The organism is Streptomyces sp. NBC_01237, assembly GCF_035917275.1.
Classification (GTDB): domain Bacteria; phylum Actinomycetota; class Actinomycetes; order Streptomycetales; family Streptomycetaceae; genus Streptomyces.
This window is the reverse complement of record NZ_CP108508.1, coordinates 4,422,103-4,479,030: the sequence shown is the minus strand read 5'-3', so window position 1 is coordinate 4,479,030 and position 56,928 is coordinate 4,422,103. Positions and strand designations below refer to the sequence as shown.

Genomic DNA, 56,928 nt, shown 5'->3' with positions numbered 1-56,928 from the left:
ACGGCCCTCTGCGAGGCCTCGATCGGACCGGGAAAGGGCCGGAAGCGCGCCCGGAAGCCCCTGCCCGAACCCGCCGCGGCGTCACGGCTGTTCGAATACGGGCCGCCGAGTGCCCCTTCTCCACAGATCTGGGAGGAATCTGCCGTCCACAGCCTGGGGACTGGGAAGTTGTCCATATTGCGTCCACAGGGGCATCTGCCGATACTCCATCAGACCAGGTCAGGTGCCTGGGGATTTGTGGTCAACAATGATCCACAGCCTGTGGACAAAGTTTTCGTCCACAGGGGGGCTTCGGGGTTGTCCACCGTCGGCCCACAGGCCGGGCCGTGTTGTCCCCAGCTTCTCCACAGCCCTGTCCACTGTTCGGCAACCCAGCGCCCGCTTTCACCGCCGAGAGTGAAAGGCGTCACACCATGAGGGTCGGTTGGGCTGTGGGGAACGTGGGTAAAGCTGGGGACAGGCCTGGGGAGAAGTAGCCCCCTCCTGTGCATCGGGTGTGCAGAACTTTCCTGTGTCCACAGAAACGCCTGGTTGTCCACCGGTACCGCCCACAGGGTCGGTGGATAAAAAACCGTGGCTGACCTGCGCAAACGACGTTATCCACGGTTTCCACAGGGCCTACTACTACTACCACTCAGAGTTAGCAAGGAATCCGCTTCGAAGTGGGGCCTGTGTACAACTCGACCGGCGAGTGCCGACGACCTCTTGGCGCGACTTGACCCCGAGCAGCAACGACTGTCGGTGCCGTACGTCAGACTGGACCCCGGGTCCTCCCCAGCCCCTCGGCAGGGAGACCCCATCCAGACGACGAAGGCCAGCAGGGCGAGCGAGCAACAGCAGGAGGCGGTTCCGGTGAAGATCCGGGTGGAGCGCGATGTACTCGCGGAGGCGGTGGCCTGGGTGGCCCGCAGCCTCCCGGCCCGGCCGCCGGCGCCCGTTCTCGCGGGCCTTCTGCTGAAGGCTGAGGACGGAGCCCTCAGCTTCTCGAGCTTCGACTACGAGGTCTCGGCCAAGGTCTCGGTGGACGCGGAGATCGACGAGGACGGCACGGTGCTCGTCTCCGGCCGCCTGCTCGCCGACATCTGCCGCGCCCTGCCCAACCGGCCGGTGGAGATCTCCACCGACGGTGTACGGGCCACCGTGGTCTGCGGCTCCTCGCGCTTCACCCTCCACACCCTTCCTGTGGAGGAGTACCCGGCTCTGCCGCAGATGCCGACCGCCACGGGCACCGTCCCCGGTGAGGTCTTCGCCTCGGCCGCCGCGCAGGTGGCCATCGCCGCCGGCCGCGACGACACGCTGCCCGTCCTGACCGGTGTGCGGATCGAGATCGAGGGCGACACCGTCACCCTCGCCTCGACCGACCGCTACCGCTTCGCGGTCCGCGAGTTCAACTGGAAGCCGGAGAACGCGGACGCCTCGGCCGTCGCCCTGGTGCCGGCCAAGACGCTCCTGGACACGGCCAAGGCGCTGACCAGCGGCGACACGGTCACGCTGGCGCTGTCCGGCTCGGGTGCGGGAGAGGGTCTGATCGGTTTCGAGGGCGCGGGCCGCCGTACGACGACCCGACTGCTCGAAGGCGACCTGCCGAAGTACCGGACGCTCTTCCCCACCGAGTTCAACTCGGTCGCGGTGATCGAGACCGCTCCGTTCGTCGAGGCGGTCAAGCGTGTGGCTCTGGTCGCCGAGCGGAACACTCCGGTGCGGCTCAGCTTCGAGCAGGGTGTGCTCATCCTGGAGGCAGGGTCGAGCGACGACGCACAGGCTGTGGAGCGCGTCGACGCGGTGCTGGAGGGCGACGACATCTCGATCGCCTTCAACCCGGCGTTCCTGCTGGACGGTCTGAGCGCGATCGACTCCCCGGTCGCCCAGCTCTCGTTCACGACCTCCACCAAGCCCGCCCTGCTCAGCGGCCGCCCGGCGGTCGACGCGGAAGCGGACGACGCGTACAAGTACCTGATCATGCCGGTCCGCCTCTCCGGCTGACCCGGTCGACCGGCTGATCCGCGGGTCGGTCCCTCCACGGCAGCTTCCGGCGGGCACGCTCGGCGCAGAGCATGCCCGCCGCGCTGTCCCCGGCCGGGCGTAGGCTCGGCCCTGGGTACGAATCGGCACAACGCTTAAGGAATCTCTGATGGAGCTCGGTCTCGTCGGCCTCGGCAAGATGGGCGGCAACATGCGCGAGCGCATCCGCCGCGCAGGCCACACCGTCATCGGTTACGACCGCAACCCGGACGTCTCCGATGTCCAGAGCCTCGAAGAGCTCGTGGGCAAGCTGAAGGGCCCGCGGGTCGTGTGGGTGATGGTTCCGGCCGGTGCCGCGACCCAGTCCACGGTCGACGAGCTGTCGGCGCTGCTGTCCCCCGGCGACATCGTCGTGGACGGCGGGAACTCCCGCTGGACCGACGACGAGAAGCACGCGGTCGAGCTGGGCATCAAGGGCATCGGCTTCGTCGACTGCGGCGTCTCCGGCGGTGTCTGGGGCCTGGAGAACGGCTACGCGCTGATGTACGGCGGCGACGCGGAGAACGTCGCGAAGGTGCAGCCGATCTTCGACGCCCTCAAGCCCGAGGGTGAGTTCGGCTCCGTCCACGCGGGCAAGGTCGGCGCCGGCCACTTCGCGAAGATGGTCCACAACGGCATCGAGTACGCCATGATGCAGGCCTACGCCGAGGGCTGGGAGCTGCTGGAGAAGGTCGACTCCGTCACCGACGTGCGCGAGGTCTTCCGCTCCTGGCAGGAGGGCACGGTCATCCGTTCCTGGCTGCTCGACCTGGCGGTCAACGCGCTGGACGACGACGAGCACCTCGACAAGCTCCGGGGCTTCGCCGCCGACTCCGGCGAGGGCCGCTGGACCGTGGAGGCCGCCATCGACAACGCGGTGCCGCTCCCCGCGATCACGGCGTCCCTCTTCGCGCGGTTCGCCTCGCGTCAGGACGACTCCCCGCAGATGAAGATGATCGCCGCGCTGCGCAACCAGTTCGGCGGGCACGCGGTCGAGAACAAGAAGTAGTACGAGAAGCACACAGCGGAGCAGGAAAGCGGGAGGTCGGCGCAGATGCATGTCACCCATCTCTCGCTGGCCGACTTCCGCTCGTACGCCCGGGTCGAGGTCCCTCTCGACCCGGGCGTCACCGCGTTCGTGGGGGCCAACGGCCAGGGCAAGACCAATCTGGTCGAGGCGGTCGGCTATCTCGCGACGCTCGGCAGCCACCGGGTCTCGTCCGACGCGCCGCTGGTGCGGATGGGCGCGGAGCGGGCCGTCATCAGGGCAGCGGTCACCCAGGGCGAGCGCTCGCAGCTCATCGAACTGGAGCTCAACCCCGGGCGGGCCAACCGTGCCCGGATCAATCGGTCCTCGCAGGTCAGGCCCCGTGATGTGCTGGGCATCGTACGGACGGTGCTGTTCGCTCCGGAGGACCTGGCCCTGGTGAAGGGCGATCCCGGTGAGCGCCGGCGGTTCCTCGACGAGTTGATCACGGCACGCTCGCCGCGGATGGCGGGCGTCCGGTCCGACTACGAGCGGGTGCTCAAGCAGCGCAACACGCTGCTGAAGTCCGCGGCGATGGCACGCAGGCACGGCGGCCGGTCGATGGACATGTCCACGCTCGACGTCTGGGACCAGCATCTGGGCCGAGTGGGCGCCGAGCTGCTGGCACAGCGGCTGGATCTGATCGCGACGCTGCGGCCCCTGGCGGACAAGGCGTACGGGGACGTGGCGCCGGGCGGCGGGCCGGTGGCGTTGGAGTACCGCAGTTCGGCGGGGCCCGAGGTGGGTGCCGACATGGCCGCCGGACGGACGCGCGAGGAGCTGTACGAGCAGCTGATCGCGGCGCTCGCGGAGGTCCGCAAGCAGGAGATCGAGCGCGGCGTGACGCTCGTCGGTCCGCACCGCGACGATCTGGTGCTGGGACTGCGGGGGATGCCCGCGAAGGGGTACGCGAGCCACGGCGAGTCCTGGTCGTACGCGCTGGCGCTGCGGCTGGCCTCGTACGAGCTGCTGCGCTCCGAGGGCAATGAGCCCGTGCTCGTCCTGGACGATGTCTTCGCCGAGCTGGACGCCCGCCGTCGTGAGCGGCTGGCGGAGCTGGTGGCTCCGGGCGAGCAGGTGCTGGTGACGGCCGCGGTGGGCGACGATGTGCCGGGTGTGCTGGCCGGGACGCGCTATGCGGTGTCCGCGGGCGAGGTGGAGCGGGTATGACCGCCCGGGGCGCCCGCGGCGAAGGGCCGGCCGGTTCGCCGGACGGCGGTGCGCCGGGGCCGTCGTCCCAGGACCCGGGCGGTGCGGCGAAGCCGCCGGATGTGTCCGGGGTCGATCTGGCGCGGGTGGCGTTGCGCGCGGCCAAGGAGCAGGCCCGTGCGCGGGGCGCCGCCGCGCAGCAGAAGAAGCAGGCCCGGCGGGGTGGCGGGCTGCGTTCGGGAGCGCGGTCGGACGGCCGTGATCCGCTGCCGTTGGGGTCGGCGATCAACCGGCTGATCACCGAGCGGGGCTGGGAGACACCGGCCGCGGTGGGCGGGGTGATGGGGCGCTGGCCGCAGATCGTCGGTGAAGATCTGGCCAATCATTGTGTGCCGCTGCGTTACGACGAGGATCCGGACGCACGGGTGCTGACCGTGCAGTGCGACTCGACGGCCTGGGCGACACAGTTGCGGCTGCTGGCTCCGCGCCTGGTGGCCCGGCTGAACGAGGACCTGGGCCGGGGCACGGTGCGGATGATCAAAGTGCTGGGGCCGGGAGGCCCGCAGCGCCGGTTCGGCCCGCTGCGGGCGCCGGGCAGCACGGGCCCCGGGGATACGTACGGCTGAGCCCCGCGCCACCCGCGTACCCGCTCATCCGCGTACTCGCTCATGTCCGTGCCGCTCACCCGTGTACCGCTCACCCGCGGGAGCGCGATCCGCGTGTCCGCCCGCTGCCTCCACGGGGGCGCGCTCCGTGAGGTGCCGGGCCCGCGGCGCTGTACGTCCCGCTCGCGCCCCGACCCCGTATCGCCCCGCTGACCTGGCCTTCCGACGGTGTCAGGCGCTGTGATTCCGGTCATCTCCGCCGCTTCGGGCACCGACCGGGGCTTCCGCGATGTGCCCGGTACGGCGGTGCGGACCGGGCCCTGGAACCGCGCCGTCCCTCACCGTAGCGGGAGGTTGACAGGCGGAAGCGCTCAATGCCCGTCACAGCCTCTTGGGGCCCCTTCCTGAATATGGGGAGTCGTCAGCCGCTCATTCAGGGCGGCACATGCGGACTCAGGTACCGGCAAACCCCCATTCATGTCGGCGCTACCGGTAGACTGATGGCTAATCCCGCTACTGAAGCGGGAGTCGTCGATACAAGCCGAACGACGCAGCCGCTCCCGCCTGACCGGAGAACGGCCTGTGCTGTGCCAGAAAGGGCGCTTCGTGGCCGATTCCGGCAACCCCAACGAGAACAACCCGTCCACAACCGGTGAGCACGGCGAGGTCACCGCCTCGTACGACGCCAGTGCCATCACCGTGCTTGAGGGCTTGGACGCGGTCCGCAAGCGACCTGGCATGTACATCGGCTCGACCGGTGAGCGCGGTCTCCACCACCTCGTGCAAGAGGTTGTCGACAACTCGGTCGACGAGGCGATGGCGGGCCACGCGGACACCATCGACGTCACGATCCTCGCCGACGGCGGGGTGCGCGTGATCGACAACGGCCGTGGCATTCCGGTCGGCATCGTGCCGTCCGAGGGCAAGCCCGCCGTCGAGGTCGTGCTGACCGTGCTGCACGCGGGCGGCAAGTTCGGCGGCGGCGGCTACGCCGTCTCCGGCGGTCTGCACGGCGTCGGCGTCTCCGTCGTCAACGCCCTGTCCACGCGGGTCTCCGTCGAGGTCAAGACGGACGGCTACCGCTGGACCCAGGACTACAAGCTCGGTGTCCCGACCGCGCCGCTGGCCAAGCACGAGGCCACCGACGAGTCCGGTACGACGGTCAGCTTCTGGGCCGACGGGGACATCTTCGAGACCACCGAGTACAGCTTCGAGACCCTTTCGCGCCGCTTCCAGGAGATGGCGTTCCTCAACAAGGGCCTCACCCTCAAGCTCACCGACGAGCGGGAGTCGGCGAAGGCGACGGCGGGCGCGGACAGCGCGGACGCGGTCGAGCCCGCCGAGGAGGAGACCGCCCGCTCGGTCACGTACCACTACGAAAACGGCATCGTCGATTTCGTGAAGTACCTCAACTCCCGCAAGGGCGACGTCATTCACCAGTCGGTGATCGACATCGAGGCCGAGGACAAGGAGCGCCTCCTCTCGGCCGAGATCGCCATGCAGTGGAACACGCAGTACACCGAGGGGGTCTACTCCTTCGCCAACGCGATCCACACGCATGAGGGCGGTACGCACGAGGAGGGCTTCCGTGCGGCGCTGACCTCGCTGGTCAACCGGTACGCGCGCGACAAGAAGCTGCTCCGCGAGAAGGACGACAACCTCACCGGTGAGGACGTCCGCGAGGGCCTGACGGCGATCATCTCGGTGAAGCTGGGCGAGCCGCAGTTCGAGGGTCAGACGAAGACCAAGCTGGGCAACACGGAGGCCAAGACCTTCGTGCAGAAGGTCGTCCACGAGCAGCTGACGGACTGGTTCGACCGGAACCCCAACGAGGCCGCCGACATCATCCGCAAGGGCATCGCGGCGTCGACCGCCCGGGTGGCGGCCCGCAAGGCCCGCGACCTGACCCGGCGCAAGGGCCTCCTGGAGAGCGCCTCGCTGCCCGGCAAGCTGAGCGACTGCCAGTCGAACGACCCCACCAAGTGCGAGATCTTCATCGTCGAGGGTGACTCCGCCGGTGGTTCGGCGAAGTCCGGCCGTAACCCGATGTACCAGGCGATCCTGCCCATCCGCGGCAAGATCCTGAACGTCGAGAAGGCCCGGATCGACAAGATCCTCCAGAACACCGAGGTCCAGGCGCTGATCTCGGCCTTCGGTACCGGGGTCCACGAGGACTTCGACATCGAGAAGCTCCGCTATCACAAGATCATCCTGATGGCGGACGCCGACGTCGACGGCCAGCACATCAACACCCTGCTGCTGACGTTCCTCTTCCGCTTCATGCGCCCGCTGGTCGAGGCGGGGCACGTCTACCTCTCGCGCCCGCCGCTCTACAAGATCAAGTGGGGCCGGGACGACTTCGAGTACGCGTACTCGGACCGTGAGCGGGACGCGCTCGTGGCGCTCGGCAAGCAGAACGGCAAGCGGATCAAGGAAGACTCGATCCAGCGCTTCAAGGGTCTCGGCGAGATGAACGCCGAGGAGCTGCGCATCACGACGATGGACGTCGACCACCGGGTGCTCGGCCAGGTCACCCTGGACGACGCGGCGCAGGCCGACGACCTCTTCTCGGTGCTGATGGGTGAGGACGTCGAGGCACGGCGCTCGTTCATCCAGCGCAATGCCAAGGACGTCCGCTTCCTCGACATCTGAGTCGGCCGTACAAGCAAGCCGCAGCTCGAAAGGACTTTGACCAGCAATGGCCGACGAGAACACCCCTGTCACGCCCGAAGAGGAGCCCGCCGCCGGTGTGGGCATGCGTGTCGAGCCCGTGGGGCTCGAAACGGAGATGCAGCGCTCCTACCTCGACTACGCGATGTCCGTCATCGTCTCGCGTGCGCTCCCCGACGTACGGGACGGTCTCAAGCCCGTCCACCGCCGGGTGCTGTACGCGATGTACGACGGCGGCTACCGGCCCGAGAAGGGCTTCTACAAGTGCGCCCGTGTCGTCGGTGACGTCATGGGTACGTACCACCCGCACGGCGACTCCTCGATCTACGACGCGCTCGTGCGCCTCGCGCAGCACTGGTCGATGCGCATGCCGCTGGTGGACTCCAACGGCAACTTCGGTTCTCCGGGCAACGACCCGGCTGCCGCCATGCGGTACACCGAGTGCAAGATGATGCCGCTGTCCATGGAGATGGTCCGGGACATCGACGAGGAGACCGTCGACTTCCAGGACAACTACGACGGCCGCAACCAGGAGCCGACGGTCCTGCCGGCGCGCTTCCCGAACCTGCTGGTCAACGGTTCCGCGGGCATCGCGGTCGGCATGGCCACCAACATCCCGCCGCACAACCTGCGCGAGGTCGCCGCCGGTGCGCAGTGGTACCTGGAGCACCCGGAGGCCTCGCACGAGGAGCTCCTGGACGCGCTGATCGAGCGGATCAAGGGCCCGGACTTCCCGACGGGCGCGCTCGTCGTGGGCCGCAAGGGCATCGAGGAGGCGTACCGCACCGGCCGTGGCTCGATCACGATGCGCGCGGTCGTCGCGGTCGAGGAGATCCAGAACCGGCAGTGCCTGGTCGTCACGGAGCTTCCGTACCAGACCAACCCCGACAACCTCGCGCAGAAGATCGCCGACCTGGTGAAGGACGGCAAGGTCGGCGGGATCGCGGACGTCCGGGACGAGACCTCGTCGCGTACCGGTCAGCGCCTGGTCGTCGTGCTCAAGCGGGACGCGGTCGCCAAGGTCGTACTGAACAACCTGTACAAGCACACCGACCTCCAGACGAACTTCGGCGCCAACATGCTGGCGCTCGTCGACGGGGTGCCGCGCACGCTGTCGATCGACGCGTTCATCCGGCACTGGGTGACCCACCAGATCGAGGTCATCGTCCGGCGCACGCGGTTCCGTCTGCGCAAGGCGGAGGAGCGGGCGCACATCCTGCGCGGGCTGCTCAAGGCGCTGAACGCGATCGAGGAGGTCATCGCCCTCATCCGGCGCAGCAACACCGTGGAGATCGCGCGTGAGGGCCTGATGGGCCTGCTGGAGATCGACGAGATCCAGGCGAACGCGATCCTGGAGATGCAGCTGCGCCGGCTGGCGGCGCTGGAGCACCAGAAGATCACGGCGGAGCACGACGAGCTCCAGGCGAAGATCAACGAGTACAACGCGATCCTCGTCTCGCCCGAGCGGCAGCGGCAGATCGTCAGCGAGGAGCTCGCGGCGATCGTCGACAAGTTCGGCGACGACCGGCGCTCCGCGCTGGTGCCCTTCGACGGCGACATGTCCATGGAGGACCTGATCGCCGAGGAGGACATCGTCGTCACCATCACGCACGGTGGCTACATCAAGCGGACCAAGACCGAGGACTACCGCTCGCAGAAGCGCGGCGGCAAGGGTGTCCGCGGCACGAAGCTGAAGCAGGACGACATCGTCGACCACTTCTTCGTGTCGACGACGCACCACTGGCTGCTCTTCTTCACCAACAAGGGCCGTGTCTACCGGGCGAAGGCGTACGAGCTGCCGGACGCCGGCCGCGACGCGCGCGGCCAGCACGTCGCCAACCTGCTGGCCTTCCAGCCGGACGAGAAGATCGCCCAGATCCTGGCGATCCGCGACTACGAGGCCGCGCCGTATCTGATCCTGGCCACGAAGGGCGGTCTGGTGAAGAAGACCGCGCTGAAGGACTACGACTCCCCGCGCTCCGGCGGTGTCATCGCGATCAACCTGCGGGAGACCGCGGACGGCAGCGACGACGAGCTGATCGGCGCGGAGCTGGTGTCGGCCGAGGACGATCTGCTGCTCATCAGCAAGAAGGCCCAATCGATCAGGTTCACCGCTACGGACGATGCGCTGCGCCCGATGGGCCGTGCGACTTCGGGTGTCAAGGGGATGAGTTTCCGCGAGGGCGACGAACTGCTCTCGATGAATGTCGTCCGGCCCGGTACTTTCGTGTTCACTGCTACCGACGGCGGATACGCGAAGCGGACCCCTGTCGACGAGTACCGGGTTCAGGGTCGTGGCGGCCTGGGCATCAAGGCCGCCAAGATCGTGGAGGACCGGGGCTCGCTCGTCGGTGCGCTGGTGGTGGAGGAGACGGACGAGATTCTCGCCATCACCCTCGGCGGTGGTGTGATTCGTACGCGAGTCAATGAAGTCAGGGAGACGGGCCGTGACACCATGGGCGTCCAACTGATCAATCTGGGCAAGCGTGATGCCGTCGTCGGCATCGCGCGCAACGCCGAGGCCGGTCGCGAGGCTGAAGAGGTCGATGGGACCGATGAAGCCGAAGGCGACACGGCCGAAGTCCACGCCGAGCGCGTGGTCGAGGGCACTGTCGAAGGCACGGAGCCTTCGACCGGGGAGCACGAGGAGTAGAGCGTGAGTGGAGCCACGGGCGCCGGTTCGGCCGCTTCCGGAGCTGGAGCGAACGGTGCCCGTGGCCCTGCCACGGACTCCCAAGGGGGCACTGTGACGGACACTCGGGGGCCTCAGCCCCAGTACGAGGGTTACGCGACCGGGCCGTTGCCCGGCGAGCGTGAGCCCGCGCCGGGGACGGCGGGGCCGTACCACCCGCCGCAGGCGTACCCGTCGCCCTCGGGCGGCACACAAGGGGGTCAGCAGCGCGGCGGTCAGCAGGGCGGCACACAGGGCGGCGCGCAGGCGATGCGCCTGCCGCGCACGGGGGCGCGGACCACTCCGCGCACCCGCAAGGCGCGGCTGCGGGTGGCGAAGGCCGATCCGTGGTCGGTGATGAAGGTCAGCTTCCTGCTCTCCATCGCCCTGGGCATCTGCACGGTGGTCGCGTCGGCGGTGCTGTGGATGGTGATGGACGCGATGGGCGTCTTCGACACCGTCGGCGGCACGATCAGCGAGGCCACCGGTTCGAACGAGAGCAACGGCTTCGATCTCCAGTCGTTCCTGTCGCTGCCGCGCGTCCTCATCTTCACGTCGGTCATCGCCGTGATCGACGTGGTTCTGGCGACCGCGCTGGCGACGCTGGGCGCGTTCATCTACAACTTGTCGGCGGGCTTTGTGGGCGGCGTCGAGCTCACTCTGGCCGAGGACGAGTAGCGCACCGGGTATCGATTTTGGGACTGGCCCCGACGTGCGCTAATCTTCAGAAGTCAGCGCACAGCGCGGCGGGGCTATAGCTCAGTTGGTTAGAGCGCATCCCTGATAAGGATGAGGCCACAGGTTCAAATCCTGTTAGCCCCACGCAGACGAAGACCCCCAACCATTCGTGGTTGGGGGTCTTCGCGTTTCCGGGGTGGTGCGGGCCGATGTCGTGGTCGGAGCCGGGCGGTGCGGCCGGAGTCGGCGGCGGGGCGGCCGGATTCCGGAGGTGGCGTACGCGGGGTTCGGGCGGGGGCGTCCGAGGTGCGAGGTGCGGCGGGTCGTGATCCGTGCGTACGGATGTGGCGGAGGTCCGGCGCCGCTGTGGGTGCCGGTGCGGACGTGGGAAGCGGCCCGCTCGCCGTCCACAGGGCGGGAACGGGCTCGGGGGCGGGCAGGGGGACGGCTCGGGCTCGGGAACGGCTCGGGCACGGCTCGGGCACGGGGGAAGCCCGTACCTGCCGTGCGTACGGGCATGGAAAAGGCCCCCGTCCGGTGTGAACCGGACCAGGGGCCCTGGGAGAGCCGTGCGGCGGGGTGGGATCAGGGTGGCAGCAGGGACGAGTCGTCCGCCGGGGCCGCGGGGTTGGTGCGGGCCGTTCCCGCGGCGTTCAGGGCGTCCGTGGTGTCGGCGGACAGGTGCCGGGTGGCCGGTGAGGAGTTGTGCGCTTCGGCGCGGATGCGCTGCTTCATCGTGGGTGGCAGCGCCCTGTCACGCGGAAGGGTCCATCGGACCGACGGGGTGGTCGCGGTTGCCGCGGTCGCACCCGTGTGCTCCTGAGTCGTGGCCGTCGGCTGCGTGATCGCCGCGGCGGGGGTGGAGGCGAGGCCCAGCGACGCGAGGATCGCGAAGAAGGCGGTGATGAAGGCGGTCCAGATGCTCTTGACCCGGAAGGTGCTCATGGCCCCTCGCTTTCAGGTGGTCCGGTTTGCTTACTTTCCTGATCATGTGGATCCGGCTCGCGATGTGGGGGACCGACGCCCCCGCTGCGCCGATCTTCGGATGAACACCACTCGTATGGTTCAACCGGTGCTGACGGACCGTCTGTGGGTCGTCACGGGGGCCCTGAGGATGCTCGGATGATCGCTCCGGCCCGCCGCAGCGGGGTTCCGGGCAGGTCACCGATCGGTATCGGCCGGTGTGTATAGTCGGGCGGCAGAAGTCCCCTACGTCAAGGAAAGACGAGGTCGCGCGGTGAAGAAGCTTCTCCTGGTCGCACTGGCCGCCATCGGCGGGCTCCTCGTGTACCGCCAGATCCAGGCGGATCGCGCCGAGCAGGATCTGTGGACGGAGGCGACCGACTCCGTGCCCGCAGGTTCGGGTGTGTGAGACGGCACAGTCTGTTACGGGCCCCGGTCGCTGAGCGGCCGGGGCTTCGTGCTGTCCGGGGGCTTTCCCGGTGATCGCCGACGGCCTCTTCGCCGCCGGGGGCGGGCGGCCCCGCTGTTGCGCGACCGTGACGCCCCGACCCTTGAGTTCACCCACGCAAATCAATAGGTTGCGAGAGCGAATCGGCTGGGTCGACGGCCGAGGGGGCACCGGTTGAGGGCATGTGACCACTGCCGGACTGTGACGGCCCGGGATGCGCGGGACGCGGAGATCGCGGAGAATCCCCGGGCCGGTGTGGTGCTGCCGGTGGCGGTGCTCGCCGAGGAGCTGTCCGGTCCTCGGCGCGGTGCCCCTGTCGCGGTCGATACGACGTCCGAGAACCCTGACAAGAGTGGCAATTCGACAGCGGCCGAAGACAGCAGTGGTGCGGGCGGGGCAGGATGGACCGGCGTTGCGGCCGTCGCGGGGCAGCCGAGCGGACAACGAGGGGAAGCGCGTGAAGAGGCAGCGCAACAAGGGCCGGGTGACGCTGGCGGCCATCGCGGCGATGTGCGCGGTGGTGGCGCTGCCGGGGCAGGCGCACGCGGCCGGCCCGTCGGCGTACACCTTCGATCCCGGGGCGAAGAGGGTTCAGGGTGCCGTGGCCAACGGCGACGCGTCGGTGCTGGACGAGGGCGCGGTGTACCGGAGCACCATCAAGCCGGGCGAGAAGCTCTACTACCGCGTGAAGCTCGACGCCCGGTCCAACGCCTATGTCTCGGCGGTGGCGGTGCCCGAGGCGGGTGGCACGGTCGCCTACGGCGACGGCATCACCGTCAGCCTCCGCGATCTCGACGACTCCCGGTGCAGCTCGGAGGACGCGGACTTCGGGTCGACCGAATTCCCCCGTCCGATCTCGGCCTACGCGTACCGGACCATCGACAAGGAAAGCTCCACCTGCCAGAAGGCCGGCACCTACGACGTCCTGATCGAGCGGGAGAGCAAGGCGACCTCCAGCCCCGCCCCCTGGGACCTTGAGCTGCGCTTCGCCCTGGAGCCGAAGCGGAAGAACGGCGGGTCGATGCCGACCGGGGCGCCGGAGAACTGGCCCTCGGCGTCCCCCGAGGCGATCACCGAGCCCGGGAAGAAGCGGACGGGCGGCAGCGGGTACTACGAGGCCACCAGCCTCGATTCCGGTGAGTGGAAGGACACCATCGCACCGGGCCAGACGCGCTTCTACCAGGTGCCGGTGGACTGGGGGCAGCAGATCTACGCCACCGCCAAGCTGAGCAACAGCCCCACCGACTCGGACGAGTTCGTCGGCAACGCGCTCTCGTTGTCCCTGGACAACCCCGCGCAGGGGCATGTCGACGACGCGACGCTCTCGTACTCCGGAAGGCCCGCGTCGGCGGCACTCGATCCGCTGCCTCCGGTGGCGTACGAGAACCGGTTCGACTTCAGTACCGATGTCAACGCCATGCGTTTCGCGGGCTGGTACTACCTGTCGGTGTCACTCAGCCCGGCGGTCGCGAAGTCCTACGGCAAGGACCCGATCCTGCTGACCCTGAGCGTGCAGGTGAAGAACAAGGCGAAGACCTCCCCGTACGAAGGGGACGCCGGGATCTTCGGTGTCACCCAGAAGGACAGGGACATGGCCAAGAACGGGCAGAGCGGCCCGCAGGCCGAGAAGAGCGACACGATGAGGCTGGTCGCCGCGGGCGGGATCGGCACGGGCACCGTGCTGGTGCTCGGGCTCGGTGTGTGGACGCTGCTGGCCGGGCGCCGTCCGCGGTCGGCCGATGCCGTGGCGCCGGGCGGCAGCGGGCAACAGCCGCCGTTCGGCGGTCCGCCGCCGCAGAACTGGTAGCGGGCCCGGGGCCCGGCGGCCGTGGTGCCGGCCGCCGCCCTCCCGGACGAGCCCGTCGTCAGCTCTGGGTCAGCGCCCAGATGCCGACCGCGAAACAGAGCAGCGCCACCAGCAGGACCGGGACCGCCACCTTTCGGGGCGGTCCCGTTCGCGTCCGGGGGGCGGGGGCACCGTGCGACGCGGGGGCGTGCGGCGAGGGGACCGATGCGCCGGGGTGGGAAGCCTGCGGGTGCTGGGCGGTGTAGGCCCGGGTGGCGGCCGGATCGTGCGGCACCGCGGAGGTGGGGGCGTGGGAGAGGTCCGGGGTTCCGGCGGCGTAGGGGGCGCCCGCGTGCGCCGGGAGCGGGGCGGGAGGCACGGGAGGCACGGCCGACTGCGACGGGTGGGGCGGTTGCGTGGACGCAGGCGTGGACTGCTGAGGAGGCGGCGCCAGGTGGAAGCTGCCCGTCTCCGACATCGAGACGGGCTGCTGTGCGGGCTGCTGCGCGTACGGATCCTGTGTGTACGGATCCTGTGTGTACGGCTGCCGCGCGGAGGGCGGCTGTGTGGCCTGAGAGGCGTCCTGGGGCGGCTGGGTGGCGTGGGGAGCCTGTGCGGCCTGTCCGGGCGCCTGGAGGCCCGCCACGGGGCCGTCGGGGCCGAATCCGGCCGGTAGCGGACCGATCTGGTCGAAGACCTCGACCGGCTCGTCGCCCGGGCCCGGTTCGGGCAGCATCTCGACCGCCGCCGTCAGGGCCTTGCGCGCCCCGGTGGCGGTCCGGAAGCGGGACTGCGGGTCGGGTTGCAGCAGACCGGCCAGGACCTGCCACAACGGCTCCGGGATGCCCTGCGGGGCGCTCGGGGTGCCGTGGGTGACGAAGTGTTCGACGAGCGCCTGGGAGTCGGGCTTCTGGCCCTGGAGCAGATAGAGCGCGACGAGGCCGACGGCGAACAGGTCGGCGGGGAAGTCCGGCTCCGCGCCCATCATCTGCTCGGGTGCGAAGTAACCGGGCGTGCCCACCACGTAGTTGGTCTCGGTCAGGCGCGGTTCGCCCTTGCGCATCGAGATGCCGAAGTCGGAGAGGCGCAGATGCGGACGGCCCGTTCCGGTGGCCTCCATCAGGATGTTGGCCGGCTTGATGTCCCGGTGGACCACGCCCTCCGCGTGCACCGTGGACAGTCCGGACAGCAGCTGGTCCAGCAGCAGACAGACGAAGCGCGGCGGCAACGGGCCGTAGTCGCCTATGACATGGGCCAGCGAACCGCCGCTGACCAGATTCATGGTGAACAGGACCTTGTCGTCGTCGGCGGCCCAGCTGGCGGGAGCCAGCACGTGCGGGTGCTCGATGCGCAGCGCCTGTTCGCGTACGAAGCGCAGCAGCGTGTGCGCGTCGCTCTGTTGCAGGACCTTGGCCGCCACGTAGCGGCGGCGCCGGTGGTCCCAGGCCCGCCACACGGCGCCGACCCCACCACGTCCGATCGGATCGATCAGTTCGTACCGACCAGCGAAGACCTCACCCATTGCGCTGCGCCCGCTCCCCGTTCCTGGTTCCTGCTCCGGTGTTGCTCACCGACGCGTACCCCGGTTCTCAGGGGTGCTGCCGGGTCCAGGGCATCTGCCGTCGGGCGAGCCCTGGCTCCGGTGTCCGTGCGGCCCTGGGGCCTGTCTCAGCTCTGGTGCCCCTCGTAGTGCGCGACCGCGTCCGCGGTGCGCCCCGCTCCGTACACCTTGAGGAACTCTGCCAGTTCCGGGTGGGTCGGGGCGAGGGAGTCGGCGGCGTCGATGATGTCCCCGGCCGCGGCGACCGACCTCAGCAGCGACTGGATCTCGCGCACCACGCGGCGGACGGTGGGGGCTCCGCCCGTGTTCGTGGTCTGCCCGGTGTTGGTCAGGACGGAGCCGCCCTGGGACTTCTTGATCTCTTCCATCCGGTCGGTGGCCTCGCCCGCGCTGACGCTGCCGTCCGCGACCTGGCTGGCCAGCTCCTGAAGGGCCTGCACACGCTGGACGACCGCGGGGTTGCCGATCTTGGCCCGCTGGCCGCTCATCAGCTGGGACAACATGGGCGCCGACAGCCCGAGTACGGCGGCGAGCCGGGCCTGGTTCAGGCCGAGATCATCGATCAGCCGGCGGAAGAGCGCACCGAGCGGCTCTCCGTACCAACTGCGCTGAAGCTCCCTGGCTCTTGCCGTTGCCTCTTGCTGCGCTGCGTCCATGGCGTCTCCCCTTCGCTGCGGCTTCGCTGCTGCGAACCTCGTCGTGCATCTTACGGAGAGTGGTTGCCGACCGGGAGTCCCAATCCTTTTGCGAGATTCCGGGGGTCACCCGGTACTCTGGTCTGCGACGGCAGCCGTGACACGGACGTGTTCGACGTTGTTTGCGTGTGCTGTTTTCCGGGGCCTTAGCTCAGTTGGTAGAGCGCTGCCTTTGCAAGGCAGATGTCAGGAGTTCGAATCTCCTAGGCTCCACATAGAAAGAGGCCCCCTGGCCTGCGGAAACGCAGACCGGGGGGCCTCTCGTCGTCTTCGTCCCCGCGAGCCCGGGTGCCCTGCTGCCCCCGGGCTCGCGGGAGCTGCCTACGAGACCTTGAAGCTGTCGACGATGAAGTAGTCGCCCGTCTTCATGACGCCCTTGAGGGTGTGCGGGCCAGGTGCGAGGCCCGTCCTGCTGAAGACGGTCCGCTGGTGGACACGGGTGTCGCTGTGGTTGTCGATCGTGGCCACGAGTGTGCCGTCGAGATACAGGTCGACCTGGCCCTCGTCGCTGTTGACCTGGGTGATGAGGTCGATGGCGGTGCCGTTGAAGGCCAGCTCGAAGGAGTCGCCCTTCGTCTGCGTCGCGTGCACATCGTCGGCCCAGCCACCGGCGCCGCCTCGGGAGGCGTTCTTCCAGTCCCAGCCGCTGCCGCCGTACAGCACTCCGGAGGTGTTGTTGAGCTGCTCGCCGCCGACGGGCTTGGTGACGGTCAGGTCGGAGGACGCCTGGTCGCGCCAGATCGTCAGCCTCATCGAGGAGCCGGGCGCCAGGCCGTTGTACACGTGCCAGAAGCTGTCGCGGTCCGTGACCTGAGCGCCGTCGACCCTGCGGATCACGTCATTTCCGCGCAGCCCCTGCAGGTACGCCTCCGACGTCTGCGCGACGGTCTGGAGGTAGAGCCCGTCGCTGTCGGTGAGGCCGGTGGAGGACTTGATCCGGTCGGAGTAGATCCGCGTCGCCAGTGCGCCGAGCAGCGGTTCGGGGAAGGCGTCGACCGTGTCGGTGGGGGTGTCGTCGGCCCACTCGACGGGCGGCGGAGTGGGGGAGCCGGCCTTGCCGAAGCCCGTCATCGGGATGTTCCTGAATCCCAGCGCCAGAGCGGGTGAGCCGTCCTGGACGGTGTAGTCGAGCTTCTTCGGGTCGCTGAACGGGTCGCTCCCGGTGAATTTCGGGTCGGCGATCAGCGAGTGGGTGTCGAGGCCCCGGCCCCGCCAGGCGTCGCTCAGGTCGGGAACGGGGCGCCCGTTGTTCCAGAACAGGTTGTTGTCGATGACCGGCCTGCTCCTCGCCGTGTCCACCTGGATCAGGTCGTACGGGTCGGCGGTCACGAAGAGGTTCTTCTCGACCGTGTCGCCGCTGTCCGCGTACCAGACGTGGAAGTGCGCGCCGCCGTTGACGAAGACGTTGTTGCGTACGGTCCGGTGGAAGCCCTCGCGCAGCTTGACGCCACCGTTGAGCAGCAGGTTGTTCTCGACCAGATAGTTGGACGAGCCGTCGTCGAGGTCGATGTCCCAGTGCGAGGAGTGCCGGATCCGGTTGTGCCGGATGACGGTGGTCTCCATCGCGTCGAGCTTCGCGTACGACTTCTTCGTCGCGTCGTCCGCCGTGAGCGGCCAGAAGCGGTCGCGGCCCCAGGCGTTGACCGGTCCGTGGTCGGAGGTCTCCTTCACGCAGTTGAAGATGTCGTTGTCCTCGATGACATGGCCGCCCCAGGTGCCGTCGTTGATGTCGACGCAGGCGCGCGGGCCGTCGTGGAGGGTGTTCCCGGCGACGGTGACGCGACGGCTCATCGAGATCTGCACGCCGGACGTCTGCTTCTCGAACTGCCCGTTGTCGTGCATGTAGTTGTCATCGACGCTGATGTCACGCGGGTAGTTCTCGGTCTTCGGCCCGGGAGCGGTGTCGCTGATCGTCCTGCGCATGCTGTCCCAGGTGGACGGCTCGCGTACGGCGTCCGGGCTGCCGATGACCGCGACGTCCGAGGCCCCGGAGTGGCTGAACTCGTTGCCGGACACCGCGTTCCCGCTGTTGTAGCCGTCCAGGAGGACGGCGTTTCCGCCGACCTGGTCGAAGCGGGAGCCCCTGATGTCCACCCGCGCGGTGTTCTTCAGGTGGACCGCACCGGCGCGGGCGATGGCCCAGTCGCCCAGCTGGAGCTTCTCGTACGGCTGGTTGAAGAGGGTGCGATGGGTCTGGGTGAAGGTGAAACCGGTGAAGGAGAGGTGGCGTACGGGGGCCGTACTGCTCTTCCCCTCGACCCGGATCAGCTCGTTCCGCTCGGCCGTCGCGATCTTGGCCCTGCTGAGGTCGGTGCCTTCGGGGGCGTAGAAGTAGAGCTTGCCGGCGGGCTTGTCGTAGAACCATTCGCCGGGTGCGTCCAGCTCCTCGAAGACGTTCTCCACCATGCGGTACGTGGGGTGCAGCCCGCTGCCGCGGTTGTTGTCGCCGACCCAGGAGAGCGTGGGTGTGCCGTCCGGGCCGAGGCCGGTGACCTTGAAGGAGTTGCCGCCCCACTCGCCCTGGTGCAGTCCGCGTACGAGTGCGGTCGTCGGGTTCTTCCAGCGGGCCGCGCGCTGGGCGGACGCGGCGTCGGCGGCGTAGCCGCCGAGGATCGCGGTCGCCGGGTCGTGGTTGGGGTAGCGGGCGAGGGTCTGGCGCGCACCGTCGAGGAACAGTTCGTCGAAGTCCAGGCCGCGGCCGACGTCGGCGACCCGTACCTTGCCGGAGTGCGTCCTCCAGTGCGGGGTGAGCGAGCGGCCGCCGCTGATGACGGCCTTCTCGCCGCGAGCGGCCGTGTACCGGACCGGGGCGGCGGCGGTGCCGGAGTCCTCGGGCCCGAATCCCAGGGTCTGTCGCAGCCGGTACGTACCGCCGCGCACGATGACGTCGACCGGGCCGCGCCTGGTCTTCGCGGCCTTGCGGGCGGCCCGCTGGGCGCGTTCCAGAGTGCGGAAGGGCCTGGCTTTCGTGCCCTGGGCGTGGTCGTTCCCGGTGGGGGACACATAGAGCTGTACGGCGCGGGGCGTCGCGGAGGCGGTGGTGGCGGAGGCGCCGGCGGTGGGCAGCAGGGTGAGCCCGGCCAGCGCGAGGGCGGCGACCGTGGCGGTGGCGCCCGCCCGCGTTCTTCTCGGGGAGAGCGGCGGTGAGGGGTGCGGTGGGCGCACAGATGACTCCTGGTGTCGTGCTGGACGGGAATCATCCGAGCTATCCGGGTCGTCCAGCGCATTGGTGGACCATGTGCGCCTGGAAGTTATAAATAGATCGGATGACCGTCAAGGGTGGTGGCAGAACCCGCCGCGTCGGGGGGATCGGCGTCAACACCCGTCCGTGTCCACGGAAACAGCCCGATCGAGGGAAATCTCGCTGCCGCAGGGTGACGCGGAGCAACGCTCGGCGATCCGGTGAGCCAGTGGTGCGTGCGATCGCCTACGCCGTGCGGACGGTGGCACAAGGGGCGGGGGCTCGGCGGACGCGGTCGCACCGGCTCGCTCCCGTGGGTTTGTTGGCGAATCATCATAGAGCAGCAACGGCGCTGTGGTGGGCGTCAGTTGGAGTTGACCGGGGTTGTCGGGCGGAGAGCGTGAACCACGGGGAAGGGCGGGGAAGAATCCCTCTCGGGAAGTGAGGAACATCACGTGAAGGCTCCCGTGCGGTCAGCCGCCGGGCGCCGAGCAACGGTCGGGACGAGGGAAAGAGATGACAGACGGTAGCGGGCCCCCTTCGTCGGGCGGCGAGCCCGGTGCCCCGGGCGGGGACGCGGGCAGTGCGGGCGGGGACGGCCGGCGTGCGGGTACCGGCGGCGGCCGGGGCTTCGGCCGTGCGGCCGCGTGGATACGGCGTCACGGCCCCTCGACGCTCATCGGATCGGTTCTCGTCACCGTCGTGGGCGCGACGGTGACGGTGGTCCTGACCGCGCTGATCGGTGACGGCGGAGGCGGCGGCGAGGCGGAAGCCGGGCCGGGCCCGTCCGGGGTGTCCGCGCGGGTCACGGCCGGACCCGGGCCGACACCCCGGACGAGCCCGCCCGGCTGCACGGGCGAGGGCTGCGCGGGGCTCGACCCCAAGGACACCGGCTGCGGCGACCACGCGAGAACCGTGGGGAGCGAGTGGGCGGGCACGATGAGCCTGGAGATCCGCTACAGCCCGGAGTGCCGGACCGTGTGGGGCAAGCTGACCGGGGCGGAGGTCGGCGACACCGTCGAGATCCGGACCTCACCGACCAGGTACCAGATCGCCAAGGTGCTGAGGGGGCACACGAAGTACACGTCGATGCTTCCCGCCCCGGCGGGGTTCACGGCGCAGGCGAGCGCCGTCGCGGTCAACGCGACCGTCGAACGGGACGTTCCGCCGGGGCATGTGGTGAGGGTCGGGGCGGACAGCTCGGACCTGCCCTCCGGGGGCACGGTGGACGGCGTGGTGGACGGCGTGGTCAGCGGTACGGCTGGGGACGCGGACAGCGGTACGGCCGGGGCGGGCCGGAATCCGGCTTCCGCTTCCTGACCCGCACTGACGCCCGTGGCCGAGCCCGTGTGCCGTCGTGTCCCCTCGGCCGGACGGCGGAAAGGGGCGCCGGCAGACCGTGAGGTCTTCCGACGCCCCTTCGTTGAGCCGTTGAGCCGTTGAGCAGTTGGCTTGCTGTCATGGTGCCGGATCGTCGCACCCGGCCCCGGTTCAGCGCCGGTCGTCGCGGTCGGTGCCTTCCACGTCGCCCGACTCGGAATCGGCCTGCTTCGCCCGGACCTCCGGGTCGAGCACCGGCTCGCCGCTGCCGTCGACCGAGGTCAGCGGTGCGCGCTCGTCGGACACCTCCGTGGGGGCGGGCGGCTCGACCAGCCAGTCCGGGTTGGCCTGCTTGTCCCACCACCGCCAGGCGGCGTACGCGCCGCCCGCCAGGACACCCAGTACGACGACGCTCCTGGCCACCCGGCCGGCCCTGGCCCGCCGCTCGTGCTTCTTGACCAGCTTCTGGATCTCCTTCGCCGTGACCTGTCCGCGCAGGGCGGCCAGTGCCGCCGCGCTGCGAGCGGTGGCCTGCTCGGCGACGGGCTGGGCCACGGCCACCGCGTGCTCGACGCGGGGCACGGTGTAGTCGGCGGCGCTCCGTGCGGCCTGCCGGGTCCGGACCGCGGCGCGGTGCGCGGCCTCGTCGACCTTGGGCGGTACATGGGTCAGCGCTTGTTCGATACGTGGCGCGAGATGGGACGCGTACTGGGCACGGGCCTGGTGGGACGCCCTGGTCACCTTGGGCGCGAGCCGTACACGTGCCTCGTTCGCATAATGTGCGGCCTGTTCCTTGGCCGTGTCGGCGTAGGGCGCCACCACTTCCGCGGCGTGCTGAGCGCTGTCCTTCGCCGAGTAGGTTGCGGCGCGCACGCGGTCGATGCGGGTCACGGGATCCTCCTCCTTGGTGGCGGGTAGGTACTCCGCCTTTCCACCCAATTCGAAATCATGCCTGTCAGGGCCCTGAGCGGCATGCGGGACAGGCATCCGGGTCATGGGCGTCTTCTTCGGGCAATGCGGTGCAAGCGGAGCGTGCCGACGACAATGCCACGGATCGGCCCTGTCCGCGTGGCTTCGGCGGGCATGTGGCCGCGGTCGTCCCGGCGGGGGTGCGCGGGCGGAGGGACGGCACCGTCGCCGCGCGGTGACAGCGCGACGGCGGGGGTGGGCCGTGCGAGGATCGGTCCACGCCAGTGAAGACTTACGGAAGGCAGATCGTGGCCGAGCAGCTTTACGCCACCTTGAAGACCAATCAAGGCGACATCGAGATCCGGCTTCTGCCGAACCACGCGCCCAAAACGGTCAGGAACTTCGTCGAGCTCGCCAAGGGCGAGCGCGAGTGGACCCACCCCGCGACCGGGAAGAAGTCCACGGACAAGCTGTACGACGGCACCGTCTTCCACCGGGTGATCAGCGGCTTCATGATCCAGGGCGGGGACCCGCTGGGCAACGGCACCGGCGGTCCCGGCTACGAGTTCGCCGACGAGTTCCACCCGGAGCTGGCGTTCACCAAGCCGTACCTGCTGGCCATGGCCAACGCGGGCCCGGGGACGAACGGTTCGCAGTTCTTCCTGACCGTGTCGCCCACCGCGTGGCTGACCGGCAAGCACACCATCTTCGGCGAGGTCTCCGGCGAGGCCGGCAAGAAGGTCGTGGACGCCATCGCGGCAACGCAGACCAACCCGCGCACCGACCGTCCGGTGCAGGACGTGGTGATCGAGTCGGTCGTCATCGAGACCCGCTGACGGTCCGGTCCCCCCGGGAACCAACCGCCCTGCTCGTCCGTACTGTTACATAGCGGACGAGTGGGGCGGCGGCATGTGCGCCGCCCTCATGACGAGGAGCGAGAGGCAGGCCAGGACCGATGGACCAGCAGCCGCCGGCAGACCAGGGCCCGTCCGGGGACAGCGGCGGCGCGCCGACCTGCTACCGCCACCCGGACCGGGAGACCGGAATCCGCTGCACGCGCTGCGACCGCCCGATCTGCACCGAGTGCATGGTCAACGCTTCCGTCGGTTTCCAGTGCCCGGACTGCGTACGCCAGGGCTCCGGCACGGGACACCATCCGGCCGCCAACCAGCCGCGTACGCTCGCGGGCGGCCGGGTCGCGGCCGACCCGAGGCTGGTCACCAAGGTCCTGCTCGGCATCAACCTCGCGGTCTTCGTGGCGGTCTGGGTCACCGGCCGCTCCTGGCTGGTGGACGATCTGATGCTGCTGGGCCGGGCCTGGGACCCCAGCCCGCCGCCGGGCAGCATCGAAGGGGTCGCCGAGGGCCAGTGGTACCGGCTGGTGACGTCGATGTTCCTGCACCAGGAGGTGTGGCACATCGCGTTCAACATGCTGGGGCTGTGGTGGCTCGGGGGTCCGCTGGAGGCCGCGCTCGGCCGCGGCCGCTATCTGGCGCTCTATCTGCTCTCCGGGCTCGCCGGCAGTGCCCTGATGTACTGGCTCGCGGCCCCGAACGAGGGCTCGCTCGGAGCCTCCGGAGCGGTCTTCGGGCTCTTCGGGGCCACCGCCGTCATGATGCGCCGGATGAACTACGACATGCGGCCGGTCCTGGTGCTGCTCGCACTGAACCTGCTCTTCACCTTCACCTTGGGCGGAATCGCCTGGGAGGCGCATGTCGGCGGTCTGGTCGCGGGCACGCTGATCGCGATCGGCATGGTGCACGCCCCGCGTGAGCGGCGTACAGCCGTGCAGTACGGGACCTGTGCACTGGTTCTGGTGGCGATCCTCGGGATCGTCCTCGCCAGGACTGCCGCGCTCACCTGAGCGGATCTCTGTCCTCCGCCCCCAAAGTTGTCCACAGTGTGCGCAGGATCTTGTGCATGGCAAGAGGAACATGTGTTCCCGTTGTCGCTGAACTGGGTTTTTCCCGCAGAAACAAGGGCTGCAGCCCCCCTCGATGAGGGAGGCTGCAGTCACACCGGCGTCAACATCGGCGGAAGTTATCCACAGATCGTCTGACCTTTTCCCCCACCTGTGGATAACTCTGTGGGTAACTTCAGGGCAGGGCTTGCGTTACTTCCACTGGGTCGATACGCCGAAACCGCCGGCGATGAAGCCGAAGCCCACGACGATGTTCCAGTTGCCCAGGGCGTCGATCGGCAGATCGCCCTCGGTCACGTAGAAGATCACGATCCAGGCCAGCCCGATCAGGAAGAGGGCCAGCATCACCGGCGCCACCCAACTGCGGTTGGTCAGCTTTATGTTGGTTGCCTGCTTCGCCGACGGCGGCGTGAAGTCGGCCTTCTTGCGGATACGTGACTTCGGCACGAGGAACTCTCCTGTCGATGCGCTGCGTGACCGCGCAGGGATCTTTGGCTGGCGCCGGGGCGAGGCGCGAGGGGGAATGCTGCCTCCCCCGGGCGTCCGTTAGCGTAGTGCTTCCATGGCGCCTGAGGAGATAAGGGTACGTTGAGCAATTCTGCCGACTCTCCTGACGGCCCGGCCCGGCACACCTCCAAGTGGCCCGTCCGGGGGCTCACCGCTGCTGTTTTCGCCCTGGCCGGACTGATCTTCGTCACCAGCGCCAACACGGCCAAGGGCACGAACATCCGCAGCGACTCCTCGCTGCTCAAGCTCTCCGACCTGATCAAGGAGCGCAGCCAGAACAACGCCGAGCTCAACGAGTCGACCGCGACCGTGCGCGAGGACATCGACGCCCTGGCCCAGCGCGACGACGGCAGCACGAAGGCCGAGGACGCCAAGCTCAAGGCCCTGGAGAAGGCGGCCGGCACCACGAAGATCACCGGTGAATCCGTCAGCGTGACGCTCAACGACGCGCCCCCGGACGCCACCGCGAACCCGGGTTACCCCGACCCCCAGCCCAATGACCTGGTCATTCACCAGCAGGACCTCCAGGCCGTCGTGAACGCGCTGTGGCAGGGCGGGGCCCGCGGCATCCAGGTCATGGACCAGCGGCTGATCTCCACCAGCGCGGTCCGCTGCGTCGGCAACACGCTGATCCTGCAGGGCCGGGTCTACTCCCCGCCCTACAAGGTCACCGCGGTGGGTGACCAGGGCAGGCTCAGGCAGGCGCTCAACGACTCCACGGCGATCCGGAACTACCAGCTGTACGTGAAGGCGTACGGGCTCGGATGGAAAGTCGAGGAGGACAGGGCGGTGACTCTTCCCGGCTACTCGGGCACAGTGGATCTCCACTACGCGCAGCCTGTGGAGTAGCCCCGGGGAGGCCGGCCGGTGACGGTGCGACTGATCGTCAGAACGTTCAGCGAACTCTGCATCACCGTCGGCACGCTGATCGTCCTCTTCGTGGTCTACGTGCTCTTCTGGACCGGGGTGAAGGCCGCCGGTGCGACGGAGGGGCAGATCGACACCCTCCAGAACCAGTGGGCGCAGGGTGCCGTGCCCGGCCCCACGCCCGACACCGGCCCCGGACGCGGTCCCACGCCCGCCCCCGGCCCCGACACGGCGCCCGCGGCCCCGCCCCCGTCGAAGGACCGGGAGGCGTACCGCGGCGGAAAGCCGTTCGCGATGATGTACATCCCCCGCTTCGGCACCGGCTGGGAATGGCCCGTCCTGGAGAACACCGAGGTCAGGACCCTTCAGAAGGGGCTCGGGCACTACAGCGGGACCGCCCGCCTCGGTGATACGGGCAACTTCGCGGTGGCCGGGCACCGCCGGACGTACGGCGACCCGTTCAAGGACTTTCCGAAGCTGCGTTCCGGGGACGCGGTGGTGCTGACGGACGGGACGACCTGGTTCACGTACCGCATCGCCTCCAGGCCCTACCGGACCGTGCCCGGCGACACCGCGGTCATCGACCCCGTCCCCCGGAAGTCGGGGTTCGACGGGCCGGGGCGCTATCTGACGCTGACCACCTGCGAGCCCGAGTGGGGCAGCAGCCACCGGCTGATCGCCTGGGCGCATCTGGACTCCACCCGGCCTGTGACGGACGGCAGGCCGGCAGCTTTCCACAGCTGACCCACGGCCAGGCCCCGGCCCTTTAGTCTGGTGCCGTACCGAATGGAGGGGTCAGCATGTACGGCTGGATCTGGCGGCATCTGCCGGGCAACGCGTGGGTGCGGGGTGCCATCTCGCTCGTGCTGGTCCTGGCCGTCGTCTACGCGCTGTTCCAGTACGTCTTCCCGTGGGCGGAGCCACTGCTTCCGTTCGGTGACGTGACGGTCGACGGCGAAGGCACCAGCGGAGCGGGGACCGGTCAGTGAGCGCACGCATCCTTGTCGTGGACAACTACGACAGCTTTGTCTTCAACCTCGTCCAGTACCTCTACCAGCTCGGCGTGGAGTGCGAGGTGCTGCGCAACGACGAGGTGACGACGGCACACGCCCAGGACGGCTTCGACGGCGTCCTGCTCTCGCCGGGTCCCGGCACCCCCGAGCACGCCGGTGTCTGCGTCGAGATGGTGCGGCACTGCGCGGAGACCGGGGTTCCGGTCTTCGGTGTCTGCCTGGGGATGCAGTCGATGGCGGTCGCGTACGGCGGCGTGGTGGACCGCGCCCCGGAGCTGCTGCACGGGAAGACCTCCCTCGTGACCCACGGGGGCAAGGGAGTGTTCGCGGGTCTGCCGTCCCCGTTCACGGCGACGCGCTACCACTCGCTCGCCGCCGAGCCGGGCGCGCTGCCCCCTGAGCTGGAGGTCACCGCCCGTACGGCGGACGGCATCATCATGGGCCTGCGCCACCGGGAACTGGCGGTGGAGGGCGTGCAGTTCCACCCCGAGTCGGTGCTCACCGAGCACGGTCACCTGATGCTCGCCAACTGGCTGGAGCAGTGTGGTGACGAGGGAGCCGTCGCGAGGTCGGACGGGCTCGCGCCGGTGGTGGGCAAGGCCGCCGCGTGACCCCACTCCGCCCCGAACCGGAAGCCGGACAGGAGGGCCCGTACGCGCAGGGAGCGGACGGGGCCGACGGCGCGTTCGAGGCGGCGGTCGACAAGCTCGCGGACCCGCTGAACGATCCGCTTCCGGGGCAGCACGCCTCGCCGTGGTTCCGGGCGGACAACATCCCCACGGATCAGCCGGGGCGCCCGGTCCACCCGGCGCCACGGCAGCAGGAGACGACGCAGCAGGCGCACCAAGGGCCTCAGGGCGGCCAGGACGCCCCGAGCGAGTGGTACGACCCCGAGGGCTACCAACGGGACTGGTACGGGCGGCAGGGGCCCCCCGCACCCGCTCCTGCACCGGTTCCGGCCCCGGCCCCCGCGCCCTCCCCCGCCGCGGTGCCCGAGCCGGCTCTTCGCCCGGCCGACGACGAGACCGTCGGTCTGAGGACAGCCGATACCCGGCGCATGACGGCGGTCGACCGGGACGGGCGTGAGCCGCGGCTCGGGCAGGAGTCCGCACAGGATCCGGAACCGACGCCGGTGCCGTCCGAACCCCGCACCGGAGGGCGTGCCGAGCGCCGCAAGGCCGCCAAGGGGCGTGGCAGACGCCGCCCCGGACCGCAGCCGGACCCGGCAGCGGGCACCGCGGACCCTGCCGTACCGGCCGTTCCCATGACGCGCCTGGAGGCACGGCGCGCGGCGCGTGCGGCCAAGGACAGCCCCGCGGTCGTCGCCAGCCGGGTCGTGGGCGAGGTGTTCATCTCGCTGGGGGTGCTGATGCTGCTGTTCGTCACCTATCAGCTGTGGTGGACCAACATCCGCGCCGATCAGATAGCCGGCAAGGAGACGAGCAAGATCCAGGACGACTGGGCGAAGGGGGAGCGCAGTCCCGGTGTCTTCGAGCCCGGCCATGGATTCGCGATCATGTATATCCCCAAGCTCGACGTGGTCGCGCCGATCGCCGAGGGCATCAGCAAGGAGAAGGTCCTCGACCGCGGCATGATCGGCCACTACGGCGAGGGCAAGCTGAAGACGGCGATGCCGTCCGACGAACAGGGCAACTTCTCGGTGGCGGGACACCGGAACACCCACGGAGAGCCGTTCCGCTACATCAACAAGCTGAGCCCCGGCGACCCGATCGTGGTCGAGACGCAGGACGCTTACTACACGTACGAGATGACCAGCGTTCTTCCCCAGACCTCGCCGTCCAATGTCTCGGTGATCGGGCCGGTGCCGCCCGGTTCGGGCTTCAAGGGGCCCGGCCGGTACATCACCCTGACGACATGTACGCCGGAATTCACGAGTACGTACCGTTTGATCGTCTGGGGCAAGATGGTCGACGAACGGCCGCGCAGCAAGGGAAAGCCCGACGCGCTCGTGGGCTGAACATCATCACGACAGGGGACGGGTGCGGTGGCAGCGAGGACCGAGCACGAAGAGCGGACCGACGAGTCCGCGCCCCCGGCGCGGAGCAGGGGCCGCCATCCCGTCGCGACGGCCGTCAGCGTCTTCGGTGAACTGCTGATCACCGTGGGCCTGGTGCTCGGCCTCTTCGTCGTCTACTCCCTGTGGTGGACGAACGTGCTCGCCGACCGTGAGGCCGACAAGCAGGGCAACACGGTCCGCGACAGCTGGGCGGACGGTCCGGGTGCCCTGGACACCAAGGACGGCATCGGCTTCCTGCACGTACCCGCCATGAAGAACGGCGAGGTGCTGGTCAAGAAGGGCACCGACACCAAGACCCTGAACAACGGCATCGCCGGTTATTACACGGACCCGGTGAAGTCGGCACTGCCCTGGGACGAGAAGGGCAACTTCACGCTGGCGGCGCACCGGGACGGTCACGGTGCCAAGTTCCACAACATCGACAAGGTGCGGACGGGTGACGCGGTCGTCTTCGAGACCAAGGACACCTGGTACGTCTACAAGGTGTACAAGGAGCTCCCGCAGACCTCGAAGTACAACGTCGAGGTGATCCAGCCGGTGCCGAAGGAGTCGGGCGTGAAGAAGCCCGGCCGCTACATCACGCTGACGACCTGCACCCCGGTCTACACCTCGAACTACCGCTACATCGTGTGGGGCGAGCTGGAGCGTACGGAGAAGGTCGACAAGGACCGTACGAAGCCGGCGGAACTGCGCTGAGCCCCGTACCGAGACCGCCCGTACAGAGGCGGCTTTCGTACAGAGACCGCCCCGTACGGAGAGCGTCCCCCCGTACAGCGAACGGCCCCGTACCGCGAACGGCCCCGCACACCGGTGAGGTGTGCGGGGCCGTTCGCTGCGCTGTCGGCAGGGTCAGCGTCGGAAGCCGGAGGGGCCGCCGAAGATGCCGTTGCCGCCGTCCTGTGCGGTGAAGAGCGTGACCTTGCTGTTCTTGTCCACCTGGGTGTTGGGCCCGGGGTTGCTCGTGACCACCTTGGCGTTGGGGTCGTCGGACGAGCCCGGGGCCAGCTCGACCATCAGCCCCATCCCCTCCAGCTGGGCCTTGACCTCCTGGAAGGTCTTCCCCGCGATGTCGCCGGGAATGGCGACCTTCTCGGGTACCGCAGGACCCTTGGAGACCTTCAGGACGATCTGGACGTCCTTCGCCGCCTTGCTGTCCCGCTCGGGGGTCTGCTCGGTGACCTGGCCGGCCGGCTCGTTGGAGTCGACGTCGGTGCGGGAGATGTTGGTGAAGCCGAGGTTCCTGAGCTGGGACTCCGCGTCCGCGAAGGACCTGCCGACCACGCCGGGCACGTTCTGTGTCGCCTTCTTGGCGATCGTGATCGTGACCTCGGACTCCTTGGCGGCCTTCGAGCCGCCGTCGGGCTTCTGGTCGATGACGGTGTTCTCGGTCTTCTCGGACTCGACGGTCTTGACGGTGACCGTGAAGCCCTTGTCCTCCAGGGCCTGGCGGGCGCCGTCCTCCGACTTCTCCATGACGTCGGGGACCTCGACCTTCGGCGCCCCGGTGGAGACGACGACCGTGACGGTCCCCTTCTGCTCCACCTCGCCGCTCTCCGGTGTCTGGCTGCAGATCAGGCCCTTGTCCTGGGTCTCGCAGGGCTCCTTGGCGCCGATCTTGAGAACGACGTCGGCGCGGTCCGCGAGTGTCTGCGCCTCCTTGACCGTGGAGCCGACCATGTTCGGCACGCTGACCTTGCCGTCGTCGGCGGTGGGGCCGAAGACGGAGCGGCCGATCAGGATCGCGCCGATGAGCACCAGGATGCCCGCGACGATCAGCAGGATCGTCGAGGTGTTGCTCTTCTTCTGACGGCGGCGGTCCGGGCGGTCGTCGTAGCCGTAGCCGTCGTCCGGGCCCACCGGCGGCAGCATGGACGTCTGCCCGCTGTTCGGGTCGGCCTGGCGCAGCGCGGTCGTGGGCTGGTCGTGGTCGTAACCGCCGTAGCCCACCCCGCCCATCGCCGCCGTGGCCGCGACCGGCTGGCCGTCGAGGCATGCCTCGATGTCGGCCCGCATCTCGTCGGCGGACTGGTAGCGGTAGTCGGGGTCCTTGGTGAGGGCCTTCAACACGATCGCGTCCATCTCGGGCGTGATCTCGGGGTCGAAGTTGCTCGGCGGCTGGGGCTCCTCCCGCACGTGCTGGTAGGCCACGGCGACGGGCGAGTCCCCGACGAACGGTGGCCGCACCGCGAGGAGTTCGTAGAGCAGGCAGCCGGTGGAGTAGAGGTCGGAGCGTGCGTCGACCTGCTCGCCCTTGGCCTGCTCGGGGGAGAGGTACTGGGCGGTGCCGATGACCGCCGAGGTCTGGGTCATCGTCATGCCGGAGTCACCCATGGCGCGGGCGATGCCGAAGTCCATGACCTTGACCTGCCCGGTGCGCGTCAGCATGACGTTCGCCGGCTTGATGTCACGGTGGACGATCTGGGCGCGGTGCGAGTACTCCAGCGCCTGGAGGATGCCGACCGTCATTTCGAGCGTGCGCTCGGGCAGCAGTCTGCGACCGGAGTGCAGCAGCTCCCTGAGCGTCGACCCGTCGACGTACTCCATCACGATGTACGGGATGGAGACCCCGTCGACGTAGTCCTCGCCGGTGTCGTAGACAGCGACGATCGCGGGGTGGTTGAGCGAGGCGGCCGACTGGGCCTCACGGCGGAACCGGGCCTGGAAGGACGGATCGCGGGCGAGATCGGCCCGGAGCGTCTTCACAGCTACGGTGCGGCCGAGCCGGGTGTCGTGCGCGAGGTAGACCTCGGCCATGCCACCACGGCCGAGCACCGAGCCCAGCTCGTACCGGCCGCCGAGGCGACGCGGCTCTTCCATAACTGTTCCAGCCCTCTCCGTCAGTCCCGACCGCACCCGTGTGTGGTCCGGCGGTGCGCTGTTCGCGCATACGCTACCGGGCACGCGCTACGTGATCGGCCCGCACCCGTCAGCTGATATCTGACCGGTATCCCGATGTCCGGTTATGGCGGTCGCTGTGACGGGACTCACTACTTGCTGTCGATGACCGCCTTCATCACATCGCGCGCGATCGGGGCGGCCAGACCGCCACCGGAGATGTCGTCCCGGTTGGCCTGACCGTCCTCGACCACGACGGCGACGGCGACCGGGGAGCCGTTGTCGGTCTTCGCGTAGGAGATGAACCAGGCGTACGGCTTCTCGCTGTTGTTCAGACCGTGCTGGGCGGTACCGGTCTTGCCTCCGACAGTGACGCCGTTGATCCGGGCGTTGGTTCCCGTGCCGTTCTTGACGACGGTCTCCATCATCTGCTGGACCTTCTGGGCGTTCTCCCCCGAGAGCGGCTGGCTGAGCTGCTCCTTCTTGTGGGTGTAGATGACGTCCAGGTTGGGCGCCTGGCGCTCGGCGACCATGTACGGCTGCATGAGCTTGCCGTCGTTGGCGATGGCGGAGGCCACCATGGCCATCTGGAGCGGGGTGGTGCGGTTGGACGCCTGGCCGATGCCCGCCATGGCGTTCTGCGGCCTGTTGTCCTTGGGGTAGATGCTCGCGTCGGCGCGGACCGGAGTGAAGACTTCCTTGTTGAAGCCGAACTTGTCCGTCTGCTCGATCATCTTGTCGTTGCCGAGGTCGTCGCTCATCTTGCCGAACACGGTGTTGCACGACCAGCGGAGCGCTTCCCGGAGCGAGGCGTTCTCACACGGGATGTTGCCCTCGTTCGTCAGCGGCTGGGTCGACTGCGGAAGCGTCCAGGGCAGCGGGGATTTCGTCTTCTCGTCGATGCTGTCGTAGAGGCCGTTCTCCAGCGCCGCGGCGGCGGTGACGACCTTGAACGTCGAACCCGGCGGGTAGGTCTCGCGCAATGCCCGGTTGAGCATCGGCTTGTCCTTGTCCTTCAGGAGCTTCTGCCGGGCGTCCGAGTCCTTGAGCGAGTTGCCCGCGAAGACCGAGGGGTCGTACGAGGGGGTGCTCGCCAGGGCGAGGATGGCGCCGCTCTGCGGGTCCAGGGCGACGACGGCGCCCTTCTTGCCGCCGAGCCCCTTGAAGGCCGCCTTCTGCGCGGCACCGTTCAGCGTGGTGACGATGTTGCCGCCGGTCTTCTTGTCGCCGGTGAACATCGACAGCGTCCGGTCGAAGAACAGCTGGTCGTCGTTGCCCGTGAGGATGCCGTCCTCAAGGTTCTCCAGCTGGGAGGAGTCGAAGGCCTGCGAGGAGTACCCGGTGACGGGAGCCCACAGGGGCCCGTTCTTCCAGACCCGCTTGAACTTGAAGTCGCTGTCGGTGGTTTCGACGGATCCGGTGACCGACTTGCCGTCCACGATGATGTCGCCGCGCTCATGGGCGTACCGCTCTATCTGTACGCGGCGGTTGTACTTGTGGCTGTTCAGCTCGTCGGCGCGGACGTACTGGAGCCAGTTGTCCCGGATCAGCAGGGCGAGGACGAGCAGCCCGCAGAAGATCGCGATCCGGCGCAGAGGCTTGTTCACGGTCGGACCACCTGGGTCATCTCGGCGTCGGGTGAGGGGGCTGGGGCCGGGGCGGGACGGCGGGCGGTGTCGCTGATCCGGATCAGGATGCCGATCAGCGCCCAGTTGGCGATCACGGACGAACCGCCTGCCGCGACGAACGGCATGGTCATACCCGTCAGCGGGATGAGGCCCATGACGCCGCCGGCGACGACGAAGACCTGGATGGCGAACGAGCCGGAGAGTCCGATCGCGAGGAGCTTGCCGAACGGGTCACGGGCGGCGAGCGCCGTACGGACACCGCGTTCGACGATCAGACCGTAGATGAGCAGGAACGCCATCATCCCGGCCAGCCCGAGTTCCTCGCCGACGGTGGCGAGGATGAAGTCGGAGTTGGCGGCGAAGCCGATCAGGTCGGAGTTGCCCTGGCCGAGCCCGGTGCCGAGGGTGCCGCCGGAGCCGAAGGCCATCAGGGACTTGGCCATCTGCTCGCTCGCGTCCTCCTTGCCCCAGCCCGCGAACGGGTCGAGCCAGGCGGTGACGCGATCCTGGACGTGCGGTTCGAACGAGGCGACGCCGACCGCGCCGGCCCCGGACATCAGCAGACCGAAGACGATCCAGCTGGTGCGCTCGGTGGCGACGTACAGCATGACGACGAACATGCCGAAGAACAGCAGCGAGGAACCGAGGTCGGTCTCGAAGACCAGGATCAGGATCGAGAACGCCCAGACCATCAGGATCGGTCCGAGGTCACGGCCGCGCGGCAGGTACAGCCCCATGAAACGGCGGCTGGCCAGCGCCAGCGCGTCGCGCTTCACCATCAGATAGCCCGCGAAGAAGATGGTAATGATGATCTTGGCGAACTCACCGGGCTGGATCGTGCCGACACCAGGGATCTTGATCCAGATCTTGGCGCCGTTCACCGCGGGGAAGAACATCGGCAGGATCAGCAGGAACAGGGCCACGACCATGGAGATGTACGTGTAGCGCTGAAGGATGCGGTGATCCTTGAGGGCCACCAGCACCACCACGAGCAGTGCCACGCCCACGGCCGAGAAGAGCAGCTGCTTCGAGGCCGCCGGGACGAAGGTGTCCAGCGCCTGGAAGCGCGGGGACTGGTCGAGGCGCCAGATGAGCGCGAGTCCCAGCCCGTTCAGCACGGTGGCCAGCGGCAGCAGCAGCGGGTCCGCGTACGGCGCGAACTTGCGGACCACGAGGTGGGCGACCCCGCCGAGCAGGGCGAGCCCGATTCCGTATCCGAGCATGCCGGAGGGCAGCTCGCCGTTGAGGGCGAGGCCCACGTTGGCATAGGCGAACACCGAGATGAAGACGGCGAAGACCACCATCATCAGCTCGGTGTTGCGGCGGCTCGGTGCGTCGATCGCGCCGATGGTGGTCGTGTTGGTGACAACGCTCATGGTGCTGAAGGCCCCCTACGGCTTTACTGCTTACCGCACTGCGGGACCAGCTTCTTCTCTTCCTCCGAGAGGCTGGGGCCGGGAGTGGGAGTCGCTGCGGTCGGCTTGGTCGCGGTGCTGGCGGACGTGGAGGACGTGGCGGAAGTCCTGGTGGCGGGGGCACCGGCGGTGCCGCCCGCCTCGCCCTCGCCGGTGCGGGCATTGCTGTCCGCCTCGGCCGCGCGGCGCTGCGCGTCCTTCTTGCAGGCGGATGCCTGGGCGGCGAGTTCGCCGACCTTCTTGCGGGCGTCGGCGATGCTGCCCTCGGCGATGGTCGCCTCGACCTGCTTGCGCTGGTAGGGCGGGAGGTACTTGAGCTCGATCTCGGGGTGGTCCTTCTCGATCTTCGAGAGCGAGACCCACGCGAGGTCCTGGCTGATGCCGCGGAACATCGCGACGTTCTCGTTCTTCGTGCCGACGTAGTACTGGGTCTGGGTCCAGCGGTATCCGCCGTACAGCCCGCCGCCGACGACGGCCAGCGCCAGGACGACGTACAGGGACCTCTTCAGCCACCTACGGCCACCGGGTTTGACGAAGTCTTCGTCGGTGTACGAGTCGAAGTCGTCGTCGGGCATGCCACCGTAGCCGGTGTCCCCGCTGCCGGGGGGGCCGAAGCCGCCCGAGGGCGGCGGGACGGGGCGGCCGAGACCGGCCGCGCGCCCGGCGGGGGTCTGCATGGCCCCGTCGTCGTTCAGCTGGGCGGCCTGGTTCTCGGCGACGGCTCCGACGATGACCGGGGTGTCGTTGAGCTGCGCGGCCAGGGTGTCGTTGCTGTCGACGTCCAGGACGTCGGCGACGATGCAGGTGATGTTGTCGGGACCGCCGCCGCGCAGAGCGAGCTGGATGAGGTCCTGGATGGTCTCCTGCGGGCCCTGGTAGCTGGCGAGGGTCTCTTCCATCGTCTGGTGTGAGACGACGCCCGAGAGGCCGTCGGAGCAGATCAAGTAGCGGTCGCCGGCCCTGACTTCACGGATGGAGAGGTCGGGCTCGACGTGGTCGCCGCTGCCCAGCGCCCGCATCAGCAAGGAGCGCTGCGGGTGGGTGGTGGCCTCTTCCTCGGTGATCCGGCCCTCGTCGACGAGCCGCTGCACCCAGGTGTGGTCCTGGGTGATCTGCGTCAGCACCCCGTCGCGCAGCAGATAGGCGCGGGAGTCGCCGACGTGGACCAGGCCCAGGCGCTGCCCGGTCCAGAGCAGGGCGGTGAGCGTGGTGCCCATGCCCTCCAGCTGGGGGTCCTCCTCGACCATCATGCGCAGCTGGTCGTTGGCCCGCTGGACCGCCGTACCGAGCGAGGTGAGGATGTCGGAGCCGGGGACGTCGTCATCGAGCTGGACGAGGGTGGAGATCACCTCGGAGCTGGCGACCTCCCCGGCCGCCTGGCCGCCCATGCCGTCGGCGATGGCGAGAAGGCGGGGGCCGGCGTAGCCGGAGTCCTCGTTGCCTTCCCGGATCATGCCCTTGTGCGATCCGGCGGCGAAGCGCAGGGACAGACTCATGCGCACCTCGCCCGTCGGCTCGGGGTACAGCCGGTCTCGAGCCACACTGCCCACCCTCCGGTCGGGAGCCGGGCAGCGTCCGTCGTCAGGACCGCCGCGGCTCGCTCGCTCCGCTCGCTCATTGTCGTACTACTTCCGCAGCTCGATGACGGTCTTGCCGATACGGATCGGCGCGCCCAGCGGAACAGGTGTCGGGGTGGTGAGTCGGGTCCGGTCGAGATACGTGCCGTTGGTGGACCCGAGATCCTCGACGATCCACTGGCCGTCACGGTCCGGGTAGATCCTGGCATGCCTGCTGGACGCGTAGTCGTCATCCAGCACGATCGTCGAATCGTGCGCGCGGCCCAGGGTGATGGTCTGGCCCTGGAGCGCGACCGTGGTGCCCGTGAGGGTGCCCTCGGAGACGACGAGCTTGGTGGGTGCCCCGCGGCGCTGGCGCCCGGGTTGCTGACGCTGCGGTGGCGGCGCCGTCTGCTGTTGTTGGCGTGCCTGTTGCGGGCGCGCGTCGGCGGCAGTGCGGCGTGAGCCGCGCTGCGTGACGCGCGTTCCGAACAGGTCGCTGCGGATGACCTGGACGGCCACGATCACGAACAGCCACAGAACAGCCAGGAAACCTAGCCGCATGACCGTCAGGGTCAGCTCTGACATTGCCCCCGCTTCACCCTTCGGCTTGCCGGTAAACGATGGTGGTGCTACCCACGACGATCCGCGAGCCGTCGCGGAGCGTAGCGCGGGTTGTGTGCTGCCCGTCTACCACGATGCCGTTGGTAGACCCGAGATCCTGGATCGTCGAGGGCGTTCCGGTCCGGATCTCGCAGTGCCGACGCGATACGCCGGGATCGTCGATCCGCACGTCGGCGTCGGTGCTGCGTCCCATCACCAGCGTCGGACGGGAGATCTGATGGCGGGTGCCATTGATCTCGATCCAGCGCCGTACCTGGGCGTCCGGCAGGGAGCCGGGCGCGGTCGGCGGGCGCCGGTCGGTCGAGGTGCCCGGGGGCCGTCCGGTGCCGGGCGGCGGGGCCGCGGGCATCGGCGGAGCGGCGCTCGGGGGGTAGCCGTAGCCGCCGGTGCCCTGCGGGGCGGCGGGCCGCCCGGGCCGCTGCGGCTGGGCGGACGCGGGGCCGCCGTGCTGGCCCTGCGGGTCATGCTGTGACGAACTCGATGCCAGGGTGCGGCTGCGTACCCGGTAGAGCCCGGTGTCGAGGTCGTCGGCCTTCTCCAGATGGACCTTGATCGGGCCCATGAAGGTGTAGCGCTGCTGCTTGGCGTAGTCGCGTACGAGGCCGGAGAGCTCGTCGCCGAGCTGGCCCGAGTACGGACTGAGCCGCTCGTAGTCGGGCGGGCTGAGCTCGACGATGAAGTCGTTCGGGACGACCGTCCGCTCACGGTTCCAGATCGTCGCGTTGTTGTCGCACTCACGCTGGAGGGCACCCGCGATCTCGACCGGCTGCACCTCGGACTTGAAGACTTTGGCGAAGGTGCCATTGACCAGACCTTCGAGACGCTGCTCGAAACGCTTCATGACTCCCATGGGGCACCTCCTCCGGTGTCGTCGTCCCTGTACTGCTTACTGATCGTATCCACGCGTCGGGAAATCGGCTGGTTCCCCTTGTCTGCCCAGTGGATGAGTGTCACCCCTCACACGGATCGTAGAGGTGGCTCCCTGACAGTGTCCCGCACACGGGGTGCTCTCTGAAGGAGTGGGTGCGCCCGCTCCGCGTTCCCGCTTCCCCACCTGGGATCGGCGAAACAACGGATGTGAATCCACCCTGTCCAGCGTGCTAATCTTCCGGATGTCGCCAGGCGCTCGCACCACACGGTGGGAGAGCCCGGAAACACCACTCATGCGCGAGTGGCGGAACGGCAGACGCGCTGGCTTCAGGTGCCAGTGTCCTTAGGGACGTGGGGGTTCAAATCCCCCCTCGCGCACAAAGAGAGCCCCCGCTTCGGAGAGATCCGGAGCGGGGGCTTCTTCGTTGTACGGCTGTGATCTTGCCGCCGCCCCGACGAAAGTCGGGGTGGTGCCCTGCCGGAAGAGGGGCGACCGGTTCCTTCGGTGGGATGTGTCCGCATCCGGCCGGACCTTACGTTCCGAATGACCGGAGAACGTGGGAATCGGCGTGCGGAGAACGACACCCCTTATGTACATCGACACAGCGCACAGCATCACGGCGCACAGCGCCACAGGGCTCGGCGGTACGGCGCTCGGCGTCACCGGGTTCAGCGGTACGGCGTACCCGGAAGCGGCCGGTCCGCCGCAGAAGGCGGGACCCGACTACGGAGTCGGGGTGTACCGCGGGATCACGGAGTGGGCGGCAGGGACTCCCGAGTGGCTTCAGAAGCTGGGGGAGGCCGTCACCGAGGGCGGGATACTCGTCTTCGTCGCCCTCTTCGTCCTTCAGTGGTGGAGGGCCCGCAGGCGCGACGACCGGACCCTGGCACTGGCCCTGCTCGGTCCGGTGGCGGTGGCGGTGGTCTACGCGCTGAGCGAGATCATCAAGGTCTGGCTGCACGAGGAGCGCCCCTGCCGGGACATTCCGGGTGTCACGGCGATCGCGGAGTGCCCGGAGCCGGGTGACTGGTCGTTCCCCAGCAACCATTCCGTCATCGCGGCCGCGTCGGCGATGGCCCTGGTCGTCTCCTGGCGCGTCATCGGACTGCTGGCGGTGCCTCTGGCGGTGCTGATCGCGCTGTCCCGGGTGTACGTCGGCGTCCACTATCTGCACGACGTGGCGGCCGGCTTCCTGCTCGGCGCGGTGGTCGCGCCGCTGCTGATGGCGGTCCTGGCGGTACCCGGAACCCGGGCGGTGAGCAGGTTCCGCAGGGCCCGCGGCCGGCGGGGCACGGGGATCGCGGCGTGAGCTGAAGGACGGCCGCCGCCGGGGCTCGGGGGCTCGCGGCTCCGGCGGCGGAGTGCCCGGGCGGTGAGGCGCCGGGGCTCCGGGGTGGCGGGGGTGCCGGGGTTCCTGGGGAGCGGGGGCGCCGGGGCCTCGGTGTTCCAGGGCTCCGGGGTGGCGGGCGTCGGTGTGCCGGGGCTCCGGGACGGTGGGGGCGTTCAGTCCTTGTGTTCGATCAGCCCGGACTCGTACGCGACGATGGCGGCCTGGACCCGGTTGCGTACCCCGAGACCGGTGAAGATGGCGCTCACATAGCTCTTCACGGTGCCCTCCACGACGTGGATCCGCCGGCCGATCTCGGCGTTGGACAGCCCGCCGCCCAGCAGGGCGAGCACTTCCCGTTCCCGGGCTGTCAGCGCGGTGACCCGCTCGTGCAGCGACGCCAGGCGTACGTCGCGGTGCCGGGCCGAGCCGCGGTTCAGCTCCGCGATGACGTGCTGTGCCACCTTCGCGGAGAGGCAGGAGGCACCGGCCGCGGCGGTGTGCACGCCGGCCAGCAGCTCCCGCGGGTCACCGGACTTGAGCATGAAGCCGCTGGCGCCGCCGCCGAGAGCCCGGCTCACGTACTCGTCCTCGGAGAACGTCGTCAGTACGAGTACGGAGGTGCCGGGCGCGGCGCGCTTGATCTCCTCGGTGGCGGTGAGACCGTCCATGACCGGCATACGGATGTCCATCAGGACGACGTCCGGCCGGTGTTCCAGGGTCAGCGCGACGGCCTCCCGCCCGTCCCCCGCCTCGGCCACGACCTCGATGGCGGGGTCGGCGGCGAGGACGGCCCGCAGACCGGCCCGGATCATCGTCTCGTCGTCGGCCAGGATGAGCTTGACGGTGGTGATGGATGGCTCCTCTTCAGCGGGGCACGGGGGCCGTGCGGGACAGGACGTTCCGGTACCACTCGCCGTGTCCGCCCAGCCGTGCCGTGAGTCCCGGGCCACTGGAGCAGCCGGTGCTCCCCCACAGGGGGGACCGGTACCAGCGGTCCTCCGTCATCATCCGGGCCTGGCGGACGCCGACGGCCCCGGGGGTCCGTCCGAGCCGTTCCAGGTACTCGGGCGTCGGCAGGCTCGCCGTGGGCAGCGGCAGTCCCGCGGTACGGGCGAGAGCCGTCACCAGGTCGCGCAGGGCGACCGGTTCCGGGTGGCCCGCGTGGTGGACGCCGGGGGGCGGCGGAGCGGGGGACAGCGCCAGCGAGGTCACCAGCCGGGCCAGGTCCTCGACCGCCACGAGCGACATCAGGGCGGTGCCGCCGTCGGGCAGCGCGGGGACCCTGTGCAGGAGCTCGGCGATGGCCGGGACCACCCAAACGTCGCCCCGCCCGTACACGAAGGGGGGCCGCAGGATCGTTCCTCCGGCGGCCAGCACGGCCTGTTCGGCCAGCAGCCTGGTGCGGCTGACCTCGGACGCGGGGGCGGGCGGCCGCGTGGCCTCGGACAGGCCGCGGTGCGGGCCGGCTCCGTAGACGGCGGTGGTGCTGATGTGGATGATCCGGCGGACCCCGGCGCGGGCCGCCTCGTCGAGCAGGGCCCGGGTGCCGGCGTCGTTGACCGCGCTGCAGGCGGAGTCGTCCGGACCCACGTAGGACGCGCAGTGCAGGAGCGTGTCCACCTGGTCACAGGTGCCGTGCAGCGAGGCGGGGTCGGTGAGGTCCGCGACGAGGTACTCGACGCCCGGAGCCGCCGGACCGGTGCGAGCGGGGTCCGGACGGCGTCGGGCCAGCGCCCTCAACGGGGCGGGGGGCTCGGGAAGGTGGCGGCTCAACGCCCGTACGACAGCGGAGCCGATGAATCCGGTGCCACCGGCCACCAGGATCCCGCCAGGGCCCGTCACGGGCGTACGGGAAGGTCGTGGCGGGCTGCCGGTTTGACGTCCTGCACGAGCAGGAGGGCGAGGGCGGCGACCTCATTGTCCTGATACATGGTCACTTCTATCGGTATCCGGCCGTCGGGCTGCTCCGCCCCGACCTCCGTGCTGACGGTGCAGGGGCGGTCGAGTTCGACGTACCGCCGGAACTCCGCGTTCATGGACGGCACGAGGGCGTGTTCGAGGCCCGCGGCGAGCTGGGCGGCCTGGCGCATGGCTTCGATGATGCCCCGGCCGGGCAGGTGGTCGCTCTGGCTGTCGAAGATGACGGGGTGGTGCCGGTCGGCGCGCAGCTGCCAGGCGGCGGTACGGGGGGTGCCGGCGGGCCGTGCGCCGCTCCAGGGGGCGGCAGGGGGGGTGGGCGCGGTGTCCAGGGGCGCCGCGGGGGCGTGCGACGGGGTCGTGGTGTTCAGGGGGGACGCGGAGTCGAAGGGGGACAGCATGACGTCCTGGTCGTTCTCCTTGCCCACGAGGGTGGGCGGGATCGCGGTTCGTGGTGCGACGGCCGGCACCGGAGCATCATGCGCGTCCGATACATCCGATGCGTCCGGGAGGCCCGGGCGCAGCCGTCGATAGGCGGCGGCGGAGAGGCAGTTCGCGGAGGCCGCGCCCGTGCCGATCCGCAGATGGCCGGAGAACAGCTCCATGTCTATGTGAATCGTGGCCAGTCGACGGCCGCGCAGGGTGACCTCCGGGCTGCGTATGACCGCTTTCGTAGGGGTCGGTGGCCCGCCGGGCCTGCGGAGATCGTGGAAGGACTCGTAGCGCAGGTTCCAGAGCAGGAACTGGTCGTCCATCGGCGCCTCGAAGACCTCGTGCGCCAGTACGGTGCCCGCCTGCCGGACTGTCTCCGCTATCAGCATGGGGTTCTCCTGTCCCAGAACTGAGCTGAACAGCGCGTGTGTCGTTGGCCATTGGACGGTGAACAGATACGTGTCAGCATCGGCTCGGCCGAAGTGCGTCAGCAGGACATCGGCCTCGTCGGACCGGTGCACGAGGTGCGGCGGCACGGGACTCATGACTGACGGCTCACCGGTGAGGGGTGTGCGGGTGCGTATGTTCTGGTCTGCCGGAGCGGCGAGTGCGGTCACGTGATCTGTCCCCTTTCACGTCGTAGGAGCCGGACGGCTCCCACGGCCCTGCAAATCCAAACCATCTGGCCGGTTTATTTATGCAATGAGTCTGCTCGCGAGTGGTAGTTGATGCTATGGGAGAAAGCGCTCAACTTGCGTGCTGACGAGTGCGCAAACCCCTTGACCAACCGGAACAAGAGGGTTTTTCACACGTCAGAAGGGGTAGGGGGGCAGCGCGTTGGGCGACGCCTCGGCATACTGCGACAACGTGCGTTGGACGCTTATGGTCCAGTGCGTAAACAGACCGTTGGTCGGTTAGAGTGAAGTGCTTGCATACGCTGACTACTGATGCTGGATTGACGGTTGCTCGGTTGCTCGGCGCGACGGCCGAGCACACAGAACGTCCCGGAGGCAAGAGATGGCGAAGCAGGCTCGCGCGGTGCAGACGAGGCGTTCGATCGTGGAGGCAGCGGCGAGTGTCTTCGACGACTACGGGTACGAGCGTGCCGCGATCTCGGAGATCCTCCGCCGTGCAAAGGTCACCAAAGGGGCCTTGTACTTCCACTTCGCGTCCAAGGAAGCCATCGCCCAGGCGATCATGGATGAGCAGACCGCCACGGTGGACCTGGTGGAGGACGGCTCACCGCTCCAGTCGCTGGTGGACGGCGGTCAGCAGTTCGCCTTCGCACTGCGCCACGACTCGATGGCGCGGGCCGGTACTCGTCTCTCCATCGAGGGCGTATTCCTCGGCGGTCCGCATCCATGGAGCGACTGGATCGCGGCGACGTGCCGGATGCTGGAATTGGGCAAGGAGCGCGGAGAGGTGCTCCCCCAGGTGGACCCACTGGTTTCGGCCGAAGTCATCGTCGCGTCGTTCACCGGTATTCAGCTGATTTCGGAGGCTAATTCCGGACGGGCCGACCTGCGTGAGCGCGTGGCCCAGATGTGGCGCCATATTCTGCCGTCCATCGCTCATCCCGGTGTCATCGTGCATATCAAGCCGGAGGGCCGGGTGGACCTGGCCGCGCAGGCGCTTGAGAGAGAGCGGCTGGAGGCCGAGGAGAGCGCGGCGGGGGCGGCGGCCCCTGTGGGTGCCGCTGTCGGCGAAGCGGTCGGGGCGTCTGTCGGCGCGGCCGGCTGAGCGGTCGGCTCAGTCTGCTTGAGGGGCGCCTGTCCGAGGGCGCGGTGCGCCGTTTCACGTGAAACGCCCGAATCGTAGGGCGCACGAGGTTTTAGCCACACGAGGTTGTAGCCACACAGGGCTGTAGCCACACAGGGCCGCGGGGCTCATTCGAGCCCCGCGGCCCTGTTATGTCAGGCGATCGGTCGCGCAGGCCGCTGGGCCGGCGGCGTGAGCGCGCCGCCGGCCCAGCGGTCGCGGTGTCAGGCGGCCAGTCGGCTCGCGAGGGCTTTCGCCTTCTGCGCGGCTTCGTCGAGAGCCTTGGCGCGGGACTTCACGGCGAGCGGTATCAGCTCGGCCATCTCGGGCTTGGAGTGCGCCAGTGTCAGCTCCGGAACGATGAAGTCGACCTCGACGGAGAACATCCCCGTCAGCACCTTCTCCAGGTAGTTCGTGACGAACTCGAAGTCCTCGCGCGGAGTGCCGGGGGCGTACGAACCGCCACGGCTCGCGACGACGGTGACCGGGACCCCTGGGACAGGGCTGTCGGATCCGGCGTTGTGGCCGACGATGATCACTTGGTCCAGCCATGCCTTCAGCGTGGACGGGATGGAGAAGTTTTACATGGGCGCGCCGATCAGGACGGCGTCCGCGGCGGCCAGCTCATCCGCCAGTTCCCGTCGCAGCGGGTCATCGGCACCGGCGGCCACTGCCGCGGCGTCCAGGTGGGGAAGCGGTGCGGCGGCGAGGTCGCGGTAGACGACCTTGCCCTCCGGGTGCTGTTCGCGCCAGGTCTCCACGAACGCCGAGGTGACGTCGCGGGAGGCGGAACCCTCGGGGAAGACGGCGGAATCGAGGTGCAGAAGTGTGGCCATAGAGGTCTCCACAGGTATGGGGGATCGAGAGGCGCGGGCCGGTGGGTCCGTCGTCGGCCATCCGTCGCGAGTGGCGCGGGCGGGTGGTGCGGACGCGGATCTGTCGACCGAGCGCTAATTTTTCGTGTGTACCTAGGAATACCATAGTCCCTTACTTTTCGTAAGCACCTCACGAGGGCGCAGTACTCTGGGGGTATGGCGGATCACAGCGAGCAGACCTGTCGGCGGGTCGACGTGGGCATCACTCGCGTCTTCGAGCTGTTCGGCAAGCGCTGGACCGGTCCGATCGTTTCGGTGCTGATGCGGCAGTCGGTGCACTTCGCGGATCTGCGGCGCGCGATTCCGGGCATCAGTGAGCGCATGCTCTCGGACCGGCTGTCCGAGCTGGGGGCTGCCGGTCTGGTGGTGCGTGAGGTCGACGAAGGTCCGCCGCTGCGCGTCTCGTACCGCCTGACGGATGCCGGGGCTGCGATGGAGCCGGCCCTCAAGGAGCTCGGGCGCTGGGCGGACGTGTATCTGCCGGGCGGGGATTCCAACTGCTGACGGCTCCGCTGCGGGAGCCCGCCGGGGTGCCCGGGGCGCCTGTCGCGGAGACGTCCGGGCTGTTCGGGATGCCTACTGCGGGGCTGGGTCGCCGGTCGAGTTGTAGCGCAGGAGGTAGTCCGCGAACCGGGTGAGGTCTTCCGCGGTCCAGTCGGCCAGCCGCTCCTGATAGGCGGCCCGACGGCTCGCCTGGGTGGAGGCGAGGGCCTGCGTGCCGGCTTCGGTGGGGTGCAGCACCTGGATCCGGTGATCCGTGGGGTCCGGGTGGCGCTCGACCAGGCCGAGCTTCTCCAGGGTCGAGATCTGCCGGCTGACGGTTGATTTGTCGAGCATGTAGTGAGCGGCCAGGTCGGTCGCACGGCAGCCGTGCTGGTCGTCGATGTGCGCGAGCAGGGTGTACGACACCAGCGGCAGTTCGGGGTGGAGCCGTGCCGCCGCCGCGCGGGCGCGGCGCGCGAAGGCGGTCAGCTCACGCTGGATGACGTCCAGCGACTTCTCACGCTCTCCGGGGGTGCCTGGCACGGATTCACCTTCCTCGAAATTTCAGTTGTATAGTACAACGGAACTAGGAGTTGTAAAAGCCAACCATTGGAGATCGTCCAGATGTCCGCAGGCCCGAGTACCGCTTCCGGCGCCACCGCCGGCGCGCTGCGTCATGTGCTGACCCACCTCGTCACCCCGCTGCTGATGTGCGTCGGCATGGGGCTCGCTTATCTGGGGGCCTTCCACGCCCCTGAACCACACGATCTGCGCGTGGACGTGGTCGGCTCCGGGCCGAGCGTCCAGGTGCTGGCGCAGACCCTTCAGGACACGGGGGACGGCGCACTGGACGTGCGTACCGTCGCCGATCGTGATGCGGCCGTGGACCACCTGGATACACAGGCGAGTTACGGTGCGTACGTGCCGGGGAAGAGCCCCGAACTGCTGGTGGCCACCGCCTCGTCGGACACCAGCGCCACGGTGGTGCAGAAGGTCTTCACCGAGGTCGCGGCCGGCCAGGGTGCCCCGCTGAAGGTGACGAACGTGGCGCCGACGGCGGACGGCGATCCGACCGGGCAGGGCATCTTCTTCCTGCTGGTCGCGATCAGCATCGGGTCGTACGCGTCGGTCGCGGTGATCGGCGGCGCGGGCGGTGCGCTGGCGCTCCGGATCAGGGCCGCGCTGGTGGCGGGCGCCTCGCTCGTGGTGAGCCTGGTCGGCGCTGTGTTCGCGGGGCCGCTGTTCGGTCTCGTGGACCACGGGCTCGGCGGTCTGTGGGCGATGGCGTGGCTCTACTCCGCCGGAATCCTGCTCGTCGGTGTCGGGCTGCACACCTTCCTCAAGCGTTGGACGACGCTCGGGGTGATGGTGCTGTTCGTCATGCTCAACTTCACCAGCTCCGGCGGCATCTTCCGGCCCGAGTTGCAGCCCGGTTTCTTCGGCTCCCTCCACGCCTTCTGGAACGGCGCGGGCTTCGTCGAGGGCGTGCGGAGCCATGTCTACTTCGACGGTCATGCGCTCGGCGGGCATGTGCTGGTGCTCGTGCTGTGGTTCGTGGCGGGTCTGGCCGTGATGGGAGCCGCGGGTCTGGCCGAGGCCCGGAAGCGGGCAGCTGCTCCGGTGGAGTCCGGGGTGGGGGCAGGTACGGGGACGAGTTCGACGACTGCGGGGGCGGAGACGGGTTCGGGGGCGCGGGCGGACGCCGGGCCTGCGGGATCCGGTTCCGAGTCCGTTTCCGAGTCCGTTTCCGATTCCGGTTCCGGTTCCGGTTCCAGGAACGGTTCCGGGGGCGTGGCCGGGGTGTCCCGCACGGGGGACCAGCGCGAGGAGCTGGAGGAAGAGCTGGAGGAGGCGGTCGGCGTCTGACCTGGACAGTGAGTTGTCCACAGGCCGAGTCGCGGGTTGTCCACAGGGGCGGACGGGTTTCGGGGAACGGCTGTACCGTCGTGGTCGATTGATGGTGGGACGACAGCCGGACAAAGGTGGGGGAGGCGGCGCGCCATGGGCGAGGTCGATGCGACAAGGCCGGCACAGCGGGCTGTGATGGCGGACCCGCGTATTCCGGAGGTCTCCGGGTTCGCCCGGCGCTCGGCGCCGAACCCGCCGAAAGCCGCCGGCAAGGCATTGCGGGACCGGGTGCCGCGCTCCTCGCACGATGCGCTGGTCCTTCCGCCGGGGCGGCCGGACGCCGTGCGGGCGGTCGAGGAGTCGAACCTGGGGCGGGTGCCGCACCTGACGCCGATCCGGGTGGGGCGGATGGCGGCCACGCCGTTCGCGTTTCTGCGGGGTTCCGCCGGGCTCATGGCCCACGACCTGATGGGCACGCCGGTCACCGGTGTGGGTGCTCAGCTCTGCGGCGACGCGCATGCCGCCAACTTCGGTCTCTACGGCGATGCCCGGGGCAGCCTGGTCATCGATCTCAACGATTTCGACGAGACCGTCTTCGGCCCCTGGGAATGGGACCTCAAGCGGCTCGCCACCTCTCTGGTACTCGCGGGCCGTGCGGCGGGGGCCGATGAGGACGTCTGCCGGCAGGGTGCGTACGACACCGTGGGCGCGTACCGCCGGACGATGCGGCTGCTGGCCGGGCTCCCCGCCCTGGACGCCTGGAACGCCATCGCGGACGAGGAGCTCGTCTCCCACACGGACGCGCGGGATCTGCTCGGGACGCTGGAGCGGGTCTCGCAGAAGGCCCGTAACAACACGAGCGCCCGGTTCGCCGCCAAGTCCACGGAGGACACCGGGGACGGCGGACGCCGCTTCGTCGATGCCCCGCCCGTGCTGAGCCGGGTGCCGGACGCGGAGGCGGCGGCGGTCGCGGCGGGGCTCGGCGGCTATCTGGACACGGTTTCCGAGGACCGGGTGCCGCTGCTGGCCCGGTACGCGATCCATGACGTGGCGTTCCGGGTGGTCGGCACCGGCAGTGTGGGAACGCGGTCGTATGTGGTCCTGCTGCTGGACCACCGCGGTGAGCCGCTGGTCCTGCAGGTGAAGGAGGCCCGCCCCTCCGCTCTGGCGCCCTTTCTGCCCGCGGTCGGGTTCGATGTGCCGGAGGCGGCGCACGAGGGGCGCCGAGTGGTGCTCGGGCAGAAGCGGATGCAGGTCGTCAGCGACATTCTGCTCGGCTGGGCGGAGGTCGACGGCAGACCGTTCCAGGTGAGGCAGTTCCGGAATCGCAAGGGGAGCGTGGATCCGGCGGCGCTGGCGGCCGATCAGGTCGACGACTACGGGCGGATGACCGGTGCGCTCCTGGCTCGGGCCCACGCGCACAGTGCCGACCCCCGGCTGCTCGCGGGCTACTGCGGCAAGAGCGCCGAGCTGGACGAGGCGGTGGCCTCCTTCGCGGTCACGTACGCGGACCGTACGGAGGCGGACCATGCCGAGCTGGTGCGGGCCGTCAAGGCGGGGAGGATAGCTGCCGAGCTCGGTATATGACGTGCCCTGCGGCGACCGCGCGTCCTTGGGGCGCCGGCCGTGGCCATACGCTGGACGGGTGACCGACGAAGCCGCCGGGGTGCCGACCACCCGGAACGACGATGACCGGCAGGACAACGACCGGCAGGACGAGCCGCAGTACGCGCAGGACGCGGCGCACGACGCGGGGCCGAGCCCGGTGCGGGATTCGGAGGGCGATGTGGGCCGGAAATCGGCGCAGAACCCGGACCAGGACTCGGCCCAGCACCCGGACCAGGGTTCGGTGCGGGATTCGGCCCGGGAGGACCGGCAGGTTCCGCCGCGACCCGAGGAGCGGCTGGCCAAGGCCGTCCAGGTCGCCGAGCAGGCGCTGATCGAGTTCGAGATCGCGGTGGAGACCTTCCGGGTCGAGGTCGAGAACTTCTCCCGGCTGCACCACCAGAAGCTCGGCCCGATGTACACCCGCCTCGACGAGCTGGACGCGTTGATCGCCGAGGCGCGGGCCGCCAGGACCGGCGACCCCGAGGATGTGCGCAAGGCACAGGAGGCGCGGGCGGTCGTCATGCCGATGCCGGGCGTCGATGAGCTGTTCCACGACTGGATGGACTCCGACGGGCTGTCCCCCGAGGCCGCGTCCATGCTCACCGAGCAGCCGGTCCGGCCGCCGAAGCGGGTCAGGCCGAGCGAGGAGGCACGCAAGCTCTACCGAGAGCTGGCCCGCAAGGCGCATCCGGATCTGGCCCAGGACGAGCGGGAGCGTGAGCGCCGGGACGAGTTCATCACCCGGGTCAATGCCGCCTACGGACGTGGGGACGAGGCGCTGCTGAGGGAACTGGTCGAGGAGTGGGCTGCGGGACCCGTCGCACCGGAGACCCTGCTCAGCGAGAGCGAGGAGCTCTACGCCCGGCTGGAGTGGCTCAGCCGTCGCAAGGAACTGCTCACCGTGCTCGCCAGGGAGCTTGAGGAGGGTGCGATCGGCTCGATGCTGCGGATGGCTCCGGACGATCCGGACAAGCTGCTGGAGGACATCGGCGAGCAGCTCCTGGGCGAAGTGTCCCGGCGTGAGGCCGAGCTCGCGGGGATGGTGCAGTAGCGTTTCCGTTGACGTTGCCGCGTACGTACGAGAGAAGGCATGACCCATGAATTTCGCCCCGCTGCCCTCGGTGGACGTCGCGGCGGTGCCGTCGGACGGCTTCGTCCTGGACGTCCGGGAGAACGACGAATGGGCGGCCGGGCATGTCGAGGGTGCCCTGCACATTCCGATGAGCGACTTCGTGGGCCGTTTCGGTGAGCTGACCGAGGCCGCCGAGGACGGTCGCCGCGTGCATGTGATGTGCCGGGTCGGCGGCCGGTCCGCCCAGGTCACCCAGTACCTGGTTCAGCAGGGCGTCGACGCGGTGAACATCGACGGCGGGATGCTCGCCTGGGACGGCGCCGGGCGCCCGATGGTCGCGGACAACGGGAACCCGGCCTTCGTCCTCTGAGACGCCCGCGTCAGCCGAGGGGGTGTGCGGCCAGCAGGTCGCCCAGTGCCTCCTCGTGGGCCGCCGCCGGGCCCAGCGACAGCTCGATCTGCTTCGCCCAGGCGTGGTAGCGGTGCAGCGGGTAGTCGGTGTCCGCGCCGAAGCCGCCGTGCAGGTGCTGCGCGGTCTGTACGACGCGCCGGACGCCGTCCGAGGCCCAGATCTTCGCCACGGCGATGTCCCCCTCGGCGGGCAGCGCACCACCGGCCTCGGTGGAGATACGCCAGGCCGCCTGCCAGAGGGTCACCTCCATGGCCCGCAGATCGATGTACCGGTCGGCGGCCTGCACGGCGACCGCCTGGAACGTGGCGACCGGGAAGCCGAACTGCTCGCGCTTTCCGGTGTATTCGCTGGTCATCGAGAGCACCCGCTCGCCCAGTCCCAGCGCCAGCGCACAGGTCCCGGTGGTGAGCAGCGACCGCAGCCAGTCCCAGGCACCGGGTGTGTCGATCAGCTCGCGGTCATCGATGCGCACGGCGTCGAGCGTCACCTCGGCGAAGCGCTCGCCGCTGGTGGAAACCTGTTCGGCGAGCGTCACGCCGTCGTGGGTGCGGCGCACCAGAGCCAGGACGGACCGGCCCTCACCCGTGTGGGCGGGGACCGCGATCCAGTCGGCTACCTGGGCCCAGGGCACCCCTGACTGCACCCCGTCGAGCACCCACCCGGATGCTTCCCCCGCTCCGGGCCCGGAGTCTTCGCCGCCGGTGCCCTCGCTGCCGGGGTGGGTGGTGACGCGGTGGGCGGTGACGGCCAGTTCGGCCGGGTCGTGTCCGGTGCGCCCGTTGGCCCCGACGGTCAGGACCAGCTCGCCCCGGCCGAACCCGGGCAGCAGTTCCGCCGCCAGCGCGCGGTCGCCGTGGCGCTGGAGGGCCATCGCGACCGCGCAGCTCTCCAGCAACGGAACCCTGGCCAGCACCTTGGCCGCTTCGCGCAGTACCAGGCAGAGCGCGACCGGGTCGAGTCCGGCGCCGCCATATTCCGGTGACAGCGTGAGGCTCAGCAGATCCGTATCGGCGAGCCCGGCCCACAGCGCCCGGTCGATGTCCTCGGCGACGGCACCCGGGGTCAGCGCGGGGCTGGGTACGTGGTCGGGTGCGACGGACGAGAAGACCGCCCTGGCCGCCTCGACGGCTGCCTGCTGTTCCTCGGTGAAGGTGAAGTCCACTGTTCCGGCCTCCCGCGAACCGTAGTGTCCCTGAACCGTGCGGCCCACAAAGGGACCTGACGGGCCGTCAAGATAGAACAGGTTCTACAAGATGGGAACACCGCGCACCCGTGCCCCTTCACACCGGGAGCCCGCAGAGCCGGGAGCCTGTCGTGCCGGTGCCTCTTCGCGCCGGGAGCCCGCCGGAACAGTCGGCACCGGGCACCGGCCACCAGCCACCAGCCACCCGTGACCGGCCACCCGCCACTGGTGCCGAGCCACCGGCCACCGGCCACCCGCCACTGGAGCCGGGCCACGGCCACCGCCGACCGGCCATCGGCCGCTGGTACCGAGCCACGGCCACCGGCAAACTGGTACCGGGCCGCCGGCCACCCGTCACCGGTCGAAGTCGAGCTCCACCTCCGGCGTGAGCGGGTGCGACTGGCAGGCCAGCACGAAGCCCGCCCCGGTCTCCTCCGGTTCCAGCGCGAAGTTGCGGTCCATCCGCACCTCGCCCGAGACGAGGAAGGCCCGACAGGTCCCGCACACTCCGCCCTTGCAGGCGTACGGCGCGTCCGACCGGCTGCGCAGCACCGTCTCCAGCAGCGATTCGGCGTTCTCCACCGGCCAGCTGCCCGAACGGCCGTGAAGGGTCGCCGTCAGGGTGCTGTCGGCGGGCGAGGCGACCCGGGCCGTGGCGGGCGCCGCAGGTCCGTCGTCGACGTGGAAGATCTCCTGATGGATCCGGGTCCGGTCGACGCCGAGCGCGCGCAGTGCGCTCTCCGCCCCCCGGACCAGACCGAACGGACCGCACAGGAACCAGCCGTCCACGTCCGCCACCGGCAGCAGTGCGGGCAACAGCCCGGTGAGCCGTTCACGGTCCAGCCGGCCGGACGGCAGCCCGGCCGACTGCTCTTCCCTGGACAGCGCGGTCACCAGCTGGAAGCGGTCCGGATACCGGTCCTTGAGGTCGGCCACCTCTTCGAGGAACATCATCGAGGCCGCTGTCCGGTCGCTGCGGATCAGACAGAACCGGGCCAGGGGTTCCCGTGCCAGCAGCGTCGCCGCTATCGACAGCACCGGAGTGATGCCGCTCCCGCCGACGACCGCCGCGAACAGGCCGGGGCGCGGCTTCAGCACGAAGCGGCCCATCGGAGCCATGGCCTGCACTTCGTCCCCGACGGCCAGTTCCTTCAGGGCGTACGTGGAGAACGCGCCGCCGTCGACCATGCGGATGCCCACCCGCAGGACCGGTTCGGCCGGTGCCTCGGCGGCCGGTGCGCAGATCGAGTACGAGCGCCGGATCTCCTCGCCGTCGACGGTGTAGCGCACATTGAGGTGCTGGCCCGGGGTGTGACGGAAGGTCTCGCGCAGCTCGGCCGGCACGGCGAAGGTGACGGCCACCGCATCGTCAGTTATCCGTTCGATCGCGCAGACCCGGAGCGGATGGAACATCTACAACTCCTTGAAGTGGTCGAACGGTTCGCGGCAGGCGACACAGCGGCGGAGCGCTTTGCACGCCGTGGAGGAGAACCGGCTCAGCAGCTCCGTATCGGTGGAGCCGCAGTGCGGGCAGCGCACCGAGAGCGTCAGCGGCACGGGGCCGCCGTCCGCGCCGTGGGAGCGGGGTGGTGCGATGCCGAACTCGGCGAGCTTGCGCCGTCCCTCGGCACTGATGTCGTCCGTCGACCAGGCGGGTGCGAGCACGGTGACCACGGAGACCTCCGGCACGCCGTGGTCGTGCAGCACCCGTTCGATGTCGGCGGACATGGCCTCGATCGCCGGGCAGCCGGTGTATGTCGGGGTGAGCCGCACGGTCACCCGGCCCGGCCCGTCCACCTGGACGCCCCGCATGACGCCGAGCTCCTCCAGCGTCAGGACCGGCAGCTCCGGGTCGGGCACGGCGCCTGCCAGCTGCCGCAGTTCCTCCTCCAGCCGCGTCCCGGTCACCATGACGCCCCCGGATGGCTGCGGTGCAGATGCTGCATCTCGGCGATCATCCGGCCGAACGGCTCGGTGTGCAGCCCCTGCCGGCCGGCCCCCGCCGCCCAGGCACCGGACTGCGGGCCGGTCGGGACGGTCAGTGTGGCTCGCTCCACCACATCGGTGATGGCGTCCAGCCAACTGGTCCGCAGCGCCTGCCAGTCGACGTCCACCCCCTCGACCGGCTGGAACATCTCGCCGGTGAACCGCCACAGCGCGTCCAGACCGGTCCGGAGCCGCTCATGGCTCTCGGCCGTGCCGTCCCCGAGGCGTAGGGCCCAGTGCTCGGCGTGGTCGCGGTGGTAGGCGACTTCCTTGACCGCCTTCGCCGCAAGGTCGGCGAACGGGCCCCGGCCCGCTGCCAACTCGCCGTACAGCAGGTGCTGGTAGACGGAGAAGTAGAGCTGGCGGGCGATGGTGTGGGCGAAGTCGCCGTTCGGCTGCTCGACCAGCTGGAGATTGCGGAAGGCCCGCTCCTCGCGGAGGTAGGCGAGCTCGTCCTCGTCGCCGACGAGCGAGAGCAGCACTCTTGCCTGCCCCAGGAGGTCCAGGGCGATGTTGGCGAGGGCCACTTCCTCCTCCAGCACGGGAGCATGGCCCGCCCACTCCCCCAGCCGGTGCGAGAGCACCAGCGCGTCGTCGCCCAGGGCGAGGGCCGCGGTCACAGGTGCTTCACCCCTTCCGGGATCTCGTAGAACGTCGGGTGCCGGTAGGGCTTGTCCCCCGCCGGTTCGAAGAAGGAGTCCTTCTCGTCGGGGGAGGACGCGGTGATCTCGGTGGACGGAACCACCCAGATCGAGATGCCCTCCGATCGACGGGTGTACAGGTCCCGTGCGTTGCGCAGGGCCATCTCGGCGTCCGGCGCGTGCAGGCTGCCGGCGTGGGTGTGGGACAGTCCGCGCCGGGAGCGCACGAACACCTCCCACAGCGGCCAGTCGGTCGAGCTGCTCATGCCGTCTCCTCCTCGGGCTGTGTGCCCTGTGTGCCCTGTGTGCCCTGTGTGCCCTGTGCGCCCTGTGCGGTCTGTGGGCTCGGTGCGGGGTGTGCGGGACGTGCGGGGTGTTTGGCCGCGTACGCCGCTGCCGCGTCCCGGACCCACGCACCTTCCTCATGGGCCGTGCGCCGCTGGGTGAGGCGCTGCTCGTTGCATGGGCCGTTGCCCTTGAGGACTTCCTGGAACTCGGTCCAGTCGATCGCGCCGAAGTCGTGCTGTCCGCGCTCCTCGTTCCACCGGATGTCGGGGTCCGGGAGGGCGAGCCCCAGTGCCTCGGCCTGCGGTACGCAGATGTCCACGAAGCGCTGGCGCAGTTCGTCGTTGGAGTGGCGCTTGATCTTCCAGGCCATCGACTGTGCGGAGTGGGCCGACGCGTCGTCGGGCGGGCCGAACATCATCAGGGACGGCCACCACCAGCGGTTCACCGCGTCCTGCGCCATCTCGTGCTGGGCCCGGGTGCCTCTGCTCAGGGCGAGCAGCAGCTCGTACCCCTGGCGCTGGTGGAAGGACTCCTCCTTGCAGATCCGGACCATCGCCCGTGCGTACGGGCCGTACGAGCAGCGGCAGAGCGGCACCTGGTTGGTGATCGCCGCGCCGTCCACCAGCCAGCCGATCGCTCCGACGTCCGCCCAGGTCAGCGTCGGGTAGTTGAAGATCGATGAATAGCGCTGACGTCCGGCGTGGAGCTTGTCGAGCAGCTCCTCGCGGCTCGTGCCCAGCGTCTCGGCGGCGCTGTAGAGATACAGCCCGTGCCCGGCCTCGTCCTGCACCTTGGCCATCAGGATCGCCTTGCGCCGCAGGGAAGGCGCGCGGGTGATCCAGTTGGCCTCGGGCTGCATGCCGATGATTTCCGAGTGGGCGTGCTGCGCCATCTGACGGACGAGCGAGGCCCGGTACGCCTCCGGCATCCAGTCGCGCGGCTCGATCCGGTCGTCGGCGGCCACCGCCGCGTCGAACGCCGCAGTGCGGGCCGCGTCCGCCGTATCCACCGCGCCTGCCGTCCTCTGCGTCTTCTGGTCCGCAGTCACTGCCGCCATCCCGGACTCCCTACCGACCGATCGTTCGGTTCAATGACTTCAATGGTGAGTCGGCGGCCCGTAGGGTGTCAACCCTGTGGATAACTCGGTGGTGATCGACGGTGAGCGGGGCGGGATGGATTCGGACCACGGTGGGCGCTCCGACAGCGAGGAAAAGGACGCCTGGCCGCAGGTGGTGAGCCACTCGGACACCGAGCCGCACACCTCTGCGCCCGCCTCGCCCCCGGCCTCTGCGGACGCCTCGCCCCCGGCTTCGGCGTATGCCGGGCAGCGCCCTTCCGCACACGCGGAGCAGAGCTTTCCGACGGCCGGCAGGCCGCACCTGACCTCGGGCACATCGACGGACGCCCAGCCGCACGCCGGGCCGGGCGCGGCGGGCGGCGCTGCCGGCTCCGGCGACCGCGCCACCGGTGGAGGCATAGCCGCGCTCTCGTTCGGGTACCAGGCCGTCGCCGCCGTCGCGCTGTCCGTCATCGGGATGATCGCCTGCGCCCAGGTGGCCATGGTCTTCCTGCACGTGGCGCCGTCCAACACGCTGACCAAGCAGCATGGTGAAGCGGTCGACAACTGGGTCTACCCGGAGTTCGAACAGAACTGGAAGTTGTTCGCCCCCAATCCGCTCCAGCAGAACATCGCCGTCCATGTGCGGGCCGAGGTGGTCGGCGCCGACGGCCGCCGCACCACCCCCTGGATGAGCCTCTCCGGCGAGGACGGCAAGGAGATACGCGGCAATCTCTTCCCCAGCCATGTGCATCAGAACGAGCTCCGCCGGGGCTGGGACTTCTTCGTCAACTCCCACGACAGCGAGAACCGCCCCAACGGCCTTCGCGGTGATCTCTCCGAGCGCTACATCCGGCGCATCGTGATGCTGCGCCTCGGCGCCCACGACTACGGCGGCACCGTCGAGCGCATCCAGGTGCGTTCCGAGACCCGCTCCGTCACGCCGCCCCCGTGGAGCGAGGAGAAGATCAGCACCCGGCCGAACTACCGGGTGCTCCCGTGGTGGACCGTGGCCCCGGAAGATCTCCCCGAAAATGCCGGAGCGCCGCAGGCGTCGCGCGGCGAGGAGGCGGACAAGTGACGACAACCTCCCCGGCCGGTGCTCCCGGCCCGGTGCCCGGCTCCCTCTCCGACGGCCTCCCCGGCCCGAACGCCGGGCCCGCTGCCCGCCCGAATCCTCGCCGGAACCCCGGAAGCGGCCTCGCCCGCGGTATCCAGCGCATCACCGCCTCGGCCCTCGGCCCGTACCAGAGCGCTGTCATCCGGATCGGGTTCTCCGCCACGTATCTGTTCTTCCTGCTGCGCGAACTGCCGCACCGCCAGGAGCTCTACGGGCCCGACAGCCCGTGGCGCTGGGACATGGCCCGCCGGCTCATAGCGAACAACGACGCCTTCTCCGTCCTCATGTGGTCGGACAGCGCCCTCTGGTTCGAGGCCGTGTACGCCCTCACTCTGCTGTCGGCCGCGGCACTGCTGCTCGGGTGGCGCACCCGGACCATGTCCGTCCTGTTCATGGTCGGCGTGCTCTCCGTGCAGAACCGCAGCATCTTCATGGGTGACGGCGGTGACAACGTCATCCACCTGATGGCGATCTACCTTGTCCTCACGCGCTGCGCCCAGGTCTGGTCGCTGGATGCCAGGCGCGCCGAGCGGAACGTCGCACGCGCCGCACGGGGCCTCGCGCCGGCACGGGACGTGGTGGGTCCTGTTCTGTGGGCGGTGCTCGGGCCGGTCCTGCTGATCGCCACGCTGATGGACGGTCTCGGCGGGACCTGGTGGCTGCCGACCCTCCTGTGGGTGCTGTGGCTGGGAAGCGCCGCGTGGTGGGCCGCCAATCGCTACGCGCCGCACGGTGAGCAGCGCACCCTGCTCGACGTCCTGGCCAATCTCGCGCACAACGCCACCCTCGCCGTGATCATGGCCGAGGTCTGTCTGATCTACGCGACCGCCGGCTGGTACAAGATCCAGGGGTCGCGCTGGCAGGACGGCACCGCGCTCTACTACCCCCTCAAACTGGACTACTTCACGCCCTGGCCCGCCCTGTCGGACATCCTGGCTTCCAGCGGTGTGATGGTGATGGTGCTGACGTACGGCACGGTCATCGTCCAGGTCGCCTTCCCGTTCACGCTGTTCAACCGGCGCGTCAAGAACATCCTGCTGGTCGCGATGATCTGCGAGCACGCGGGCATCGCCCTGCTGCTCGGGCTGCCGTTCTTCTCGATGGCGATGATCGCCGCGGACGCCGTCTTCCTGCCGACGGTCTTCCTGGTGTGGCTGGGCGGCCGAGTGACGCTCGGCCGTGAGCGGCTGCTCTCGCGCTTCCCCCGTGTGCCGGGCGACTCGGGCGCGACGGGTTTGCCCGGTGCCTCGGGCGATCCGGGCGATCCGGGTGCTCACGGTGTTCCGGGCAAGCGGCGGGTGCCGGGTCAGCAGGGGTCGGGCCGCGACGGTACGGAGGAGTCCCCGCAGCAGGGCGCCGGTGGGGGCCATACGCTCGTCGGGTGAGCAGTGAGACCGGCAGAACAGAAGAGCCCCCCGCAGCGGCGGCACCCGATCCGTCCGCGGAACCGGCACCGATTCAGTACGACGACGGGTACGGGACGGAGATCGGCGTCGGGCCGCATCCGCTGCCGTGGCCCGAGGGCGAGCGATACGACCCCGAGCTGCTCGCCCACGGTGACCGGCGCAATGTCGGTGACGAGTACCGGTACTGGACGCGGGAGGCGATCGTCGCCGATCTGGACCTGCGGCGGCACGACTTTCACGTGGCCGTGGAGAACTGGGGCCACGACTTCAACATCGGATCGGTCGTACGCACCGCGAACGCCTTCCTCGCCAAGGAGATCCACATCGTGGGGCGGCGCCGCTGGAACCGGCGCGGGGCCATGGTCACCGACCGCTACCAGCATGTGCGGCATCACCCCGACACGGCGGATCTGACCGCGTGGGCGGCCTCCGAGGGGCTGCCGATCATCGGGATCGACAACCTCCCCGGGGCCGTACCGCTGGAGCGGACCGAGCTGCCGCGGCGCTGCGTGCTGCTGTTCGGCCAGGAGGGGCCGGGGCTCACCCAGGAGGCGCGGGACCACGCGACGATGG

50 protein-coding genes, 3 tRNA genes and 1 pseudogene (1 of these 54 only partly in view) are annotated in these 56,928 nt (G+C 69.5%); 31 read left to right on the top strand and 23 right to left on the bottom strand.

What is annotated here, in order from left to right; translation table 11 throughout:
* Positions 1-852: 852 nt before the first annotated feature.
* The 8 genes from dnaN to OG251_RS19615 all read left to right on the top strand — a co-directional run bounded on the left by dnaN (position 853) and on the right by OG251_RS19615 (position 10,945).
* Positions 853-1,983: a DNA polymerase III subunit beta gene (gene dnaN, locus OG251_RS19650; RefSeq protein ID WP_326678421.1), complete on the top strand. Its 1,131-nt coding sequence runs from the start codon at positions 853-855 to the stop codon at positions 1,981-1,983.
* Between the two features lie 148 nt (positions 1,984-2,131).
* Positions 2,132-3,010, top strand: a complete 879-nt coding sequence (gene gnd, locus OG251_RS19645; protein ID WP_326678420.1) for a phosphogluconate dehydrogenase (NAD(+)-dependent, decarboxylating) — start codon at positions 2,132-2,134, stop codon at positions 3,008-3,010.
* Positions 3,011-3,055: 45 nt separating this feature from the next.
* Positions 3,056-4,198, top strand: coding sequence for a DNA replication/repair protein RecF (gene recF / locus OG251_RS19640; RefSeq protein WP_326678419.1), 1,143 nt, complete (start codon positions 3,056-3,058; stop codon positions 4,196-4,198).
* Positions 4,195-4,803 (top strand): DUF721 domain-containing protein, encoded by a 609-nt coding sequence (locus tag OG251_RS19635; RefSeq protein WP_326678418.1) that lies wholly within the window; start codon positions 4,195-4,197, stop codon positions 4,801-4,803. The genes recF and OG251_RS19635 overlap by 4 nt, the downstream gene beginning before the upstream one ends.
* 561 nt (positions 4,804-5,364) lie before the next feature.
* Entirely contained in the window at positions 5,365-7,434 is a 2,070-nt protein-coding gene (gene gyrB / locus OG251_RS19630; protein WP_326678417.1) for a DNA topoisomerase (ATP-hydrolyzing) subunit B, read from the top strand.
* Positions 7,435-7,480: 46 nt separating this feature from the next.
* Positions 7,481-10,105 carry a DNA gyrase subunit A gene (gene gyrA, locus OG251_RS19625; protein WP_326678416.1) on the top strand — a complete coding sequence of 875 codons (2,625 nt, stop codon included), beginning with the start codon at positions 7,481-7,483 and terminating at the stop codon, positions 10,103-10,105.
* Positions 10,106-10,198: 93 nt separating this feature from the next.
* Complete coding sequence (locus tag OG251_RS19620; protein ID WP_326678415.1) at positions 10,199-10,801, top strand: DUF3566 domain-containing protein; 603 nt, start codon at positions 10,199-10,201, stop codon at positions 10,799-10,801.
* Between the two features lie 70 nt (positions 10,802-10,871).
* Positions 10,872-10,945, top strand: a tRNA-Ile gene (locus OG251_RS19615).
* Between the two features lie 441 nt (positions 10,946-11,386).
* Here the strand turns inward: OG251_RS19615 and OG251_RS19610 are convergent.
* On the bottom strand, positions 11,387-11,746 hold the full coding sequence (locus OG251_RS19610) for a DUF6344 domain-containing protein (RefSeq protein ID WP_326678414.1): 360 nt from the start codon (positions 11,744-11,746) through the stop codon (positions 11,387-11,389).
* 292 nt (positions 11,747-12,038) lie between these two features.
* On the opposite strand from OG251_RS19610, the gene OG251_RS19605 reads away from it, so the two are divergent.
* Together OG251_RS19605 and OG251_RS19600 are read left to right on the top strand one after the other, a co-directional pair.
* On the top strand, positions 12,039-12,173 hold the full coding sequence (locus tag OG251_RS19605) for a DLW-39 family protein (protein WP_003958712.1): 135 nt from the start codon (positions 12,039-12,041) through the stop codon (positions 12,171-12,173).
* A gap of 496 nt (positions 12,174-12,669) precedes the next feature.
* A complete protein-coding gene (locus OG251_RS19600; protein WP_326678413.1) occupies positions 12,670-14,019 on the top strand; it encodes a hypothetical protein in 1,350 nt (449 codons plus the stop codon).
* A gap of 58 nt (positions 14,020-14,077) precedes the next feature.
* Here OG251_RS19600 and OG251_RS19595 read toward each other — a convergent pair whose 3' ends face one another.
* On the bottom strand, positions 14,078-15,520 hold the full coding sequence (locus OG251_RS19595) for a serine/threonine protein kinase (protein ID WP_326678412.1): 1,443 nt from the start codon (positions 15,518-15,520) through the stop codon (positions 14,078-14,080).
* 146 nt (positions 15,521-15,666) lie between these two features.
* Positions 15,667-16,215, bottom strand: coding sequence for a helix-turn-helix domain-containing protein (locus tag OG251_RS19590; RefSeq protein WP_326678411.1), 549 nt, complete (start codon positions 16,213-16,215; stop codon positions 15,667-15,669).
* A gap of 179 nt (positions 16,216-16,394) precedes the next feature.
* Here OG251_RS19590 and OG251_RS19585 point away from each other — a divergent pair.
* Positions 16,395-16,467 (top strand) — tRNA-Ala (locus OG251_RS19585).
* 108 nt (positions 16,468-16,575) lie between these two features.
* On the opposite strand, the gene OG251_RS19580 is transcribed toward OG251_RS19585, so the two are convergent.
* On the bottom strand, positions 16,576-19,419 hold the full coding sequence (locus OG251_RS19580; protein WP_326678410.1) for a PDZ domain-containing protein: 2,844 nt from the start codon (positions 19,417-19,419) through the stop codon (positions 16,576-16,578).
* A 532-nt stretch (positions 19,420-19,951) separates the two neighbouring features.
* On the opposite strand from OG251_RS19580, the gene OG251_RS19575 reads away from it, so the two are divergent.
* Positions 19,952-20,755 (top strand): DUF2690 domain-containing protein, encoded by an 804-nt coding sequence (locus tag OG251_RS19575; RefSeq protein WP_326678409.1) that lies wholly within the window; start codon positions 19,952-19,954, stop codon positions 20,753-20,755.
* A 171-nt stretch (positions 20,756-20,926) separates the two neighbouring features.
* Here OG251_RS19575 and OG251_RS19570 read toward each other — a convergent pair whose 3' ends face one another.
* Positions 20,927-21,646: a DUF5324 family protein gene (locus OG251_RS19570; RefSeq protein WP_326678408.1), complete on the bottom strand. Its 720-nt coding sequence runs from the start codon at positions 21,644-21,646 to the stop codon at positions 20,927-20,929.
* A 326-nt stretch (positions 21,647-21,972) separates the two neighbouring features.
* On the opposite strand from OG251_RS19570, the gene OG251_RS19565 reads away from it, so the two are divergent.
* Together OG251_RS19565 and OG251_RS19560 are read left to right on the top strand one after the other, a co-directional pair.
* Entirely contained in the window at positions 21,973-22,500 is a 528-nt protein-coding gene (locus OG251_RS19565) for a peptidylprolyl isomerase (RefSeq protein ID WP_326678407.1), read from the top strand.
* A 119-nt stretch (positions 22,501-22,619) separates the two neighbouring features.
* On the top strand, positions 22,620-23,528 hold the full coding sequence (locus OG251_RS19560; protein WP_326678406.1) for a rhomboid family intramembrane serine protease: 909 nt from the start codon (positions 22,620-22,622) through the stop codon (positions 23,526-23,528).
* 249 nt (positions 23,529-23,777) lie between these two features.
* On the opposite strand, the gene crgA is transcribed toward OG251_RS19560, so the two are convergent.
* Positions 23,778-24,032 (bottom strand): cell division protein CrgA, encoded by a 255-nt coding sequence (crgA, locus tag OG251_RS19555; RefSeq protein ID WP_073727777.1) that lies wholly within the window; start codon positions 24,030-24,032, stop codon positions 23,778-23,780.
* Positions 24,033-24,173: 141 nt separating this feature from the next.
* Between crgA and OG251_RS19550 the strand changes: the two genes are divergently transcribed.
* Genes OG251_RS19550 through OG251_RS19525 form a run of 6 tightly spaced genes read left to right on the top strand, consistent with a single transcriptional unit; the run spans position 24,174 to position 28,706 of the window.
* Positions 24,174-24,941, top strand: coding sequence for a DUF881 domain-containing protein (locus OG251_RS19550; protein WP_326678405.1), 768 nt, complete (start codon positions 24,174-24,176; stop codon positions 24,939-24,941).
* 18 nt (positions 24,942-24,959) lie between these two features.
* Positions 24,960-25,703 (top strand): class E sortase, encoded by a 744-nt coding sequence (locus tag OG251_RS19545; RefSeq protein WP_326678404.1) that lies wholly within the window; start codon positions 24,960-24,962, stop codon positions 25,701-25,703.
* Between the two features lie 56 nt (positions 25,704-25,759).
* On the top strand, positions 25,760-25,948 hold the full coding sequence (locus tag OG251_RS19540; RefSeq protein ID WP_266804682.1) for a hypothetical protein: 189 nt from the start codon (positions 25,760-25,762) through the stop codon (positions 25,946-25,948).
* The gene (locus tag OG251_RS19535; protein ID WP_326678403.1) at positions 25,945-26,583 is read left to right on the top strand and encodes an aminodeoxychorismate/anthranilate synthase component II; all 639 of its coding nucleotides are present in this window, start codon (positions 25,945-25,947) and stop codon (positions 26,581-26,583) included. The genes OG251_RS19540 and OG251_RS19535 overlap by 4 nt, the downstream gene beginning before the upstream one ends.
* Positions 26,580-27,950 (top strand): class E sortase, encoded by a 1,371-nt coding sequence (locus OG251_RS19530; RefSeq protein ID WP_326678402.1) that lies wholly within the window; start codon positions 26,580-26,582, stop codon positions 27,948-27,950. The genes OG251_RS19535 and OG251_RS19530 overlap by 4 nt, the downstream gene beginning before the upstream one ends.
* Positions 27,951-27,977: 27 nt before the next feature.
* Positions 27,978-28,706 carry a class E sortase gene (locus OG251_RS19525; protein ID WP_326678401.1) on the top strand — a complete coding sequence of 243 codons (729 nt, stop codon included), beginning with the start codon at positions 27,978-27,980 and terminating at the stop codon, positions 28,704-28,706.
* 153 nt (positions 28,707-28,859) lie between these two features.
* On the opposite strand, the gene pknB is transcribed toward OG251_RS19525, so the two are convergent.
* The 6 genes from pknB to OG251_RS19495 all read right to left on the bottom strand — a co-directional run bounded on the left by pknB (position 28,860) and on the right by OG251_RS19495 (position 36,918).
* Positions 28,860-30,827, bottom strand: coding sequence for a Stk1 family PASTA domain-containing Ser/Thr kinase (gene pknB, locus OG251_RS19520; protein ID WP_326678400.1), 1,968 nt, complete (start codon positions 30,825-30,827; stop codon positions 28,860-28,862).
* A gap of 170 nt (positions 30,828-30,997) precedes the next feature.
* Positions 30,998-32,452 (bottom strand): peptidoglycan D,D-transpeptidase FtsI family protein, encoded by a 1,455-nt coding sequence (locus tag OG251_RS19515; RefSeq protein ID WP_326678399.1) that lies wholly within the window; start codon positions 32,450-32,452, stop codon positions 30,998-31,000.
* Positions 32,449-33,849, bottom strand: a complete 1,401-nt coding sequence (locus OG251_RS19510) for an FtsW/RodA/SpoVE family cell cycle protein (protein ID WP_326678398.1) — start codon at positions 33,847-33,849, stop codon at positions 32,449-32,451. The genes OG251_RS19515 and OG251_RS19510 overlap by 4 nt, the downstream gene beginning before the upstream one ends.
* 23 nt (positions 33,850-33,872) lie before the next feature.
* On the bottom strand, positions 33,873-35,384 hold the full coding sequence (locus OG251_RS19505) for a Stp1/IreP family PP2C-type Ser/Thr phosphatase (protein ID WP_326678397.1): 1,512 nt from the start codon (positions 35,382-35,384) through the stop codon (positions 33,873-33,875).
* A 129-nt stretch (positions 35,385-35,513) separates the two neighbouring features.
* Positions 35,514-36,032, bottom strand: a complete 519-nt coding sequence (locus tag OG251_RS19500) for an FHA domain-containing protein FhaB/FipA (protein WP_073727797.1) — start codon at positions 36,030-36,032, stop codon at positions 35,514-35,516.
* A 10-nt stretch (positions 36,033-36,042) separates the two neighbouring features.
* Positions 36,043-36,918 (bottom strand): DUF3662 and FHA domain-containing protein, encoded by an 876-nt coding sequence (locus tag OG251_RS19495; protein ID WP_326678396.1) that lies wholly within the window; start codon positions 36,916-36,918, stop codon positions 36,043-36,045.
* Between the two features lie 315 nt (positions 36,919-37,233).
* Here OG251_RS19495 and OG251_RS19490 point away from each other — a divergent pair.
* Positions 37,234-37,316: transfer RNA gene (locus tag OG251_RS19490), tRNA-Leu, on the top strand.
* 212 nt (positions 37,317-37,528) lie between these two features.
* Positions 37,529-38,248 carry a phosphatase PAP2 family protein gene (locus OG251_RS19485; protein ID WP_326678395.1) on the top strand — a complete coding sequence of 240 codons (720 nt, stop codon included), beginning with the start codon at positions 37,529-37,531 and terminating at the stop codon, positions 38,246-38,248.
* 194 nt (positions 38,249-38,442) lie between these two features.
* Here OG251_RS19485 and OG251_RS19480 read toward each other — a convergent pair whose 3' ends face one another.
* Genes OG251_RS19480 through OG251_RS19470 form a run of 3 tightly spaced genes read right to left on the bottom strand, consistent with a single transcriptional unit; the run spans position 38,443 to position 41,163 of the window.
* Positions 38,443-39,081, bottom strand: coding sequence for a response regulator (locus OG251_RS19480; protein ID WP_385890949.1), 639 nt, complete (start codon positions 39,079-39,081; stop codon positions 38,443-38,445).
* Positions 39,082-39,133: 52 nt separating this feature from the next.
* The gene (locus OG251_RS19475) at positions 39,134-40,111 is read right to left on the bottom strand and encodes an NAD-dependent epimerase/dehydratase family protein (RefSeq protein ID WP_326678394.1); all 978 of its coding nucleotides are present in this window, start codon (positions 40,109-40,111) and stop codon (positions 39,134-39,136) included.
* Complete coding sequence (locus OG251_RS19470; protein ID WP_326678393.1) at positions 40,108-41,163, bottom strand: AfsA-related hotdog domain-containing protein; 1,056 nt, start codon at positions 41,161-41,163, stop codon at positions 40,108-40,110. Before OG251_RS19470 ends, OG251_RS19475 begins: the two co-directional genes overlap by 4 nt.
* A 472-nt stretch (positions 41,164-41,635) precedes the next feature.
* Between OG251_RS19470 and OG251_RS19465 the strand changes: the two genes are divergently transcribed.
* A complete protein-coding gene (locus OG251_RS19465; RefSeq protein WP_326678392.1) occupies positions 41,636-42,358 on the top strand; it encodes a ScbR family autoregulator-binding transcription factor in 723 nt (240 codons plus the stop codon).
* 242 nt (positions 42,359-42,600) lie between these two features.
* On the opposite strand, the pseudogene OG251_RS19460 reads toward OG251_RS19465, so the two are convergent.
* Positions 42,601-43,212, bottom strand: a pseudogene (locus tag OG251_RS19460) (NAD(P)H-dependent oxidoreductase).
* Positions 43,213-43,407: 195 nt separating this feature from the next.
* On the opposite strand from OG251_RS19460, the gene OG251_RS19455 reads away from it, so the two are divergent.
* On the top strand, positions 43,408-43,755 hold the full coding sequence (locus tag OG251_RS19455) for a winged helix-turn-helix transcriptional regulator (protein ID WP_326678391.1): 348 nt from the start codon (positions 43,408-43,410) through the stop codon (positions 43,753-43,755).
* Between the two features lie 72 nt (positions 43,756-43,827).
* Here OG251_RS19455 and OG251_RS19450 read toward each other — a convergent pair whose 3' ends face one another.
* Entirely contained in the window at positions 43,828-44,277 is a 450-nt protein-coding gene (locus tag OG251_RS19450) for a MarR family winged helix-turn-helix transcriptional regulator (RefSeq protein ID WP_326678390.1), read from the bottom strand.
* An 81-nt stretch (positions 44,278-44,358) separates the two neighbouring features.
* Between OG251_RS19450 and OG251_RS19445 the strand changes: the two genes are divergently transcribed.
* From OG251_RS19445 to OG251_RS19430, 4 genes are all read left to right on the top strand, one after another.
* Complete coding sequence (locus OG251_RS19445) at positions 44,359-45,600, top strand: hypothetical protein (protein WP_326678389.1); 1,242 nt, start codon at positions 44,359-44,361, stop codon at positions 45,598-45,600.
* 177 nt (positions 45,601-45,777) lie between these two features.
* On the top strand, positions 45,778-47,169 hold the full coding sequence (locus tag OG251_RS19440; protein WP_326678388.1) for a DUF2252 domain-containing protein: 1,392 nt from the start codon (positions 45,778-45,780) through the stop codon (positions 47,167-47,169).
* 58 nt (positions 47,170-47,227) lie between these two features.
* The gene (locus OG251_RS19435; RefSeq protein ID WP_326678387.1) at positions 47,228-48,241 is read left to right on the top strand and encodes a hypothetical protein; all 1,014 of its coding nucleotides are present in this window, start codon (positions 47,228-47,230) and stop codon (positions 48,239-48,241) included.
* A 46-nt stretch (positions 48,242-48,287) separates the two neighbouring features.
* Complete coding sequence (locus tag OG251_RS19430; RefSeq protein WP_266804732.1) at positions 48,288-48,632, top strand: rhodanese-like domain-containing protein; 345 nt, start codon at positions 48,288-48,290, stop codon at positions 48,630-48,632.
* 10 nt (positions 48,633-48,642) lie between these two features.
* Here the strand turns inward: OG251_RS19430 and OG251_RS19425 are convergent, their stop codons facing one another.
* The 6 genes from OG251_RS19425 to paaA all read right to left on the bottom strand — a co-directional run bounded on the left by OG251_RS19425 (position 48,643) and on the right by paaA (position 53,829).
* The gene (locus OG251_RS19425; protein ID WP_326678386.1) at positions 48,643-49,836 is read right to left on the bottom strand and encodes an acyl-CoA dehydrogenase family protein; all 1,194 of its coding nucleotides are present in this window, start codon (positions 49,834-49,836) and stop codon (positions 48,643-48,645) included.
* Positions 49,837-50,211: 375 nt separating this feature from the next.
* On the bottom strand, positions 50,212-51,270 hold the full coding sequence (locus OG251_RS19420; RefSeq protein ID WP_326678385.1) for a 2Fe-2S iron-sulfur cluster-binding protein: 1,059 nt from the start codon (positions 51,268-51,270) through the stop codon (positions 50,212-50,214).
* Positions 51,271-51,768 carry a 1,2-phenylacetyl-CoA epoxidase subunit PaaD gene (gene paaD / locus OG251_RS19415; protein WP_326678384.1) on the bottom strand — a complete coding sequence of 166 codons (498 nt, stop codon included), beginning with the start codon at positions 51,766-51,768 and terminating at the stop codon, positions 51,271-51,273.
* Positions 51,762-52,463, bottom strand: a complete 702-nt coding sequence (paaC, locus tag OG251_RS19410; protein ID WP_326678383.1) for a 1,2-phenylacetyl-CoA epoxidase subunit PaaC — start codon at positions 52,461-52,463, stop codon at positions 51,762-51,764. The genes paaD and paaC overlap by 7 nt, the downstream gene beginning before the upstream one ends.
* Entirely contained in the window at positions 52,460-52,750 is a 291-nt protein-coding gene (paaB, locus tag OG251_RS19405; RefSeq protein ID WP_073727828.1) for a 1,2-phenylacetyl-CoA epoxidase subunit PaaB, read from the bottom strand. Before paaB ends, paaC begins: the two co-directional genes overlap by 4 nt.
* Positions 52,747-53,829 (bottom strand): 1,2-phenylacetyl-CoA epoxidase subunit PaaA, encoded by a 1,083-nt coding sequence (paaA, locus tag OG251_RS19400; RefSeq protein WP_326678382.1) that lies wholly within the window; start codon positions 53,827-53,829, stop codon positions 52,747-52,749. The genes paaB and paaA overlap by 4 nt, the downstream gene beginning before the upstream one ends.
* Positions 53,830-53,944: 115 nt before the next feature.
* Between paaA and OG251_RS19395 the strand changes: the two genes are divergently transcribed.
* The 3 genes in view from OG251_RS19395 to OG251_RS19385 are tightly spaced (each overlapping or abutting the next) and all read left to right on the top strand, a layout consistent with a single transcriptional unit that may run on beyond the window.
* On the top strand, positions 53,945-54,910 hold the full coding sequence (locus OG251_RS19395; RefSeq protein ID WP_326681321.1) for a DUF5819 family protein: 966 nt from the start codon (positions 53,945-53,947) through the stop codon (positions 54,908-54,910).
* The gene (locus OG251_RS19390) at positions 54,907-56,334 is read left to right on the top strand and encodes an HTTM domain-containing protein (RefSeq protein ID WP_442818348.1); all 1,428 of its coding nucleotides are present in this window, start codon (positions 54,907-54,909) and stop codon (positions 56,332-56,334) included. The genes OG251_RS19395 and OG251_RS19390 overlap by 4 nt, the downstream gene beginning before the upstream one ends.
* Positions 56,331-56,928 carry the 5' portion of a TrmH family RNA methyltransferase gene (locus OG251_RS19385; RefSeq protein WP_326678381.1) on the top strand. 116 nt of this gene lie beyond the right edge of the window, so only the first 598 of its 714 coding nucleotides appear in the window; the start codon lies at positions 56,331-56,333; the stop codon falls past the right edge of the window. The genes OG251_RS19390 and OG251_RS19385 overlap by 4 nt, the downstream gene beginning before the upstream one ends.

Excerpts from the sequence above, each read along its gene's own strand:
- gnd (WP_326678420.1), top strand. The coding sequence starts at position 2,132 with ATGGAGCTCGGTCTCGTCGGCCTCGGCAAGATGGGCGGCAACATGCGC.
- recF (WP_326678419.1), top strand. The coding sequence starts at position 3,056 with ATGCATGTCACCCATCTCTCGCTGGCCGACTTCCGCTCGTACGCCCGG.
- OG251_RS19635 (WP_326678418.1), top strand. The coding sequence starts at position 4,195 with ATGACCGCCCGGGGCGCCCGCGGCGAAGGGCCGGCCGGTTCGCCGGAC.
- gyrA (WP_326678416.1), top strand. The coding sequence starts at position 7,481 with ATGGCCGACGAGAACACCCCTGTCACGCCCGAAGAGGAGCCCGCCGCC.
- OG251_RS19610 (WP_326678414.1), bottom strand. The coding sequence starts at position 11,746 with ATGAGCACCTTCCGGGTCAAGAGCATCTGGACCGCCTTCATCACCGCC.
- OG251_RS19595 (WP_326678412.1), bottom strand. The coding sequence starts at position 15,520 with ATGGGTGAGGTCTTCGCTGGTCGGTACGAACTGATCGATCCGATCGGA.
- OG251_RS19590 (WP_326678411.1), bottom strand. The coding sequence starts at position 16,215 with ATGGACGCAGCGCAGCAAGAGGCAACGGCAAGAGCCAGGGAGCTTCAG.
- OG251_RS19575 (WP_326678409.1), top strand. The coding sequence starts at position 19,952 with ATGACAGACGGTAGCGGGCCCCCTTCGTCGGGCGGCGAGCCCGGTGCC.
- OG251_RS19560 (WP_326678406.1), top strand. The coding sequence starts at position 22,620 with ATGGACCAGCAGCCGCCGGCAGACCAGGGCCCGTCCGGGGACAGCGGC.
- OG251_RS19540 (WP_266804682.1), top strand. The coding sequence starts at position 25,760 with ATGTACGGCTGGATCTGGCGGCATCTGCCGGGCAACGCGTGGGTGCGG.
- pknB (WP_326678400.1), bottom strand. The coding sequence starts at position 30,827 with ATGGAAGAGCCGCGTCGCCTCGGCGGCCGGTACGAGCTGGGCTCGGTG.
- OG251_RS19510 (WP_326678398.1), bottom strand. The coding sequence starts at position 33,849 with ATGAGCGTTGTCACCAACACGACCACCATCGGCGCGATCGACGCACCG.
- OG251_RS19505 (WP_326678397.1), bottom strand. The coding sequence starts at position 35,384 with ATGAGTCTGTCCCTGCGCTTCGCCGCCGGATCGCACAAGGGCATGATC.
- OG251_RS19500 (WP_073727797.1), bottom strand. The coding sequence starts at position 36,032 with ATGTCAGAGCTGACCCTGACGGTCATGCGGCTAGGTTTCCTGGCTGTT.
- OG251_RS19495 (WP_326678396.1), bottom strand. The coding sequence starts at position 36,918 with ATGGGAGTCATGAAGCGTTTCGAGCAGCGTCTCGAAGGTCTGGTCAAT.
- OG251_RS19485 (WP_326678395.1), top strand. The coding sequence starts at position 37,529 with ATGTACATCGACACAGCGCACAGCATCACGGCGCACAGCGCCACAGGG.
- OG251_RS19480 (WP_385890949.1), bottom strand. The coding sequence starts at position 39,081 with ATGATCCGGGCCGGTCTGCGGGCCGTCCTCGCCGCCGACCCCGCCATC.
- OG251_RS19470 (WP_326678393.1), bottom strand. The coding sequence starts at position 41,163 with ATGAGTCCCGTGCCGCCGCACCTCGTGCACCGGTCCGACGAGGCCGAT.
- OG251_RS19465 (WP_326678392.1), top strand. The coding sequence starts at position 41,636 with ATGGCGAAGCAGGCTCGCGCGGTGCAGACGAGGCGTTCGATCGTGGAG.
- OG251_RS19455 (WP_326678391.1), top strand. The coding sequence starts at position 43,408 with ATGGCGGATCACAGCGAGCAGACCTGTCGGCGGGTCGACGTGGGCATC.
- OG251_RS19445 (WP_326678389.1), top strand. The coding sequence starts at position 44,359 with ATGTCCGCAGGCCCGAGTACCGCTTCCGGCGCCACCGCCGGCGCGCTG.
- OG251_RS19440 (WP_326678388.1), top strand. The coding sequence starts at position 45,778 with ATGGCGGACCCGCGTATTCCGGAGGTCTCCGGGTTCGCCCGGCGCTCG.
- OG251_RS19430 (WP_266804732.1), top strand. The coding sequence starts at position 48,288 with ATGAATTTCGCCCCGCTGCCCTCGGTGGACGTCGCGGCGGTGCCGTCG.
- OG251_RS19420 (WP_326678385.1), bottom strand. The coding sequence starts at position 51,270 with ATGTTCCATCCGCTCCGGGTCTGCGCGATCGAACGGATAACTGACGAT.
- paaD (WP_326678384.1), bottom strand. The coding sequence starts at position 51,768 with ATGGTGACCGGGACGCGGCTGGAGGAGGAACTGCGGCAGCTGGCAGGC.
- paaB (WP_073727828.1), bottom strand. The coding sequence starts at position 52,750 with ATGAGCAGCTCGACCGACTGGCCGCTGTGGGAGGTGTTCGTGCGCTCC.
- paaA (WP_326678382.1), bottom strand. The coding sequence starts at position 53,829 with ATGGCGGCAGTGACTGCGGACCAGAAGACGCAGAGGACGGCAGGCGCG.
- OG251_RS19395 (WP_326681321.1), top strand. The coding sequence starts at position 53,945 with ATGGATTCGGACCACGGTGGGCGCTCCGACAGCGAGGAAAAGGACGCC.